Raw genomic sequence first — 56,407 nt, forward strand, 5'->3', positions numbered from 1 at the left:
CACGCCGTCGAGCAGTATGTCAGAACACAGAGACGCAAAAGACTGGCGGAGGAATGCCGCCGGCTGGCCGATGTCGAAGACCTGACCGCTCTGGCGGAAGCGGACCTGGCCGAGCATGCGGAAAGAATGGCCCGGGCCGAGGAGGGTGAGTTCTAATGCCGGGCAACGTGCCGCGCCCGGGAGACATCTACCAGGTCAGCCTCGAAGGCACCGGTCGAGTCCTCAGAGGCCCTCACTATGCGGTGTTTGTCTCCGACGAACCCTTCAATTATCTCTCCACAGTGGTTACGGTTCCTCTCTCTTCGGGCCCCAGGCCCGCTTCCTTCCGCCCGGAAATGCCTCTGCACGGAAAGACAACTCGTGCCCTGCCCGACCAGATACGCGCTATTGTTAAGCACCGGTTGAAGGATTTCCAGGGAAATGTGGCAGATACCTCTTTTTTTCTGGCCCTCAGGATTGCCCTGGGCGAACTGTTTTCTCTGCAGAAACCGTGAGGGTTGAAGGCCGATTAACCTGCTCCGGCCGGGGCCCGGACGCGCGACGGCGTAAAACCACCGTTTGAATTAAGTTTTGCAGGGGAATTGGGTACGGTACATAATAATTAGGTACTAGTTTAGGTACTAACGCCTCCGGCGGGGTAGCGGCGCCGCCGGACTTCGTCGTATGCTACCGGTTCCTTTGAAAAATTCGCATTGACTTCATCAAGTCTCTTTTTCATGACGGAATGGCAGGGTTTTTTAGTGAGGAGAAAGATAATTTCTAAACTTATCGGCGACAACGCCGTGTTTTCCCTTCAACACCGGATATTTAACGTGATCGCCCTAATGGGGATCATCATGTCTTTTTCAGCCTGTCTGGTAAATTACGCTCTTAAGCTGGGAACATTAACGGTAATCGTGCCCTTTGGATGCGGCATTATGGCGCTAGGGCTGTACCTGATGTCTATTATTGGCAGGAAGTATACCGTCCCGGCAGTGGTAACCGTTATCATATTAAGCTTTGTCTTTTTCCCAGCGATGTGGATTATTAACGGCGGGACTTATGGTAGTATTCCTTACTACATGCTCTTAAATGCCGGCATAACCGTGGTCTTGCTTGCAGGTTTGAAGAGAATGCTGATCCTGGCCTTTTACTTTGTGGCCGTAGGTGCCCTTATTGCCGCAGAGTATCGGATTCCGGGCCTTGTAACGAGCTATGACTCCGAACTGATCAGGTACTTGGATTCATCTTTCGGGTATGTCGTTTGTTTGGTTTCCACGGCGGCACTGTTCGCCGTTCTTGTCGATAGTTATGCAAAAGAACGCCAAAGGGCGGAGGAATATCTGGCTGTGCTTGAGAGACAGAATGAAGAAATAGAGGCTAAGAATAGGATGTTGGAGGCAAGTAACGCGGAGCTGAAAGAAGCAAAGGAAAAGGCAGAAGACCTGAACAGGCTGCTACACAAAGAAAAAGAAAAACTCCAGAAGTTATCGATCACCGATGATTTGACTGGCGTTTACAACAGAATGTATATTACCGCCCGTCTCAGGGAGGAAGTCGAGGCATCGCGCAAGAGACAAAGGAAGCTTGTAGTGGCCCTGATTGACATAGACAACTTCAAGCGCGTTAATGATACGCACGGACATCTATTTGGAGACTGCGTGCTGAAAAGGGTTGGCGAAACCATTGCCGCCGGCTTGCGGCAAACCGATATAGTAGGACGTTACGGGGGCGAGGAGTTTTTGCTCGTGTTGCCCGACACCGGCCTGGAAAATGGGTACGCGGTTGTGGAACGCATCCGCAGGAAGATATTGGACTTGAAGTGGGAGAATGACCTGAAAGTGACGATTAGCGGCGGTATCACTGAGCTGGACGGCGCCCAGGTGACCGACTTGCTGACGCAGGCCGACAGACTGTTATACCAGGCAAAAGACAGAGGCAGGAACCGGATAGAAAAAGAGCCTGCTTGACGGGATGCATGACACGCGTCATGTGTACCGACGTGGACAGCGATTGACGGATTGTAGAGGCCCGGGGACAGGGGGTTCGGCGTCGGTCTCCTTCATGGTCGGTTTCGTCCGAAAACCTGCACGGACCTCGCCTTCGCCCGGCCGTAGCGGGCGAGGAACGCGGGGTCCGCTTCTTTCAACAGATCGGCGGGCGTAGTGTCCCCGGGATCGGCGCCGTCGTAGCGGTCGAGGTCAAACAGGCTTCGGACTAGCTCCAGCGAGGCCCCGTCCTCGTCGGGGACGTCGCAATGGAAATAGAGGTCATTCAGGTGGGCGCCGTAGTCCGTTGCCAGAGCCAGGTGGAGGCGGGCCGACTGCTGCTCCAGGTAGGCCCGGACCGTGGTGGTGGTTGCCTCCCGGTCCAGACCGGGACAGTCACGGACGGTGCGGCGTGTAAGGCCCCAGTGCGTGAACCGCATGTCGCCATCGTCCCACGCGCCCACGTAGAGGCCCAGGGGGTAGAGCCGGCACGATGTGGGGCGGGCGTCGTAGACGCCGCAGAGCGTCCCGTCCAGGAAAGGGCAGGGGCCCTTCAGCAGGGGCTCGAGGTACACGCGGATGCGCCGGCCGTAGTCGGGGATGAGGGCGAGGACCGCGAACTCGGCGAGGAACGAACCGGTACCGATCCCCAGCCTGCGGGCGAGGGTCCAGACGTCGTACGGCGTCAGCAGCAGCTTAACCTCCCGGCAGCAGCGGCCGCACAGCCGGCAGGAGAACCCGATCGGGTCGCCGGGTCGCATCACGGTTTCATTCCGGGAGGACACAGCGGGCACGGCGGCCACCTCCCTTATTATCCACTCTACCCGAAGCGCTTCGTGTTGACCAGGATGTTGTGCGGCGCCTTTCGCGCGGGCTATACTGGAGGCACGAAGATGCAGTTTTGGCCAATCGGGGGGTCGGCCGACAGATGCCCCACAGCGCCGAGGACGCGCCGCCGTCCCTGCGGGAAAAGGCGGCGGCCGAAGGAGTGGAACTGTAATGATAGGCAGTAAACCCCCTGCGGTCGAAGCGCTGTAGGGGGGTTATTGTCTGATGGCGGCGAGAATTGGTAACATGGGAGTAGGTGATCAGCTGTGGAAAAGGAGTTCGAGGAGGAACTGCGACGGGCGTGGGCCGAACGGGCCGCAGCCGCAAGGCAGGCCCGCGAGCAACGCCGTGAAGCGGCGTGGCAGAAGGCCCGGGCAATGGCGCAATTCCTCAGGAAGGAATATGGCGTCGGACAGACCTATCTCTACGGCTCCCTGGCCTGGGGTCCGCGGTTCGGCGAGCGGTCCGATATCGACCTGCTGGTTGAGGGCTTCCCTCCCGCCGCCGGTTACTGGCGCATGCTGGTAGAACTCGAGCAAATAGCCTCACCTTTTGAGGCGAATGTTGCGCTGGCCGAGGATGCACGGCCTGAACTCCGCGAAAAGGCAAAAAGGGATGGCATATCACTTTGACCCGCAAGCAGTTTGCCGTCATTGCCTCCCGTCTCCGCCAGGAACTGAGAAACACCAGGCTTTTGCTCGACGAACTGGCCCGGCAGGGACTGCTACCGGGAACGCGACGGAGCTTAGTGACATTGGACCCGAGGGATTCCTTTAGGCTACGCGCCATCGGTTCCATCCTGCACGACTTTTACGTCGCGGCGGAGAATATCTTTGAAACCGTGGCCCGCAACCTGGATGACCTTTCACCCACGGGACCGGAATGGCACCGGGAGCTGCTGAGGCAAATGACCCTCTCCGTCCCCGGAATCAGACCGGCTTTACTGACTACCGAAACGGCGGACAGACTCGATGAATTCCGCGCTTTTCGGCAAGTGTTCCGGAACGTCTACGGTTTCAATCTCTCCTCTCAACGGCTACAGGAACTCCTGAGGGCGCTTCCGGATACGGTATCGCGCCTGGAGGAAGAGGTCAACGAGTTCATTGCCGACATGCAGGAGATCCTTCCGGAGGAGCCTCTCCGTTAAAGCATCCAAGGCTGTCCCTTTCACTCGCCGACCGGCGACCAGCGGGGGCGCGGGTCCTCCGGGACGGCCAGGACGAGGCGGGTGTTAAGGAAGTACAGGACGACGCGCCCGGCGTCCAGGCGCTCGACGCGGACCGCCCGCACCGGGGGGGAGACCGCCAGCGCGCGGTTGAGTTCGCGGACGCAGACCTGGGTGCCCCAGATCAGGGCGGCGGCCATCAGCAGGACGGTTACGGCGGCCAGGAGAGGCCACCTGGCGGCCGGCGAGGTCGGCATAAAGGCTCATCCCTCCACGGTTCCGGTTTTCTCCTCCCCTCCCCCTTCACCCCGCGGCCCTTCCGGAGTCGCCTCCGGGAATAGCAGCACGTCGGCCAGGATGTCGGCCAGGAGGCGCGCCGCGTAGAGGGCCTCGGCCCGGTGGTTGTTCACGCCCCCGATCTCGACCAGGATGGCCTGCGGGTGCAGGAACTGGTTGTACCGCCCGTCCTTGACCCGCACCCCCAGGCAGAGGCCGGGGTACTTCTTCGCGGCGGCGGCGGCCAGTTTCTCGGCGAAGGCCTTGTTCTCACGCCAGCCGGGGAACGGCTGGCGGGCGTCGGAGCCGACGATAAACAGGATCGTCGCCGCGTCCCGGCCGTTGATACGGACCACGCTGTGGTCCCGGTCCTTCTTGCTGTCCCGGTGGACATCGATCAAGACGTCGATCCCGGGATGGCCCTCCAGGAGTTCTTCGGCCGTCTTTTGCGACTTCAGGTAGGACTTGGCGTAAGGGACGTCGTGCACCCGTTCCGAACGGACGATGTCGATTTCCCGTTCGGCCAGCGCCCGCTCAAGCTCGCGGGCGGCGTCGACCACCCCTCCCGGCCGGCCGTCAAAGCGTTCGACGCCGTCGTCCAGGGCGTAGGTCTCGCCGGTGTGGGTGCTGTAGATGGCCACCAGCGGACGGGCCCCGTCATCGTGGACGCCGGGGCCGGGCTTGGCCGGCGGGCCGGGGGTGAGGTGGACAACCGGCCGCCGGGCCAAAACACCCGGAAGCTGCGAGGCCAGGATCTCCTGGGCGTCGCCGAGGCTCACGCCCGCGGCGCGGCCCAGGGCTTCCCGGGCGAGCATCCCCGGAGAGGCCTCCTCGCCCTGCCATCCCCGTCCCGGCAGGGCCATGGCGATCAGGACCTCCGGGTGGCTTGTCCCCCACTCCCGCGCCGCTTTGCCTCCCGCCCGGGCCAGGCCCTTCGTCTCCGGGGCCGTAAGCCAGGTGGAGGTGACCAACAGGACGACCAGGAGCACCACCCGCAGCCAGCGCAAACGGAACAACCCCCTCCAGAGACATAATTACGCCCGGGAGGGGGTTGTTATGCTCTAGCGCAGCATTGTCGGGACAAAAGCATCGATAAGACCGATGACGAAGGCCGCAATCAGGGCCCCGATGATGCTGACCGACAGCAGGCCGGGGATAATAAACTGCGCCAGGTAGATGACCACGGCGGCGACGATGAAGCCGACCAGGCCGCGGCTCTGCGGCGAGATCCGGTCGCCGAGCAGGGTCTCCGCCAGCCAGCCCAGGATAGCGATTACCGCCGCGGCAATCAGCGCGCCGACAAAGCCACCCTTGACCACGAAACCGGGCGAAACCCAACTTACGATCATGAGCACCAACGCGGACACAACGAAACGGATGATCGCCCCGATCCAGGTTTGCCGAACATTGTTTTCCGCCACGGGAAACTCCACCTCCTTTCGTCGATACTCATCAGTAGGATTGACGAAAAAAGGATAAACTATACCTCCGGAGGTTAGACTTGCATTCCATACCCCGCGCGTGTTAGAATCTCCACGTTGGGAGGTGAGACGGTGGCGAAGAACCGGTCGGCATTGAAACGGGCTGAAATCATCCGCAAGCGCACCCTGCGCAACCGGGCCCTGCGGTCCACGCTGCGTACCGCGATCAAGAGGTTTGAGACGAGTCTCAGCGCGGGCGCCGAGGATGTCTCCGAAAAGCTGCGGAAGGCGCTTGTGACCATCGATAAAGCCGTGACCAAGGGCATCCTGCATAAGAATGCGGCGGCGCGCAAGAAGTCCCGCCTGATGAAAAAGTTTAACGCGGCTTCGTAAAAGAAGACCGCGTTCTGCTTTACCCAGTATTTGGCTATGGCCGGCCCGGCGCCGGCTTTCTTATTTCCCGCTGCAGATATGTAGAATGAGATCGGCCGCGGCCGGATAAAAGTCCCGCTGCCCGGTCTTGACCGCCAGGTCGATGTCCCGGATCCCCGCCAGGGCCTCGACCGCCCGGCGGGGAGGGATCGCCCTTCCCTGTTCCAGGGCGCGGCGGACGACAAAGGTCTTGAGCCCCAGTTCCCGGGCGATGGCCGGCGCGGCCATACCCCGCCGTGCCAGATCCCCGGCGGCCAGGATGATCCGGAACTGGCGCGCCAGCATGCCCAGGATACGCAGGGGCTCATCCCCGGCCCGCAGAAGCGTCGCCAGGCCTTCCAGGGCCGGCCGGGCCCTTTTTTCTCCGATGGCGTCAATAACGGCGAAGACCGTCTCCTCGGCGGGCGGGATCACAAGGGCCGCCACATCGTCCTCGACGATCCCCCGCCGGTCCCCGACGTAACAGAGAACCTTGTTGAGATCCTGCTCCAACCCGGCGAGCCCCCCCGTCGAAGAAACCACCAGCCGCCGCAACGCCGCCGGTTCGGCGGTCTTCCCCGCTTCCCGCACCCTCTTCGCCACCCAGCGCAGGCGGTCGGCCTCGCTCAGGGGAGTGAAGTCGATGGCCCGCCCCTTTTCGGTAATCAGGCGATAAAGCCGGCGCCGGCGGTCCACCGGACCGGAGTGGACCAGGACCAGGCAGGTGGCCGGAACGGGGTTCTCAAGGTAGAGTTCCAGGGCATGGACATCCCCCCGCCCGCCGCCTTTGCCGGTGCCTTTGCCGGGCTGCTCGCCCAGGCCGGGGGCGTGCCGGACGATCACCAGTCTCCTCGCCCCCAGGACGGGCGGCGTCTCGGCCGCCCGGACCACCGCCGGCGGTTCGGTCTCCTCCCCGTCCAGGACGTCACAATCAAAGGCCGCGGCCGCCGGAGTCAGCAGGGACTCCTGCAGCATTTTGACCGCCCGGGCGTGCAGGAAGACCTCTTCGCCGTGGAAGAGATAGACGGGGGCAATGTCCCCCTCCCGCACGTTCTTGACCAACTCCAGGTAATACTGCATGGCCATAGCTTACCATGCGCCGGCGGCCGCTGTCAGCGCCGGCGGACAGCAAAAGCCCGGCTTTTCCACCGGAAAGCCGGGCCTCTGTATCGGCGGGCGGGACGCTCTCTTTAGATAACGCCCCGCTCCTTCAGGAAGGCCTCGACGACCTCGGCGGGCTTCTTGCCCTGCTCCTTCACCTGGTAGTTCAGCTGCTGCATGTCCTCGTCCGAAATCTGCCCGGCGACGGTATTAAGGACTTCCTCAAGCTCGGGGTATTTCTCCAGGGTGTCCATGCGTACGATGGGCACGCAGTAGTACGGCGGGAAAAAGCCCTTATCGTCCTCCAGGATTTTTAGCTTGTAACTGATCAGTTCCCCGTCGGTGGAGAAGGCGTCAATGACGTCGACCTTGCCCTCGCCGATGGCCTGGTACTTCAGGGCGGTCTCCATTCCTTTAACGTCCTTGAACTTCAGCCCGTAGGCCTCGGTGTAGCCCGGGTACCCGTCCTTACGGTTGAGAAATTCCTGCTCGGCCCCGAAGACGAGGTCCTTCGCGTAGGGCACCAGGTCCGAGGTCTTTTCCAGGTTATACTCCTGCGCCAGTTCCTGTTTTACCGCGGTGGCATAGGTATTGTTGAAGCCCAGCGGTTGCATCCACTTAATCTTGTACTTCTCGTTGTACTCCTTCTGGACCAGGTTGTACACCTCGTCAGGGTCGTACATTACGTCATGCTTGAGGATGGCCATCAGGCCGGTCCCCGTATAGTCCGGGTAAAGATCCAGGTCGCCCTTCTTCAGCGCCTCCCAGCACACCAGGGTGCCGCCCAGATTCAACTTCCGCTCGACCTGAAGGTCGGTCTTGGCCTCGATCAACTGCGCCAGCATCTCGCCCATGACGATGTTCTCGGTAAAGTTCTTCGAGCCGACCGTCACCTTCCCGCCCTTGGCGGCATCCTGTGTCCCACCGCCACAGCCGCCGACGGCCACCACGGCAAAGGCCAGGGCCACAACCAGGGCAATCCTCCGCCACAACCTCTTTTTCACGATCATCCCCCTCTGCAAAATAGTTTTTTGCTCCTCGAAGGCGGCGCTACCGATGAGCCGTAGCGCGCAGTCCCCGCGGAGTCATGGCCCGCTCCAACCGTTCCAGTCCGACATCGCAGACGATTGCCAGGAGCGCCGCCGGCACGGCACCCGAAAGGATCAGGACCGCATCTGTCTGCTGGATGCCGCGCCAGATAGGGGAGCCGAGCCCACCGGCGCCGATCAGAACGCCGATGGTGGCGATCCCGATGGCGGTGACCAGGGCGACCCTGATCCCCGCCAGGATTACGGGCAGGGCGATGGGCAGCTGGACCAGGCGCAGCAACTGTAACCTGGTCATGCCCATCCCCCGTCCGGCCTCAACCAGACCTTTATCGATACCGAGGATCCCGGCATAAGTGTTACGGACGATGGGCAGCAGCGAATACAAGACCAGAGAGATCACCAGGGTGGTGTCCCCCAGGCCGAAGACCATCATTAAGAGGGCCAGCATGGCAAGCGCAGGTACGGTTTGCAGTATGTCGGTCACGGCCATGGTAATGCCGGCGGCCAGGCGGTAACGGGTAATGATGATCCCCAGCGGGATACCCACCGCCATCGCCAGCAATACGCCGACGGCCGAAAGCTCCAGGTGTTCAATTGTAAGGAGAAGAATGTTGTCCAAGCGGTCACTCCCTTTCGACGCCGTAAATCCTTAACCCGCGGGGCGTTACCGCACGCTCCAGCAGGCCGAGGACCCAGCCGGTGACCAGGGCCAGCAGGGCGGTGGGGATCGCCCCTGCGAGGATAAAGTACAGGTCCATCGTCTGGATCCCGGTGACGATCAGGTCTCCAAGGCCCCCGGCCCCGATGAAGGCCGCAAACGTCGCCCAGCTGATGATGTAGATGGAGGAAATGCGGATACCGGTCATTATCACCGGAAGTGCCAACGGGAGTTTGACCATTACCAACAGCTGGCAGTTGCTCATCCCCATTCCCTTCCCGGCCTCGATGAGAGCCGGGCTGACACCCTTGAGGCTGGTGTAAGTATTCCTGAGGATCGGGAGCAGGGAGTACAGAAACAGCACAACCATAGCCGGGAAAAAGCCGATGCCCAGGATGGGCAGGGCAAAGCCGAAGAGGGCCAGACTGGGAATGGTCTGGATGGTGCCGGTAACCGACAGACAGGCTTGTGCCGCCTTTTCCCTGCCCGTCAGCCAGATGCCGAGCGGGATGGCCAGTGAAGCCCCCGCGAACACCGCACCGAATGAAAGATAGACGTGCTGCAAGGTCGCCGTGATGACGGCGTCGGAATTGTACTGGAGGAAAGAAACGAAATCACTCACCGTCATCACCCCAGACCAGGGACGCCAGGGCATTCACCATGCTGGTCCGCGTCACCAACCCCACCAAGGCGCCGTCCCGGTCCACCACCGGGAGGTACTTAAGCTTCTCCTCGACCATCTTGTCGAAGGCCTCCTTGGCAGAGGCATCCCGGCTGATCGTCGGCATCCCGCGCTCGGCAAGATCCCCAACGGTCGTGGCCCGCCGGTGCTCCCGGTCGAGCTGTTCCACGCTTACGCTGCCGACCAGGTGTCCCCGGTCGTCGGTGACCAGCACCGTGTCCACCTTCTTGCGCTTCATAAGGGCCAGGCCTTCGGCCAGTCCGAGATGCGGCGCGACCGTTACGGGTTTGGCCACCATCACCTGGTCCACGGTCTGCAGACCCTGACTCATAAGGCGGTCCTTGCCGATAAAGGAGGCCACGAAGTCATCGGCCGGTTTGCGCAGAAGCTCTTCCGGCGACGCCGCCTGGACGATCCGCCCGTCCCTCATCAGGACGATACGGTCCGCCAACTTGAGGGCCTCATCGATATCGTGAGTGACGAAGATGATCGTCTTTTGCAGCTTGCTTTGCAGGTTTTTCAGTTCGTCCTGGAGCGTCTCGCGGGTGATGGGGTCCAGAGCGCCGAAGGGCTCGTCCATCAGGATCAGCGGGGGCTCGGCCGCCAGGGCGCGCAGGACGCCTATGCGCTGCTGCTGTCCACCGCTCAACTCAGTGGGATAACGGTGGGCGTAGACCTCGTAATCCATGCCCACCAGTTCCAGCAACTCTCGCACGCGCCGGTCCCGCCGCTCCTTGTCCCGTCCGAGCAGCCGGAGCACAAGGTCGACATTCTGGGCGATGGTCATGTTGGGGAAAAGACCGATCTGCTGAATGACGTAGCCGATCTCCCGGCGAAGCAAAACGCCGTTCATTTCTTGCACGTTCTTGCCCCGCACGTATATGGCGCCGCTCGTGGGCTCGATCAGCCTGTTGACCATCTTTAAGGTGGTGGTCTTGCCGCAGCCGCTGGGGCCGATCAGAACCAGGAACTCACCCCCGGCGATCTTGAGGTTCAGGTTGTCGACCGCAGCGTGCCGGCCGTACACCTTGGACACATTCTCGAAAACAACCATGTGCTTCGCGTCTCCCCTTCCCTGATCAGGGTGGAATGAAAGCAAGAGCAAAGCCTGGGCCGACTGCCGCGGCAAACACCGGCAGCGGCGGGAAGGCCCAACGCCAAAGCTCAGGCCGTGACAAGGCCTGCCGTGGTGCTGGGGTCCGGCTGGACAAGGGATGAAAACTGGGCTGAACAGAAGACTCGTGCAGAAGGAAGCACAAGAAGAAGAGCCTTACATCATCCCTTAACAACGCGTACGGGGTTAGCTGACGGGTTTGGGCTGTTAAGGCTGCCCTACCACTGGCGTGGATTCACCCCATGAGAAAAACTGGGTCCCCCGCTTCTCCTTACGGAGAATTAGGCGCTTTGGCACCATTATTTGGTTGTCGGGTCCTTATTTTATGTCCTTCGAGCAAGCATCTGTTTTCTCCTGCCTGTTAAAGTTTTTAAAAATTTCCGGTAGGTGCAAACCATCCGCTTCCCCCGGGCGTCTAAAGGGTAAAAGACATAAAGGAGGGATTTGTTTGCGGAGGTTATCGATCATCCTCGCGGCGGTTGTGATGGGTCTTTTGGCCGGAGCCGGACTGGCCTGGGGGGCCGAGGAGCCGGCGGTCGTCAGCCAGGGAGCGGTGGTGGCGGCCGGGGAGGCCGGAAAGGCGCCAGGGGCCACCCTCACCGAGGCCGAGGCCATGGCCCTGGCGAAGAAGGTCTTCCCGCAACTGGAGGGCCTGGAGTTGCGTGCGGAATTCGAGGAGAACGCCTATGAGGCCCGGCGTGTCTGGAATATCCGCACGGAGCCGGAGCATTTCCGGCCGGGCCCATGGGCGGAGCGGGTCTGGATCGCCATTGACGCCGATACCGGAACGATTCTGCATTCCGACATCATCATCCCGCCCGGGGAGCCGGTTCCGGGGCGCGTCCTGACCCGCGAGGAGGCCCGGGCCGCCGCCGAGGCCTTCATCGCCAAGATGGTTCCGGCCGAGGCGCGGGCGCACCTGCGTTGGGATGACGGCTACACCGGCTACCAGCCGAAAGGGACGCTCAGCCTGGTGTACAGCTTCCACTGGAACCGCATGGCCAACGGGATCCCGGTCTCCGGGGACGGGGTCACTGCGCAGGTGGACGCCGTTACCGGCGAGGTGGTCGGCTACAACTTGAGCTGGCACCCCGAGATCGGCCTCCCCGACCCGAACGGCGTAATGCCCCCGGCCGAGATTACGCAACGCGTCCTGGACGAGCTGGGCCTCGTACCGCAGTACGTGATAGGGGAGCCGTCCGCGACCGCGCTGCCGGAGGTAAGGCTGGTCTATCAGCTCAACAGCCTGCTGCCGTTCTTCGACGCGCGCACCGGCCAGGCCCTGGGTTACGAGGGACAGGCCGTTCCGCTGGAGAACGCGCGGCTCTTCGACCGCGCCTTCAGCCCGGCGCAGGAGGCGCCCGGGGCCGCGCCCCCGGCAGGCCGGATCACGCCGGAGGAGGGCCTGGCGGCCGCCACCGCCTTCTTCCGCGCTCTGGGCTACGAAGGCCGCGTGGAGCGTTCCGGAGGCGGCTCCAGCGGCGGCCCGGGGTACCGCATAGAGACCTGGGGCTATGCCGTCGTCCCGGAGGGCCAGGACCGGCGGGGCATGGAGCCGACCGTGCAGCTCGATACCCGTAACGGCGGCATAGTCAGCTTTTTCAGTGAAGAACGCGGGGTATCCGCCGTGCCCGGTAAGGTGAATCTGACTTACCGGCAGGCATACGACAGGGCCCTGGCCTTCCTGCGACAGGTTGAGCCCGATCTGGCGGACAGCCTGGTCCGCCAGCAGAACTCCCGGCAGGAGCCTGAAGGCGACCGCTACGCGTTCAGATTCTCACGGCTCGTCAACGGCATCCCCTTCCCGTACAGGGGCATTATGGTGACCATCAGCGCTGCCGACGGACGGGTGCTCGACTACCATAACAATCTTTACCCCCACCTGCCCGTCCCGCCGGTCACGGGGATGATCGACCCCGCCCGGGCGACGGAAATCTTCAAGGCCCGCGTCGCACCGCAATTGATCTATTACTTCACCAGGGAACGGGACGGCCGCCCGACCGGCAAGGCGGCGCTTGTCTACCACTTCCCGGACCTGGGCCGGGGCATCGACGCCCACACCGGAGCCATCGTTGCCGAGCGGCAAGGCCCCAACGGCCGCCTCGCCGCTTACGCCGCACGGATCGGCAATCACTGGGCGCGCGCCCCGCTGCTCCTCCTGGCCGAAAACGGTTTCCTGCCGGACCCGGAAAAGTTCGACCCCAACCGGACCATCAGCCGGCGCGAAGGAGTACGACTGCTGGCGGCCGCCGCCACGCGCTACTGGGATTACCCCGAGGGGCCGGTGAAGCCGCCGTTCACCGACCTCAAGGCCGGTGACCCGGACCTCGTTTACTTCGACCGCGCCGTGCAGATGGGCCTGTTTGCCGGCGGTGGGGCCTTCAACCCCCAAGGCACGCTGACCCGCGAGCAGTTCGCGGCCTGGCTCGTCAACGCCCTGGGCTGCAAGGAAGTGGCCCGGATCCGCGGCCGCATCGAGAGCCCCTTCAAGGATGCGAAGAGTGTCACCCCCGGCCTGGCGAACTACGTCGCCCTGGCCGGGCAGCTCGGCCTGATGGGCGGTGACGCCGGGGGGAACTTCCGGCCGCAAGCCGGGCTGACCTGGGGCGAGGCGGCGGCGGTCGTTACCAAGGCCGTCCCGCGGCTGCAAAACAATCCGCTGCTTTATCGCTGGTAAACACGCGGTACGGCGCAGGAACACAAGGGAGAGAGGACCCCGGATGCCCGGGGCCCTCTCTCCCTTCGTCATTCCCTGGAGAGGATCCTTGCCACGCCCGGCCGGGTCCGGTAGCATGGGGAAAAGCGCGGGAGGAGGATACATCCATGGCGCGCAGGATCCTGGTCCCGGTGGACGGCTCCGAGAATGCGCTCCGGGCCGCCGACTTCGCCGCGGGACTGGCCGAAAGCAGCCCCGGCACCGAGGTAACCCTGCTCCACGTTTGCTCGGGCCCCGAAGCCTGTGCCATGCCCGGCAGGGCTAACTGGTTTTCACGTGAGAAATGGGAGGTCGAGATCCGGGCCCACGCCGAGGCGATACTGCGCCGGGCGGAACGACCTTTCAAAGCCCGCAACCTTACCCCGGTCACGCTCATTAAGGTAGGCGACCCGGCCGGAACCATTGTGGAGATCGCCGGTGAGGAAGGGTACAACCAGATCGTCATGGGCAGCCGCGGCCTCAGCAACGTGAAGGGACTCGTGCTGGGCAGCGTGAGCCACAAGGTGATCTCCCTTTCCGGCGTTCCGGTAACGATCGTAAAATGAGGTGAAAGATTAATGTTGATGCGAGAGGCAAAATCCGGGCGGATCCTCATCGGACGGCTGGCCAAGGGAGCCGACCTCCTGCCCGCCCTGACCGGGATCTGCGTACGGGAGGGTATCACCCACGGTGAGGTGTGGGCCATCGGTGCACTCGCCCGGGCGCGGGTGGCTTATTATGACCAGACCGCCCGCCGGTACAAAACGCTCGACATCCCGGAGCCCTGCGAGATCGTCTCCCTGGTGGGGAACATTTCCCTTAAGGACGGAGAGCCCTTCGTGCACGCCCACCTGGCGGTGGGCGACGAGAAGGGTCACGTGTTCGGCGGTCACCTGGTCGAGGGCTGCGAGGTCTTCGCCGCGGAGTACGTCATCCGGGAGTACCTGGTGGCCGCACACCTGGAGCGCACCTACGACGAGCCGACGGGCCTGGCTCTGTGGAAGTCGGAGGCGGGATGTCAGAGGTCGGAACAGAGGTAGGGATCGGCCGATCCCTACAAGGAAAGCCCCACGAGGTCGATAATCCCTTCCCTTTCGTCCAGACTCGCCTTCACGTTCCGCAGAGGCTTCTCGATGGTGGTCGCCCGGTTGCCGATGCGCACGATGATGACCGGGTAGGCGGCGTCGATGCGCAGCTTGCCGCCCGTACCCAGGCTGATTTCGGCCTTCGACATGCCCCGTTCGGACCCGGCCTTGCTCAGCCAGACCTCTCCCTTGGCGTTGATTTTCCCGCCGCGGAACTGCCCGGCGACCTTGACGTCGCCCCCGGCGTGCAGGGTCGAGTTCCAGGCGCCCTGGGTGGCGACAATGATATCGCCGGTCGCTTCCACGACGCTGGAAGCCACGGAGGAGGCGGTGACGCTGTGCCGGTCACCCACCACGGCCTCCACTTCCGCCGTGGCCGCGCGCAGATTGTTCAGCAGGCTGATGAAAACGGCTATGTTGTCCACCGTCGCGACATGGATGTTTAAGAAGGTCTGCGCCAGTTCATTAATGGTTGCCGTGAGGGTTTCGGGGACAGACAGCTTGGCCGCTTTGGTCTCGGCCTCCATCTTCTGGAGTTTTCGGACCAGGTTCGGGATACGGGGGAACTTCTGGTCCATCACCACCAGGAAAGCGCGTCCCGGTTCCAGCTTCCCCTGTCCGGCGGCCACGAGCTGCCGGGTGGCCACGAGCGCCCCGGTAACCTGTTCCGTCAGCTCGTTCAGGCTCTCCAGGAACTTACCCAGGTGCGCGCCCTCGCCCCCGGCGCGGACATTGCTGGAAAAAACGTGACCGTGAATCAGGACGTCCGCGCGCGCCTGCACCGTGGCCTCGGCGACGTTGCCCATTATTTCGATGTTGCCGTCGGCCTGGACCACCATCCCCTCCTGGACCGAACCCGTAACCTTGACATCCCCCACGAAGCGTATATTCCCCGTTTCCAGGGAGACGTCGCCGTTGCACTCCAGGACGCGGGCCACTTCGAAGCGGTACACGTTGCCCCGCCTGGACCAGCTGGGACGGCCGCTGATGGCGGCCACGGCCGCGAAGCCTTCGTTAATGATCTCCGCCCCGGGGCCGGCCTGCAGAATCATGGCCTTCGGTTCGGGAACCTGGAGGACCTCCCCGGTCACCTTGACGCCGTCTTCCCCGGGAACGGCGGGATGCTTGACCGCCAGGCGCTCCCCCTGCCTGATCGAGGGGAAGCTCTGGAGTTCATAAAAGTCCACGCTGTCGTCGGCCCGGACGAGCGGCCTGCCCTTTTCGCCTTCTTTAAAAAGGATCTCGACCCGCTCGTCCACCGGCGGCTTCGGGGGCCGTCCCTCGGCCACGACGTAGAGGCCCGCCCGGGGCTGGGCGAGGATCCGGCGGATGTTTTCCTCCTGTATACCGGTGGTCACCCCGTGCTCCCCCAGGATCCTCATTAGATCTTCGTGCGTAATGGAGTAAAAGGGAGTTACCTGGGGTTCACCCGCCAGCCTCAGTTCCGGAGCCGGCGGCTGATCGGGGATGGTGTAAGTCCTGCGGGTTTCCGGTTTAATGTCTACCCTGGCCACAAGGCCGTTATCATCAATCATCACCGTGCAATGTCCCGGTTCCACGTCCTCAACAGGGGTGACGGTTATTTTATCGGCGGCGCGGACTTCAACCGCCCCCTCAACCCGGTGGCCGTTGACGAAAACCGCCAGGCCGTCGCCGGGTAAAAGCATGGCCGGGAGGTCACCCTCTGTCGGATCGGAAACGAAGATCTGCCCCTCTTTAACCCAGACCATTCCCTGCGGCAAGCTTCATTCCCCCTGACCACGCAAATCTAACAGCTTTCTTTAATATATTTCGACATAGATTTCCCAAACCTGCAACGTAGCCCCAAAATATCACGCAGCATCCCTGGCCTGTCTGTTCCTGCCCGTCCGCACGCTCAACGAACGCCCGTCGCTGGTAATAATCACCGCCCCGTCCCGGTCGGTGCGGTAGATGCGCGCTCCGAGCCGCTGCAGCCGGGAGACCGTTTCCGGGTGCGGCAGGCCATAGCGGTTGGCCCTGCCCACCAAGATTACGGCGGCCGCCGGCCGGACCTTCTCGAAGAAGGCGGGCACGTAAGCCTGGCTGCCGTGATGCGGCACTTTGAGAACATCGGCCCTCAGGTCGGCCCCGGAGACAATCAGGCGCGCCTGCCCCTCCTGCTCGACATCGCCGGTGAAAAGGAATACCCGTTCACCGTAAGTCAGGCGCATAACCAGGGAGTTGTTGTTCGGGTCTCCGTCCGGACCGGGCAGCAGAGGTAAAACGGGTCCCAGGAAGTCCAGCCTCGTCCCCCGGTCAAGTCCAACCCTGTCGCCGGCGGCGGCCTGCTGGACCCGGACGCCTCGTCCCGAGGCGAACGCGGCGAGGCGCGCCAGTTCGTCTTCCGGCGGGTACGGCGGGAGGACGAGGGTCTTCACCGGCATGGAGGCCAGCACCGCCCGCGCTCCCCCGCTGTGGTCCTCGTGCCCGTGGCTGAGGATCAACATATCCAGACGGCGGATCCCCAAACGCTTGAGATAGGGTACCACCACTCTCTCCCCCGCGCCGCGCTCCCCCGCCAGTTCACCGGGCCAGCCGCCGGCGTCCACCAGGATTTCCTCCCCCCCCGGGGCACGGACCAGCGCCGCGTCACCCTGGCCGACATCAATGAAATGCACTTCCAACGGGCGGGCCCGCTCCAGGGGCAGGAGGTACAGGGCCAGTCCGGCGAGGGCCAGAACGGCCCACGGCGCCCAGCGGCGCACCCCGCCCACACCCCGCAGGGCGCCGGCCAACCGCCGGCGCAGGCCGCCGTCGCCGGCGGGCAGTGCGGCCGCGTACCAGAGGGCGAACCAGAGCGCGATCAGCACCGGATGCGGGGTAGGCACAGGCAGGCTGCCTCCCGGAACGGCCGCGAAAAACCCGACGAGCCGGAGGAAAAGGTCGGTCAGCGCCCCCGTGGCGAGGCCGGTCAACCAGGCCATGTGGGGCAGCACCGCCCCGATGACCGACGTCAAAAGGCCGAGCGGGAATATGGCCCCCACCAGCGGCACCGCAACCAGGTTGGCCACCAGCCCCACGGGCGAGCAGAGGTTGTAGTAGTAGGCGACGAGCGGGAGGGTGGCCAGCTGCGCCCCGAGGGGCACGCCCACAAACCACCCCCAGCCGGGGCGCCAGGCCAGACCGCGCCGCCCGGCGAAAGCGTCCAATCCCCGCACGACCGGCGGACCGATATAGAGGATGCCCCAGGTGGCGGCGAAGGAAAGCTGGAAGCCGGGGTCGTAAAGCGCCAGGGGATTGGCGAGAAGGATGATCAGGGCGGCGCCGGCCAGCGCGGTGGGCCAGTCGTACTTTCTCCCCAGTTGGTGAGCGAACAGGAGCATTACGGCCATCACGCCCGCGCGGACCACGGCCGGCTTGGCCCCTACCATTACGGTGTAAAGGGCCAGGCCCGCCACCGAGATGATCAGTATTACACCGGGCCGCAGGCGCAAGGCCGTCCCGGCGAAAAGAATCAACCCGGCCAGGAAGCCGACGTGCAGGCCGCTGACGCTTAAGATGTGCACTACCCCGGTGGCTGTAAAGGCCTCTTCGAGCCCCTCGTCGATCGCCCCCCGGGTGCCGAAGACGATGCCGGCCACAACCGCGGCGCGCCGCTCGCCGAGCCCCTCGGCCAACCCCTGCTGCAGGCGGGCCTTCAACGCCAGCAGACGGGAGACCATGCCGCTGCCGTAACCGGGTTCCAGGCGGGTGAGGGCGTCACCTTTCGCGACCAGCAGGAGGCCGATCCCCTGGCGCTCCAGGTAGGCCCGGTAGTCGAAAGCACCGGGGTTGCCCGCGTCCTGCGGCAGGACGAGCCGTCCCCTGACGCGCACCAGGTCGCCGTACGCAACCCCTCCGGCGTCGCCTTCGACGCTTAAGAGCACGCGCCCCCGCGTGTCCTCGGCGCGCCCGCCGCTCGGGCCGACCTGCCGGGCTTCCAGAACGTAAAGCGTACGGTCCGGGCGCCAGTCGGGCTCGGCCGCCACGACGCCGGTCAGCTCCACATTCCGCCCGGCCCAGCCCGCCAGCGGCGTGTCCACCGCCGCCAGCGCCAGGCGCGCGGCCACCAGTCCGAGCAGTACGAACAGGGTATAAAGGAGAAGGCGGTTGCTGCGCCAGCCCCAGACGTAGGCGATGGCGGCAACGATGAGCGTGACCAGGAGGCTCCAGAGCCCGGCCCCCCCGGAGATGGGAAGATAACGGGCCAGGACGATGCCCCCCGCGAAAAGGAAAACCAGCAGGACCAGCGGCCGGCCCGCGCGTTCTTCGCCCATCAGTGCACCGTGACCCGGTCCCGCAGGTCAGCCAGCTTCTTCTCCCCGATACCCGGGACGTTTACCAGGTCTTCGACGGAGGCGAAGGGGCCGTTCTCCTGCCGGTACTGGATGATCCTCGCCGCCAGCGACGGCCCGATCCCCGGGAGCTGGTCAAGCGTGGCCGCGTCGGCGGTATTGATGTTGATCCTGCCCCCGGCCTGGGGGGAGGCGAAGGGGTTCGCCGCCGTCCCCGGCGGAGCGGTTCCCCCGGCCGGCAGGGGGCCCGCGCCCTGCGCCGCCGCTTTCAAGGGCACGAAGACTTTTTGCTGGTCCTCGAGCAGGGCGGCCAGGTTAAGGGCGTCCAGGTCGGCCTCGGCCAGCGGCTGCGCCTCCCTTAACGCGTCGTCGATACGGGCGCCCCGCGGCAGGCGGTAAAGCCCCGGCTTGCTCACCGCGCCGGCGACATGCACCACGACCTCGCCGGCCTCTTCCTCCCCCGCGGCGGCGTCCTTTTGCACAAGCGGAATCTTATCCGGCACCCGCAGCACCGCATACTTGTAGCCGAGCCCGAAGATGACGACGGCGGCCAGCACCAGCAGGGCCACCTGTTCCCGCCGGCCTAGCAAGGCTCTCACCACCACACTTAGCTCTCTTCGGCCTATTTCGCCTTTTTGCCCCCTTTTTCCTGCCGCGGATTATCCTTGGTCTGCAGCCAAATTGTGCCGTCGGTGTTCAGCATGGCGAGGAAGACCTCAGCCGGGCAGAGACCTCGTTCGTCCAGGTGACGCTGCAGCCACTCCCCGTTCAGGCCGGCCGCGGCCAGGTTCGCCCGCTGCACTTGCCCGTCGGCGATCAACACATAGGGGAACCACACCCGGTCCGCGCCCCCGGTCGGGATCACGCTGAGCCGGCCGGAGGTCTCCAGCACGCCGTGCGCCACCCGGCGCATGTCGGAAAACCCCTCCTGCCGGAGCTGCCCGAGGATCTCATCGATGTTGCACCGCGCCGCCCGCATCTCGTCGATCTTCAGCCGGCCGTCCTTGATGACCACCTGCGGCACCCCGCTCAGCAGGCGCCGCAGAAGTTCGGTCCGCAGGGCAAGGTAGGAGAAGCCGATTTCCAGCAGGACCAGCACCGCCAGGGGGAGCAGTCCCCGCCAGAGCGGTTCGCCCGGGGCCTCCAGGGGGTTCGCCGCCAGTTCGGCAATGATGATCGCCACCACGAAGTCGAAAGGCGATAAGTTCCCGATCTGGCGCTTGCCCATCACCCGCATCACAAACAGCAGCACCACGTAGACCAGGCAGGTGCGAAAGATGATCTCCGTGACGGTCATTGCGCCTTCCACTCCTCAGTGGTTTAGCCTCTCCACCGGCCCTTTGGGACAGTATTCTCCCCGGGCCGAGCGCGGCAAAAATTCGGAATTGACAGCCCAAAAGCCGTCCGATAGGATTAAGTTGACATGGTGCGCCACCGTCGTGTAGAGACGAAACGCACCAAAAAATCTAGGGGGAGGGGACTTGGGTGAGACGAGCGGTTTACGTATTGTTGGCGGCGCTCCTGGTTCTGGGGGCGGTCGCGGGGTGCGGCGGCGCAGAGGCGGAGCAGGTCAAGCTCGGCGTTATTCAGATCGTCGAGCACCCGGCACTGGACGCCGCTCGGAAGGGTTTCCTGGACGTGCTGGCGGAGAACGGTTACAAGGACGGCGAAAGGCTGGCCGTCGATTACCAGAACGCGCAGGGACAGCAGGACACCCTGCAGACCATCGCCAACAAGTTCATCCAGGACAAGAAGGACCTGATCCTGGCCATCGCCACCCCTTCGGCCCAGGCTATGGCCGACAAGACGAGTGACATCCCCATCCTTATCACCGCCGTCACCGACCCGGTGGCCGCCAAGCTGGTCAAGAGCATGGATAAGCCGGAAACCAACGTCACCGGCACCACCGATATGAACCCCATTAAAGAACAACTCCAGTTGATCAAAGACCTCGTCCCGACCGCCAAGAAGGTCGGCGTCATCTACAACTCCAGCGAAGTCAACTCCCAGGTACAGGTCAAGATCTGCAAGGAAGTCGCGCCGGAACTCGGCCTGGAGATCGTCGAGGCCCCGATCACCGCGAGCAACGAGGTGATGCAGGGCGCCCAGTCGCTTGTCGGACGGTGTGACGCCATCTACGTCCCGACCGATAACATGGTCGTGGCCGCCGTCGCCAGCGTCGTCAAGGTCGGCGAGGACAACAAGCTGCCCGTGTTCGCCGGCGAGGAGAACACCGTCACGAAGGGCGCCATCGGCACCTTCGGCATCGACTACTACAAGCTCGGTCGCCAGACCGGCGAGATGGCCGTCCGGGTGCTGAAGGGCGAAAAGCCGCAGGATATGCCGATCGAGAGCCAGAAGGAACTGACCCTGACCCTGAACCCGGGAGCCGCCGAGCGGATGGGCGTCACGATCCCTGAGGAAATGAAAGGCAAGGCGAAGCTGGTTCAGTAGTAAAATACGATCTCTCTATATGGAATCAGGTGAAGGGCATTGTCGTTGAGTATCTGGACGGGGGCCCTGGAGCAAGGATTACTCTGGGGCCCCATGATTCTGGGTGTCTATTTAACCTTCCGGGTCCTTAACTTCCCCGACCTCACGGTGGACGGAGCCTTCACCCTGGGAGCCGCGGTGAGCACCCGTTTAATCCTTATGGACTGCGACCCGTGGACGGCCACCCTGGTAGCCGTCCTGGCAGGCGCCCTGGCCGGTCTGATGACCGGCCTGATCCATACCCAGCTCAAGATCGATCCCCTGCTCTCCGGCATCCTCTCAATGATCGCCCTTTATTCCGTCAACCTGCGGGTAATGGGCGCGGCCAACCTTTCCCTGCTGCGCATCGATACCGTTTTTACGGATGTCGTCAGCCTGGTGACCCGTCCTTACGCAGCCCTTGCCCTCGGAGGCGCGGTATGCCTGGTACTGATCATCATCCTGTACCGCTTTCTCCAGACCGAGGTCGGCCTGGCCGTCCGCGCCACCGGAGACAACCCCCAGATGATCCGCAGCCTGGGCGTGAATACGAACCACACGAAGATCATCGGCCTTTCCCTCAGCAACGCCCTGGTAGCCGTTTCGGGGAGCCTCGTGGGCCAGTACCAGAGCTTCGCCGACGTCGGCATGGGCATCGGCATGATCGTCGTCGGTCTGGCCTCGGTGATCATCGGGGAGGTGCTGGTGCGCACCCCGACTCTCCTCCGTGCGCTGCTGGCGGCCCTGGTCGGTTCCATCGTCTATCGGGCCGTTATCGCCCTTGTCTTGCAGCTCGGCATGCCGCCTACGGACCTGAAGCTGCTCACGGCGGCCATCGTTACCATGGCCCTGGCCTTCCCCATCTTCCGGACCCGATTCCGCAGGCTGCCGCCGTTACCGGGAAGGGGGAGCCAGAGTGCTTGAGCTTATAAACGTTACCAAGGTCTTTCACCGGGGCGATATCAACGAAAAGGTAGCCATACGGAACCTTTCCCTCCACCTGGCCGCCGGTGAGGTCGTAACGGTGATCGGGAGCAACGGAGCCGGCAAGACCACCCTGCTGAACACGGTGGCCGGGGTCTTCCCCATCGATGAGGGGCAGATCCTGATCGAGGGGCGGGACATCACCCGCCATCCCGAGCACATCCGCGCGGCCTACATCGGGCGTGTCTTTCAGGACCCGAACCTGGGGACGGCGGCCTCAATGACCATAGAGGAGAATCTGGCCATGGCCCTGCGGCGCGGCCAGCCGCTGCGCCTGCGCCGCGGAACGGGCCGGCGGCGCCGGGAGCTGTTCCGCGAGCACCTGAAACTGCTCGGGCTGGGACTCGAGAACCGCCTGGCGACCAAGGTGGGGCTGCTTTCCGGCGGCCAGCGCCAGGCGCTGACGGTCCTGATGGCCACCATCGCCTCCCCCAAGCTCCTGCTTCTCGACGAACACACGGCGGCGCTCGACCCCAAGACGGCCGCCGTCGTCCTCGACCTGACGACCCAGATCATCGAGCGGGAGAGGCTGAGCACGCTCATGGTCACCCACAACATGGAGCAGGCCCTCACGGTCGGCACGCGGACGATCATGATGCACGAGGGCCGGATCATACTGGACATCAGCGGCCCTGAGAGGGAGCGCGTCAAGGTCCCCGACCTGCTCCAGATGTTTGAGGCAGCCAGCGGCAAGAAGCTGAACACGGACCGGCTGCTCCTGGCCCAGTAAAGCCTGTCGACAAACCGAGTCAAGCCGGCGTAACGGGCCGGCTTTCACATTTTTGCGCCTTAATCCGGGGAAAGGAATTCGGCGGATTGCCGCCGAATTACCATAGGATATGATCAGCATCAGGGGTTTAACGAAGATCTATCATACACCGGGCGGGGACATCGTTGCCATCGACAACCTGACCCTGCACGTGGCCGAGAGCCGGATCTTCGGCGTCGTCGGCTTTTCCGGGGCCGGGAAGTCGAGCCTGGTACGCTGTGTCAATATGCTGGAGCACCCCACCGCCGGGTCCATCGTCGTCGACGGGCGGGAGATCACCAGCCTGCGCGGGCCCGAACTCCGCGCCGCCCGGCGCAAGATCGGCATGATCTTTCAGCATTTTAACCTGCTGTCCTCGCGCACCGTCTTCGAAAACGTAGCCTTTCCCCTGGATATCGCCGGCGTCCCCCGCCGGGAGAGCACGCCCAAAGTCAACCAGCTGCTGGACCTCGTGGGGCTGGCCGACAAGGCCCGCGCCTACCCGTCCCAACTCTCCGGCGGCCAGAAGCAGCGGGTGGGCATCGCCCGCGCCCTGGCCAACGATCCCAAGGTTCTGCTCTGCGACGAGGCGACCTCGGCCCTGGACCCCTACACCACCCTTTCCATTTTAAAGCTCTTAAAGGACATCAACCGCTCCCTGAACCTGACCATCCTGCTGATCACCCACGAAATGAAGGTCGTCACGGAAATTTGTGACCACGTGGCCGTGATCGAAAACGGGCGGATCATCGAGCAGGGGCCGGTGCTGGAGGTCTTCCTCCACCCCCGCGCCCGGACGACCCGCAACTTCGTGGCCACCGTGCTCAATACCGGCCTGCCGGAGGAGATCCGGCGGCGCCTGCAGGAACGCGCCGGGCGGGGGGAGGACGGCACCCAGATCGTGCGCCTCTCCTTTGTCGGCGAGAGCGCCGGGGAGCCCGTCATCTCCCGCGTCATCCGGGAGTGCAACGTCGATGTCAACATCCTTTCCGGCAATATCGACCGCATCCAGGACACCCCCTTCGGCATACTCCTGGTCGAAATCCTCGGCGCGGCCGAGAGGCGGGCCGCCGCGCTCGATTTCCTGGCCGGAAGCGGCCTGACCGTCGAGGTGATCGACCATGTTTAGCAGCCTGGCCGGCCTGGGGCCCGAGATCTGGGCATCCACGTATGAAACGCTGTATATGACCTTCGTGTCGGTCCTCTTCGCCACCCTTATCGGCCTGCCCCTGGGGGTGATCCTGGTCATGACCGACCGGGGACATATTCTGGAAAACCGGACCGTAAACAGTGTCCTGGGCTGGGCCGTCAACATCGGCCGTTCCTTCCCCTTCATCATCCTGTTGGTGGCCATTATCCCGTTCACGAAGATGATCGTCGGCACCTTCATCGGGACCACGGGGGCCATCCCGCCCCTGGTCGTCGCCGCCGCCCCCTTCGTCGCACGGATCGTCGAAAGTTCCCTTAAGGAAGTCGAGTGGGGCGTCGTCGAAGCCGCCGTAGCGATGGGAGCCACACCCTGGCAGGTAGTCTCCAAGGTGTTGCTCCCGGAGGCCCTCCCGGGGCTGATTCTGGGAACGACCATTACCACCATCAATGTTCTGGGCTACACCGCGATGGCCGGTGTCGTGGGAGGAGGTGGACTGGGCGACCTGGCGATACGTTACGGTTTTCAGCGTTGGCGGCCCGACGTGATGCTGGTGACGGTGATCATCCTCATCGTGATGGTCCAGTTGCTGCAATCCGCGGGTGACTGGCTGGCCAGAAGGGTTGACAAGCGTAAACTTTAGCATTGGCAAAGGAGGCCGGATAAAGTTGAAAAAAGCTCTTGTTGTCCTATTGGCCCTGGCGTTGGTCATCGCCCTTGCCGCCGGCTGCGGGCAGTCGGCCAAGGAACAGCCCCAGGGGAGCGAACAGCCCCAGGTGGAGAAGAAGACCCTGGTAGTCGGCGCCACGCCGGTGCCGCACGGCGACATCCTGAACGTCGTCAAGCCCATCCTGGAGAAGGAAGGCATTACCCTGGAAATCAAGGAGTTCACCGACTACGTGACTCCGAACCTGGCCCTGGCCGACAAGCAGCTGGACGCCAACTACTTCCAGCACCTGCCCTACCTGGAGGAGTTCTGCAAGGACAAGGGCCTGGACCTGACCTACACCGCCAAGATCCATTTTGAGCCCATGGGCCTGTACTCCAAGAAGGTCAAGAAAGTGGACGAGTTCGCCGACGGGGCGACCATCGCCGTCCCGAACGACCCGACCAACGGCGGGCGCGCCCTGGTCGTCCTGGAGAAGGCCGGCCTCTTGAAGCTGAAGGAGGGCGTGGGCATCAAGGCCACGGTGCAGGACATCGTGGAGAAGAAGGTCAACGTCAAGGAGCTGGAGGCCGCCATGCTGCCCAAGGTCCTGGATGAGGTCGACGGTGCGGTGATCAACGGCAACTACGCCGTCCAGGCCGGCCTGAAGCCCAGCGACGCCCTGGTGGCTGAGGACGCCAAGTCGGAGGCCGCAGACACCTACGGCAACATCGTCGCCGTGCGCAAGGGCGACGAGAACCGCCCGGAGATCCAGGCTCTGACCAAGGCCCTGCAGTCGCCCGAGGTCAAGAAGTTCATCGAGGAGACCTACCAGGGAGCCGTCATCCCGACCTTCTAACCCCGGGTTGCGGCCACCTCCGGAACATGAAAAGAGAGAACCCTTTCCCGGGTTCTCTCTTTTGTGTTCAGCTTTGAGGCCTCACACCAGCCTGTTCCGGCAGGCGGTCGGATCCTCTCCGATATCGCAAACGTACAAGACTTCGCCGGCATCGGCCATAATCTCCTTGCCGGGGTGCATGCTTTCGGCCTTCCGCAACGCCTCGTCCAGGCTGTCCGCGCTTATCTCCTTACAGGCCCTGCCCGGCCCCTTTACCGCAAACCTGCGCATCGACATCACCTCCGAGGCTTATCCTTCCCAGGATGGCCGCCATACCTGCATCAGCAGCCGCCGTGATCTTTTCGTAAGACGGGGCTGATCTCGCCAACCCGGTGGATTATAATATGGACGAGGTGATATGCACATGTACTACCTGTTCGCGGACGAGCCCGAGGTCTGGCCCAATGTCGTACCCCTGGTGAAGGACCTGGCGCTCGCCCCCCGCGCCGGCACCGTCCTGGACGCTCCCCGGGCGACAATCATGAACGTCGGGATCCGGGTACGGACCACGGGCACCCTCAACGCCGTCCTCGAGGAATTCGACGGCGCGGACTGGATCGCCAGGGACCGGACGGAGTGCCTGGGAGGGGACACCCTCTGGCATCACCAACTCCGCCACCCGGAGTTCCGCCTCCGCCTGGAAAACCCCTCACCCGACGGCGAAGTTACGGTCTCCATCGACCTGAACATGCCCCAGCGCCCCGAACCTTAAATTTTAAGTTAGGGGTCAGGCACCTTACTTAAAATTTTTGCGTATGCACAAAAAGGGTCAAGCATCTTTCACAAGTTTTTAAGTTAAGTGCCTGACCCCGACGGCCTCGCCGAGATAGGCGCTGCGCACCTTATCGTTGGCCTGAACCTCGGCCGACGTGCCGGAAAGGATGATGCGGCCGGTCTCCAGGACATAGGCCCGGTTGGCGACCTGCAGGGCCATATAGGCGTTCTGCTCCACGAGCAGGATCGTCACGCCCTGCTGGTTGATGGTCTGGACGATGGCAAAAATCTCCTCGACCAGGATCGGGGAGAGGCCCATCGAAGGCTCGTCGAGGAGAAGCAGCTTCGGCTTCGCCATCAGGCCCCGGCCGATGGCCAGCATCTGCTGCTCGCCGCCCGAAAGGGTGCCCGCCAGCTGCCCCGCGCGCTCCTTCAAGCGCGGGAAACGCGAGAACACCTCATCCAGTGAAGCCGCAATCTCTCCCCGGTCCCGCCGGGTGAAGGCGCCCATCAGGAGGTTTTCCCGCACCGTCATGTCACCGATGATCTTCCGCCCCTCGGGGACTTGGATCAGCCCCATGGCGGTGATCCTGTGCGACGGTATGCGGGTGATGTTCACGCCCTGGAAGGTGACCTCCCCGCCCTTGGGCCGGATGAGGCCCGACACCGTCCGCAGAGTGGTGCTCTTGCCGGCGCCGTTGGCCCCGATGAGGGTCACGATCTCCCCCTGCTGGACATCGAAGGAAATCCCGTGCAAGGCCCGGATCGGACCGTAATAGACGTCAAGCCCTTTAACTTCCAGCATCAGGCGACCGCCCCCTTGCCCAGGTAGGCCTGCAGGACACGCGGGTCCTGACGAACCTCGGCCGGCAGGCCGGCGGCAATGACCTCGCCGAAATCCATGACCACTACCCGCTCGCAGACGTTCATTACCAGGCCCATCTGGTGTTCGATCAAAAGCACCGTAAGGTCGAACTTCTCCTTAATCCCCCTGACCAAGTCGACCAACTGGCGGACCTCAGCCGGATTCATCCCAGCCGCCGGCTCGTCGAGGAGCAGCAGGCGCGGCCGCCCGGCCAGGGCGCGCGCCATCTCGAGCCGCCGCTGCTGCCCGTAGGGCAGGCTGCCCGCCAGGTCCATCGCCCGCGCTTCGAGTCCCAGGATCGCCAGGAGGTCGTAAGCCTGGTCGGTGATCTCCCGCTCCTCCGCCCGGAACCGCGGCGTGCGTAACAGGGCGTCCAGGAGGCCGTAGCGCACATGCTGGTGGAAGGCCACCCGCACGTTATCCAGAACGGTGTTGCCCTTGAAAAGCCGGATATTCTGGAAGGTCCGGGCGATGCCCCGTTCGCAGATCTGGAAGGGACGTAATCCAACCAGGGACTCCCCCTGAAAGACGATGTCCCCGTCCGTCGGCCGGAAGTGGCCGGTGATCAGGTTGAACACCGTCGTCTTCCCCGCCCCGTTAGGCCCGATCAGGCCCACCACTTCCCCCGGTTCGAGGGTCAGGTTGAAGTTGTTGACCGCCCGTAGCCCGCCGAAGTTTATCCCAAGGTTAGAGGCTTCCAGCAGGGGCATTCCGTCGTTCCCTCCTCCCGATCTGCGGTACAATGAGGCCGATTTCCTTGCCGCCGAAGAGGCCCTGCCGGCGCACCAGGACGACCACGATAAGCAAAAGCGCATAGATCACGCCCCGGAAGTCCACGAACGCCTGGCCCAGGACAAACCGCAGGCCTTCCAGCAGGAACGCCCAGCCGATACCGGTCACCACTGTCCCGGTCAGGCTGCCCAACCCCCCGGCGACGACAATGATTAGGAAGTTGAAGGACTGCAAGAAATCAAAGGTCGTTGGATGCAGGAAGGGATAACGAAAGGCGTAGAGGGCCCCTGCCAGGCCGGCCAGGCTGCACCCCAAAACGAAAGACATCATCTTGTAGCGGGTGGGGTTGACCCCCACGGAGCTGGTTGCGATCTCGTCCTCGCGGATGGACGTGCAGGCCCTGCCGAACGTTGAATAAACGAAATTGCGGCATAGCAGAATGGACAACAGGAGAAACCCGAAGATCCATTCGAAGTCAGCCGTTTGCGGGATCCCGGTCATTCCCACCGCCCCGCCCAGCGAGGGAATCACCTTGTTAATGTTGTCCAGGACAACCTTGACAATGATCCCGAAGCCCAGGGTGGCGATGCCCAGGTAGTCCGACGTCAGGCGTAGGACCGGGAGACCGACAAGGTAAGCCACCAGGGCGGCGAAAAGCGTTCCCACGGCAAGCGCCAGCAGGAAAGCCGGTGTCCCGCCGCCCACCGTCTTGCCGATATAGCCGGCGGCATATGCCCCCAGGCCGAACCAGGCCGCGTGCCCGATGGAAAACTGGCCCGTGAATCCGTAGATCAGGCTCAGGCCCAGGGAGCCGATGGTCATAATTAACCCGAAGTCCAGAACCCGTTGCCAGTAGCTGTTCATCAACCCGGTCTGGACAAGGACCTTGACCAGTACATACACAGCGATAACCCCGACCAGCAACTTGAACCACTGGGTGGTTGATTTCGTCGCCATAGCTTACCTCCCCGCCCCCGCCTTAAACCTTCTCCGGTTCCGTACGGCCCAGAATACCGCACGGGCGGACCAGGAGCACAACGATCAGAATGACAAATACGATAGCGTCTCGCAGTTGGGACGAGATATAGGCCGCCGTCATAGTCTCCACCTGACCCATAATCAGCGCCCCGAGCACCGCGCCGGGGATGAGCCCGATTCCGCCCAGTACGGCGGCGGTGAAGGCTTTCAGGCCCGGCATAATGCCCATAAAGGGCTGGATCTGTGGGTAGGCGATAGCGTATAAAACACCACCCAGCGCCGCCATCGCAGAGCCGAGGGCGAAAGTAATCGAGATCGTGCGGTCGACATCCACGCCCATCAGGCGCGCGGCGTCGTGGTCATAGGAAACCGTACGCATGGCCGCCCCGACCCTGGTACGGAAAACAACATACTGCAGAAAAATGAGCATTGCCGCCACGGTAACCATTATGATCAGTTGCAGGTTGGTGACCGTAACCCCGCCCAAATGCCAGGTAACCGTCTGTATCGGCCGCTCAACCACCCGGTAGTCGGGGCCGAAGACAAAACGGAGGCTGCAAAAGTACTCCAGGAAGAAGGAAACACCGATGGCGCTGATCAATGCCATGATCCGCGGCGCGTAGCGCAACGGCCGGTATGCCAGGCGCTCGATCACCACCCCCAGGATGGCGCAGGTAAGCATTGAAAACAGGATGGCCACCGGCAAGGGCAGGCCCCAGTGCGCAAAACCGAAATAGCCCACAAAAGCCCCGACCATAAACACGTCGCCATGGGCAAAGTTAATAAGTTTAACGATGCCGTACACCATTGTATAGCCCAGGGCGATCAGGGCATAGACCAGGCCGAGCTGCAGGCCGTTAATGACCTGGTTCAGAAAGTAGTCCAATGGAGCGACCCCCTCGATGGAAAAAACATGACCGGGGGAGAGGACCGCGTCCTCTCCCCCCGATCATCCTGACATTTAGGGCTCAATGGTGGTGATGTACTTGTAGGTCTTATCCTTCTGTACCTGGAGAATAACGGCCGACTTCACCGGGTTGCCCTGCTCGTCGAAGGTGACCTTGCCGGAGACCACCGGGAAGTCCTTGATGTTCTGCATGGCTTCCTTGATCTTGGCCGGGTCGGTGGACTTGGCGTCCTCGATGGCCTTCAGCAGGAGCTTGGTGGCGTCGTAGGCCAGGGTGGCGAAGGAGTCCGGCTTCGAGCCGTACTTCTTCTCGTACTTCTCGACCCACTGCTTGACCTCCGGGCGCGGGTCGTCACCGGAGTAGTGGGCGGTAAAGTACCCGCCGTCCATGGTGGCGTAGTCAAGCTCGGTAGAGTCCCAGCCGTCACCGCCAAGGAAGGCCGCGGTGATACCCTTGTCCCGGGCCTGCTTGCCGATCAGGCTGACCTTCTGGTAGTAGTCGGGCAGGTACAGGACATCCGGCTTCTTCTGGGCGATGGTGGTCAACACGGCGTTGAAGTCGGTGTCGTTCTTGGCGTAAGCTTCCTCGGCCACAATCTGGCCGCCGAGCTTGGTGAACTCATCCTTAAAGGCCTTGGAGAGGCCGACAGTGTAGGGGTTGCCCTGGTCAAAAAGGATGGCGGCGGACTTGGCTTGCAGGTCGTTAAACGCAAACCGCGCGCCGACCGTGCCCTGGAACGGGTCGATGAAGCAGGCGCGGAAGATGAAGTCCTTGCGGTCGGGGTCCATGGTGACGTTGGCTGCGGTCGAGGTCGGGGAGATCATAACCACCCCCGCCGACTGCGCGATGGCGCTGGCCGGCACGGTGCAGTTCGAGGTCACGGACCCGACGATGGCCGACACCTTGTCCTGGTCGATGAGCTTGGTGGCGACGTTGGTAGCCTCGGTCGCGTCGGCGCGGTCGTCGGCGATGACCTTTTCGATCTTGATGTCGCCGACCTGATAGTTGGCCTCCTCGAGGGCCAGCTCAAAGCCCTTCTGGACCGACTCACCGAAGGTCTTGACGTCACCGGTCAGGGGAGAGATCAAACCGATTTTAATGCTGTTACCCTTGTCCCCTTCGCCGGTCTTTTGGTCCTGCGCCTGCTGACCGCCGCAGCCGCCGGCCACGAGGGACAGCGACAGCAGCGCGACAAGCAGCATTACAAACCATTTTGGAAGCCTCACGAATCTTTCCCTCCTAAAATTAGTACTTGTTTTTCGTACTCCTGAGGCCCGCGGCCTTTGACCCAATGAGTTGTTCCACCCACCTCCCCCAGCCCGGACTTACAAAACCAGAAAAGACAGATGCCGGGGAAAACCAACAGGAAAAATATTCAGCAAAACGAATATCCATTCCTGCCGTTCTGAACCCTGGTCCTGTATTTCGTATACAAGAATGACCTTTGTTGTTCGACAACCCCGTGGGAATATCCTGCTTAAAGAACGCTTGCTACGGACTTCTCTTTGAAATAAGGGTGCTTGGACCGGACGGGTATTCAATTGCCAGAGGAAGGCTCTGGTATTATCACCGTTTTCCAGGTTATAATAAGGGTTAAGTATTCATTCCTGGGGGAGGTTAAGGACGATGAAGAACTGCCCGGTCTGTGCAACAGAGCTTAACGAGGCTACCAAATACGGGGTGCAGATCGACGTCTGCCCGCGCTGCCGCGGGGTGTGGCTTGACCGCGGGGAGTTGGAGAAGGTTATCGGGATGGCCCGCGACTTCCGGGGTATGGACGCCGGGAGGGAGATGCACGACGAGGACCGCAACGAACTCCGGTACCGGAAAGACGATGACGACTCCCGCTACGGCAAACCCCACGGCCGGAAGAAAAAGCGGGGATTCCTGGACATGTTCGAGGAGATGTTCGATTAGGGAGCCGAAAGGGCTCCCTTTTCAGTATCTTGGGTCGAAATCTGTTATAATGCCAGGAGAACATCCAAGCGAGAAGGAGACACCGACTACATGCGGCCGCTGCCCATCATCCTGGCCCTCTCCCTGGTTGCCAACCTGGCCCTGGCGGGGTACCTGCTCAGCAGCCCCGGCCTCCAGGCCCCCGGCGGCGCCGGCGGCGACGACCCCCGGGCGGAACAGGTCGAGGCCCTTGAACGCCGGTTGGACGCCCTCCGGCAGGAAAACGCCGCCCTGCGGGCCGAACTCGAGGAATTGAAAGCGCCGTCCGCGGACCCGGCCCCCGGGGGGATGGGGGATACTTCCCAGGATAAAACAGTCCTCTCCTGGTATTTCTACCGCAACAAGGAACACCGCCCGCCGACAACGGATCCGGCTTACCTCCAGGCCATCGCCGACGGGCGGGGCATCTTCCTGGGCCCCACCGACCGGAAGACGGTGTACCTGACCTTTGACGAGGGCTACGAAAACAGCTATACCGCACGCATCCTGGACATCCTGGCGGCCAACGGCGTGCGGGCGGCGTTCTTTGTCACCGGCCCCTATGTCCGGGCCAACCCCGCCCTCGTACGCCGCATGGCGGCCGAGGGCCATGTTGTAGGCAATCACAGCCAGACCCATCCGTCCCTGCCGAAGGTCAGCAACGACCTCATCCGGGAGGAGGTCCTCAGCGTCCACCGGCAGGTCCGGGAACTGACCGGCACCGAGATGCGCTTCTTCCGTCCCCCGATGGGCGAGTTCAACCGGCGCACCCTCGACCAGGTGCATTCCCTCGGTTATACGAGCGTCTTCTGGAGCATGGCCTACAAGGACTGGGACGTCAACAAGCAGCCCGGGAGCGAGGCCGCCTACCGTCACGTCATCGACAACATACACCCGGGGGCGGTGATCCTTCTCCACGCCGTCTCGCAGTCCAACACCGAGGCCCTGGACCGTATCCTTAAAGAACTGAAGCGCCAGGGGTACACCTTCGGCACCCTTGACGAATTGGCTTAAAACCAAAGAAACCCATTGCATTTTCCGGCACAATCATATATCACTGTAGACAGAAGCCCCCGATGGCCGCAGTGCCGGAGGGGCAAACTTTTGCCCGGTGGAGGAAGAGCCGTGAAGATTACCATTATCGGCGCCGGCAAGGTCGGCGTCGAGATCGCCAGGCGGCTCGTGGGCGAAGGACATGACCTGGTACTGATCGACCAGGACGAAACCAAGCTTTCCCGCCTTGAGGGCCACCTGGACGCCCTCATGCTGAAAGGCAGCGGGTCCAGCGCGACCGTCCTGAAACACCCCGACGTGGCCAGAAGCGACATGGTGGCTGCGGTCACCAACGCCGACGAGATCAACATGATCGCGTGCATGATGGCCAAGAAGCTCGGGGTCCCCCGCACCATCGCCCGCATCCGCGACCCGGTCTACGCCCGCGATCTGGTTGTCTCCAAAGAGGACCTCGGGCTGGACCTGGTCATCAACCCCGAACACTCGGCGGCCATGGAGATCGCCCGCCTGCTGACGGTCTCCCTCCCCGTGCACACCGAGCCTTTCGCCGACGGCAAGGTCCAGATGGCCGAAATCACAATCGACGAGTCTCATCGTTTCTTCGCTAACAAGCGACTGTCCGAGGCCGAACTGCCTCACTCCTGCCTGATCGTCGGTATCTCGCGCCGCGGGGGGATGATTGTCCCCGGCGGGCGTGACCAAATCCTGCCCGGCGACACTCTCTACATCCTGGGACATGCCGACAGCGTGGAGAAGGTCTGCGCGCGCATCAAGAAGCGCCGCCCGCGGACAAGCAGCGTCATCATCCTCGGCGGCGGGCGGATCGGATTCTACCTGGGAGAAAAGCTCTGTTCCCTCGGCATAAGGCCCAAGATTATCGAGCAGAACCACGAGCGCTGTCTCAGCCTGGCCGAGCGTCTGCCGGAGGCCCTTATCCTCGAGGGCGACGGCTCCGACCTTGACCTTCTGAAGCGCGAGGGCATCAAAGATACGGACGGCTTTGTAGCCGTCACCGGTTTCGATGAGGAAAACCTGCTCCTGTCGCTCCTGGCCAAACAGATGGGGGCCAAGTATGTCATCGCCAAGGTAAGCCGCCCGAACTACGCCCATCTCGTCGAGCACCTCGGCGTGGACGCCGCGATCAGCCCGTTGCTGATCACGGCCAGCGCCATCCTGCGGTATATCCGCGGCGGGCGGCTCCTGTCCCTGGTCCTGCTCCTTAACGGGCAGGCCGAGGTGGTCGAACTGATCCTGCAGCCCGAAAGCCGCATGGTCGGCAAGCCGTTGTCCCGCCTGGGGCTGCCCAAGGGTGTCATCGTCGGGGCCATCAAGCGCCAGCAGCGGGTCATCATCCCCAAGGGCGACGTGGTCCTGCAGGGGGGCGACCGCCTGGTGGTCTTCGCCGTCGGCTACGGTGTGGATACCATAGAGCGCCTGTTTAACGTGGGGGGCGGCAAATCCTGAACAGGAGACTGGTCGCAAAAACACTCGGGCTGTTGTTGCTTGCCGAGGGGGCGGCCCTGGTCCCCTGTCTCTGGATCGCCGTTTTTCACCAGGGTCCGGATGTCCCGGCGTTCATCTGGACCATCGCCCTTGCCGCGGCCGTCGGCCTCCCCCTGGCCCTCATCAGGGCCGACCTGGGGGACGTGGGCTACCGCGAGGGCTTCATGGTGGCCGCCATCGGCTGGGTGGTCCTGGCCGCTTTCGGATCCTTACCTTTCATATTCAGCGGCGTGCTGCCCAACCCGGTGGACGCCTTCTTCGAGGCCATGTCGGGGTTTACCACCACGGGGGCGTCCACCATCGCCGACCTGACACCGGTCCCGTACGGCATCCTCTTCTGGCGAAGCCTGACACATTGGCTGGGCGGGATGGGGATCGTCGTCTTCATCGTCGCCCTCCTGCCGTCCCTCAAGGTGGCGGGGATACAGCTGTACCGGGCGGAGGTTCCGGGACCCTCCAAGATCAAGGTCGTCCCCCGCGTCGCTCAGACCTCGCGCGAACTCTACCGGGTCTACCTCCTGTTCACCCTGGCCGAAATCCTCCTGCTGCGCCTGGCCGGGCTGCCCTGGTTCGACAGTCTCATTCATACCTTCGGCACGGTGGCCACCGGCGGTTTCTCCAACCAGAACGCCAGCGTCGGCGCATACAACAATCTGGCCGTGGAACTGATCATCGTCATGTTTATGATCCTGTGCGGCATGAGCTTCAGCCTGCACATCCGGGCCATTAAGGGCCACTACCGGGCCATCTGGCAGGACACGGAGCTGAGGGTCTACCTGGCCATCATCGCCGTTGCCGTGGCCGCGGTCACGTTGAACCTGGTCTCTTCCCTGGGCCTGGCGCCGGCGCAGGCCGCCCGCCATGCCCTCTTCCAGGTGGCGTCCATCATTACCACCACCGGCTTTTCGACCGTGGACTTCAACCTCTGGCCGGACTTCAGCCGCCTCATACTTGTCCTGCTGATGTTCATCGGCGGCTGCGCGGGATCCACGGGCGGCGCGATCAAGGTCGTCCGCTTCATCATCCTGTGGAAGGTGGCCATACGTCAGTTGCGGCGCCTCATCCACCCCCAGGCCGTGCTCCCCGTTCGCCTGGGCGGCGCCGTTATCCCCTCCGAGATGGTCGATATCGTGCAGGCCTTCTTCATTCTGTACCTGGGCCTCTTCTTCGGCTCGGTCATCATTGTGGCCGGCGGCGGCGCCGATTTCCTGACCGCCCTGACCGCCGTCGCCGCCACCCTGGGTAACGTCGGCCCGGGCCTGGGGCTGGTCGGTCCTATGTCCAACTTCGCCGCCCTCCCTGACCTCGCCAAGGCCCTACTCTCGTTCTGCATGCTGGTCGGCCGCCTGGAGCTGTTCACCGTGCTGGCCCTGTTGCACCCCGGATTCTGGCGCCGCTGAAGCGGCCCGCCGTGTGACCGGAAACAAAACGGGCGTGGCCTAAACCACGCCCATACAGGAAACCCGGCGTCAATGGGTTACCTTCGTCCGTGAAAGCGAACCAGCAGGACCTACCCGGTCCTTCTCAGTGCCGGACGGTGGAATGAAGGGACAATGCCCCCACCGCCTGCGCCAGGCTGAACGATCCCGCGAACGTTACCCGTACGGCTCTCGGCCGGGCGGGCCTGAAGTACAGGTGGTAACAGAGCCCGATGTAACCGGCCAGGTAGAGAAGCATTACCGCCATCGCCAGGTAAAAGATCTTCACGAGATCACCCCCCCAATCCGTCCCTTAAGAACATTGTATACAGTATCCAATAATGCACAAGACATCACGAAAATATCGTAATAGGAAGTTTTTTCTGACAATGTCAGACGGGGCGGTCCCTGCAAGTTGACCGAAACGCAAATAACCGTCCTGTTGTATAATTGACCCGAGGTGTTGCCCTTGTCCTCATCGCGGGCTCTCTTGTACGCTTTTCTGGCCCTGGCCGTGATCCTGGGCGGCAGCGTCCCGGCCCTGACGGCGTTTGAGGATTTGACAACATTTGAAGCCTTCTGGCTGGCGGTGGTCAGTATCGCCACCGTGGGCTACGGTGATTACGTGCCCGTTACGACGGCCGGCCGGATCACGACCATCGTCATCATTTTTGCCGGCGTGGGCCTTTTCTTTTACGCGATGACCATCTTGAACGGCGTCGTCATCGAGGGGCGTATTTTAAATGTGTGGGGGAGACGAAGAATGCAGCGCGAGATCTCCAGGCTTAAGGACCACGTGATCGTATGCGGCGGGGGCCGGGTGGGCCAGGCGGTGATCGAACAGCTTCGCCACGAACGCGCCCCCCTGGTGGTCATCGAGCGGGAGGGGGAGATCATCCAGGGCCCGTCTCCTGACGAATTGATCCTGGCGGGGGACACCCTGGTCGTTTTCGGCCCCGGAAACCGGCTGGCGGACCTGGAGGTCAAGGCCCAGAGGGCGGCCCCGGGACGGGCCGGCTGGAGGAGTTGAGATCCCGTCAAAAATACCGGGGCCGGCAAGCGCCGGCCCTACCGTTTCTATCGATACCTTTTGCGCCCAAGGGCCCTTCTACTTCACCAACAGCACCGGACACGGCGCCAGCTGGACCACCTTCTGGGCCACACTGCCGAAAATGAGGCCTCCCAGGGCGCCGGCTCCACGCGTTCCCATAATAATGTGGTCGAAACCTCCCTCGCGGGCCAGCTCCGCGATCTCCCGCCCGGGATCCCCGCGGCGCACCACGGTCTCCGCCTTGATGCCGGCATCCTCGAAGACCTTCGCCGTTTTTTCCAGGATGGCCTGGGCCTGTTCATCGGCAAAGGTGATGATGGAAGGCGTAAAGGGCGTATCGAGGGCCAGATCGGGCACCAGCTGGTAGGCATAGACGATCGTTATCTCCACCGCGGGGTTTTCTTTGGCCACCTCCAGGGCATACTCCGCCGCCCGCATCGCATACTCCGACCCGTCCGAGGGTATCAAGATTTTCTTATACATGGCCAACCTCCTCTCAAAGTTCGGGTAATCTTTGTGAAAACGGTAACTAATATCCCGTACCTATGGTACCCCTTCGGCTCATTTCTGACAAGACCCAAAACAATATTCCAATTATGAATTACCCTTCAGCCGGCGGCGCCTCGCGGTTCTCCTCCGCGGAAGAGAGTCGCCCCGGCGAGGGGAGGCACAGCCCGACCAGCAGCCCTATGAAGGCCAGCGCCAGCACAGCCCAGAAGGCGCCGTGCAGGCCGTAGGCCAGCGCTTCCTGGACGGCCTGGCGTTCCCCGGCTCCAAGCACGGCGCGCTGCAGGGGGTCCAGCAGGCAGTTGGTCAATGCCGCGGGGTCGGCACCCGCAAGCGAGGGCACCCCTTCGAGCCCGCGCGCCAGCAGGCGGTTCATGATCGCCGCCGTCAGCGCCACGCCCACCGTGGAGCCCAGGGTGCGCATGAACTGGACCACGGCCGTGGCCACCCCGCGCTGCCGCCAGCCCACCGAGGACTGGACATAGACAATAAAGGCCGTGGTGGAGAAGCCAAGCCCCAGGCCCATAGTGAAGGTCGCCGCCGTCACCAGGATCTGAGGCGAGCCGGGCGCGAGGGCGACGAGCATTACGGCGGACAAGACGTTGAAGCCCAGGCCCAGGACGGCCATGCGCTTGTACCCCACGCGGAGCAGGAAACGGCCCCCGATGGTGCTCCCCAGGGGCCAGCCGATGGACATCGGCGCCACCGCCGCCCCCGCCGTAAGCGCCGACCCGCCCAGCACGCCCTGGACAAAGAGCGGAATATATGAGGAGACGCCAATCATCACCGCGCCGGCGATGAAGTTTCCTGCCACTGAACCGCTGATGACCCGGTTGCGGAAAAGGGAAAGGGGGAGCATGGGCTCGGGGACGCGGGCCTCGTGGTGCACGAAGAAGGCCAGCAGGGCGAGGGCGGCGCCGCCCAGGGCGAAGACCGGCCAGGACGACCACGGCCAGTCGCCCCCGCCTTCGAGGAGCACGAGGAGGAGAGCGGTGACCCCCGCGGCCAGGGTGAGCGAACCCAGGTAGTCCATCCGGGGGCGGCCGGGGTGGCGGGTCTCCGCCAGGTAGCGCAGGATCATGGCCATGGCCAGAAGGCCCAGGGGCAGGTTGATGTAAAAGACCCAGCGCCAGTCCAGGTAGTCGACAATGAAGCCCCCTATGCCGGGGCCGATGATGGCCGAGATGCCCCAGACGCTGCTGAAGAGCCCCTGCATCCGGGCGCGCTCCTCGGCGGCGAAGATGTCCCCGATGATGGTGATCGTCACCGGGAGAACGGCGCCGGCCCCCAGGCCCTGGATCGCCCGGAAGAGGATGAGCTGGGGCATGCTCTGTGCCAGGCCGCAGAGCGCGGACCCGAGCAGGAAAAGGCCGGTACCGCAGACGAAAACCGCTTTCCGCCCGAAGAGGTCGGCCAGCTTGCCGTAAATCGGCGTGCTGACCGCCGAGGTCAAGAGGTAAATGGAAAACACCCAGGAGAAAAGGGCCATCCCCCCGAGCCGGCCGATGATGGTCGGCATGGCCGTCCCGACGATGGTGATGTCGAGGGCGGCGAGGAAGGTCGCCAGGAGGACGGCGATGGTGATCATCCGGCGCTGCTTGTCCAAGTAAGGCCTCCCGTGGCTTTCAGGCTTTTTGGGCCCCCTGCGGGGGGATAAAGGCCGGCCCTTCAGGCGTCTCCTGGTAGAGTTCAACGCCGTCCCGCACAAACCTCTGCCCGTCCCAGCGGAAAATCTGGCTTAAGAAGCCGATAATGTCCACGTGGGCGATGCCGCACATCCTCTGGTGCCCGACGATTTCCGGGAGACCGTCCCCGTTTGTGTCCTCAATGTCATAGTCCGAGAAAGGGTCCAGCCAGTTGGTGCCGTAGCCTTCCTTGATCTGCTGTTCGGTCAGCTCGGGGTTGTTCCGGTAGTTGGAATAGGCCACTTCGTACTCCCATACGAGACCCAGGGGATCGATCGCCGCCCGGACCCGGCTGTCACCCAGGTACTCGCGGTGCATGCCGGGGACCTCGCAATGGTCTTCGGCGCGGAACAGCGTCCGCAGGCGGTCTCCCTGTAGAGAATAGACATTCAGGTTGACGATCGCCCCGCTGCCCCCTATGTGTTCAAAGAAAAGCAATTCCGGGCGGCCGTCGCCGGTGAGGTCCCGCAGGCGAAGGCTGCTGCCGTAGTAACCGCCCTGACCCGGCACGTTCATCCGGGGGCCGTTCCCCCCGACGAGCAGGGACTTACGGTCGGGGAAGGGCAGTTCCGGCTGCGACCTTGTTCCCAGCAGGTACACCGTTTCCCGCGCTCCGTCCCCGTCCAGGTCGGCCCAGCGGGTATCCAGCCACTCCTCCCCGGAGGCCGCGGGCGGGGGCTCGATCCGCACGCCTTCCGTCACCGTGCCGCAGAGGGCCGCCAGGACATAGTGACGGCCTTTATCCCCAGCCGGCTTTGCGCCCACCGCCTCGGCCTGCAAGACGACAGCCCGCCCGTCCACGGCCACCGGGTCGGGCTCCTCAATTCTACGGGTGCCTTTGCTCCCCGCAAGGTATATCTCATGGTAAGGGTCGCGGCCGAAAAGACGCCCCTCTTCAGCCGTCACCACCAGATCCACCGCCGTGAATTCCCCCGCTTCCAGCGTCAGGGCGGCAGGACCGATCCGGTCGATCTCCCGTACCAGATCCTCAACGGGGACAAATGCCTGCAGGTCAAGACGGCGGGGGTAGGGCTGCGCGCCGGTATCGTAGGTCTTTTGCCCGGGCTCGCGCCGCACCGTGAAAACGGTTGCCTTTTCGCTCCCGGGAATCACGAACTGTATATTGAGCGACCGGATTTCACCCTTGCCCCCGGGAAGAAGGGTGAAACTTAATTTGCGGGTGTAAGCCTTTTGAGGATCGATCTTAAGCGCGCTCTGAATATCCAGCCAGGCCTCTCCAAGCGGGCCTGGCGGCAGCGGCCGAGGAGGAGCCCCGTCCCGGGGAGCCGGCCGTGAACCACAGCCCGCCGAAATGACAAGAAGGATGATCATCACCAAGACACCCGGAACCAGGGAACACGTGGACCACGCCCGCCGGCTCATGCCTTCCCTCTCTCCCCTTCTCCTGTCCCTTGCGGGACGTGCTATAACCAATAATGGCAGAGCGGGGCAAAATGTGACATGAAACGGCGCGCCGGGGGCAGCTTCGCCCGCTCTTTACTCCGGGCGTAAGATGTTGTTAAATGGGTGATAAGGTTCCCGGACGGAATCCAGGAAGGAGAGAACCTGATCCAATGCTCTACGAAAGCACCCGGGGCGGGCAGCGCAACGCCACCGCCGCCCAGGCCATCTGCCGGGGTATCGCCTCCGACGGGGGCCTGTTCGTCCCCTCGTCCCCGGTCCGTCTCAGCCTCGAAGAGATCGCCCGCCTGGCGCCTCTCCCGTACCCGCGGCGGGCGGCGGCCGTCCTCGCCCCTTACCTGAGCGACTACACCCCGGAAGAACTGGACGCCTGCGTGGCCGCCGCTTACAACACGGAGCGTTTCGACACCCCGGCCATCGCGCCCCTGGTGCGGACCGCGGCCGGCGAGTATTACCTCGAACTCTGGCACGGCCCGACCTGCGCCTTCAAGGACATGGCCCTGCAGGTCATGCCCCACCTGCTGGCGCGCGCCGTCGCCAAGACCGGCGAGAAGGCCGAGATCGTCATTCTGGTCGCCACCTCGGGCGATACCGGCAAGGCCGCCCTGGAGGGCTTCCGCGACGTGCCCGGGACCAGGATCATCGTCTTCTACCCCGCGCGGGGAGTCAGCGAAATCCAGAAACTCCAGATGGTCACCCAGGAGGGGGCCAATGTCGGGGTGGTGGCCGTCGACGGCAACTTCGACGACGCCCAGAGCGGCGTCAAGGCCATCTTTACGGACCCGGAGGTGCGGTCCCTGCTGGCCGCCCACGGCCTCAAGTTCTCCTCGGCGAACTCCATCAACTGGGGCCGCCTGGTGCCCCAGATCGCCTATTACATCTCCGCCTACCTCGACCTGGCGGCCGACGGCGGCGTCCGCCCCGGGGACCCGGTCAACTTCGTGGTGCCCACCGGCAACTTCGGCAACATCCTGGCCGCCTTCTATGCCCGGCGGATGGGCCTGCCCGTAAACCGCCTGGTCTGCGCCGCCAATACCAACAACGTCCTCACGGACTTCATCCGCACCGGGACCTACGACCGGCGGCGTCATTTCGCCAGGACCCTGTCGCCCTCGATGGACATCCTCATCTCGTCCAACCTGGAGCGGCTGCTCTACGAACTGACCGGGCACGACGCGGCGCGCGTCGCCGGCTGGATGGCCGCCCTGGTCCGGGACGGGGCCTACAGCATCGACGCCGGTACGTATGCGCAGGTGGCCGGCCTGTTCTGGTCCGACTTCGCCGACGACACCGAGACCCTGGCCACCATCCGTGCGACGTACGCCGAAAGTCGTTACGTCCTGGACACCCATACCGCGGTCGGACGCGCCGTCTACGCCAAGTACCGCCTGGCCACCGGCGATGAAACGCCGACCATCATCGTCAGTACGGCCAGCCCCTTCAAGTTCAACGCCGCCGTCGCCCGGGCCATCCTGGGCGAGGAGGCCGTGGCCGGCAGAACGGAGTTCGAGCTGCTGGAGATGCTCTCGGCCGCGACCGGCCTTGAGATCCCGCCCGGCCTGCGCGGCCTCGACCGGCGGCCGGTCCACCACACCCGCAAGGTCAAGAAGGACGAGATGCGCCAGGCCCTCCTCGACCTCCTCCTTTAAGTAAGGGGTCAGGCACTCAACTTAAAACATAGGTGCCGTTTTAAGTAAGGGGCCTGACCCCTTACTTAAAGGATGTTTTCCAGTGTGAATGATTCCTTCTCGGGGATGTGCTCGATCATTTTCTTCAGCGCAGCGGCTTCCCCGAGGGCCAGTTCCTCGTCTTCCGCCCAGAGGTACTCGCGGATGCGGACAATGGAGAAGTCGATGTTGTCGATCTCCTGGTGATCAACGAACGCCGTCCACCACTTCTTGGACTTTTCCCAGCGGCCGCCCAGCCCGTCGAGCGCGCGCTCGGCTTCTTGCCACCTTTCCTGCTTTACCAGGGCCTGCACGCGGTCGATCCGCATGCCCAGTTCATCGGCCGTCCCCCGCAGCGCCTGGACCGTCCAGACGCCAAACCCGATGACCACGACCAGCAGCACCAGCAGGACCGCCACGAAGCGCAATCCCTCTCACCTCCGAAGATAAGCACCGGGGCAAAGCCTGGTATCAGCTTGCACCCTTTAACTGGTAGAAGAGCTTGCCGCCCGTGTCCAGGGCGGCGAACAGTACGCGTTTTAAATCCCGGATCCCGAACTTGGCCAGTTCGCTGCGCAGCCAGTTGACGTCGAGGTTGATCCCGGCCAGGTTCTTTTCCAAAACCTTGCCGTCGATGATCAGGGTCGTCGGCAGGCCCTCGTAGCCGGTCGAGAGATTCAAGTCCTCGGGGCATACCGGGCGTTTCTGTGATTTGGGAACGACGGACAGGTGCCCGTTGGTCTCCAAAATGGCGAACTCGACGTCGGCCAGGTTCGGAAGGTTCTTGGCCCGGAGCTGCTCCAGGAGGTCGTTGATGTCGTACCGGAGCCGGGCCAGTTCCTTCTCCACGATCTTGCCGTTGGCCACCAGGACGCTGGGCGTGCCGCAGATCACAGCGCGGGCCTTCAGGCTCTTCAATGAGGCATAGGACAGGATGACCTGGGCGACCAGCAGGACGAAGATGGGCACCAGCCCGTTGACCAGGGGGACGTCGGTATTGGCGATCGGGATTGACGCCAGCTCCGAGAGCATGATGATGACCACCAGTTCGAAGGGCTGGAGCTGCCCGACCTGCCGCTTGCCGGTCAGGCGTAGAACGACGACCACGGCGGCAAAGAGGATGAGCGTCCGCACCAGGACCAGGAGCATGGATCAGCCTCCCCGAAAAGGATTCTCTTGTCATTTTGCCAGCCCGGGGCGGCCTTTATGCGACCCAATAACAAAACCGGCCGTTATCCGGCCGGTCTTCGCGCCGCAGGCGCTCCTTCTCGCGCTTGCGGTCGTACTTTTTCTTGTCCGGGACCACCTGGCTCTGGGGCTTACGCGTCCAGGTACGGCGCACGGAGTTATAAATGATCCTTCTCTTCATTCGGCCATCCCCTTTCGGTCCCCGCCCCTACACATTGAAGCGGAAGCAGATGATGTCCCCGTCCTGCACGACGTAGTCCTTGCCCTCCAGGCGGAAGAGCCCGCGTTCCCGGACGGCGGCGGGCGACCCCGCGGCCTCCAGGTCCGCGAAGTTGAAGACCTCGGCGCGTATGAAACCGCGCTCGATGTCCGAGTGCACCTTCCCGGCCGCCCGGCGGGCCACCGTGCCCCGGCGGATGGTCCAGGCGCGGACCTCGTCCTCGCCCACCGTAAAGAAGGAGATCAGGCCCAGGTAGTCGTAGGCGGCGCGGGCCAGGCGGGCCATGCCCGGCTCGGACAGGCCCAGGTCGGCCATAAACTCGGCGCGGTCCTCCGGGGGCAGCTCGCTGATCTCCATCTCCACCTGCGCGGAGACCTCGATGACCGGGAAGCCCCTCTCCGCCGCGTAGGCCGTCAATTCGTCCCGCCGCGGGTACTCGCCCGCCCCTAGCTGGTCCTCGTCGAGGTTTACCGCCAGCAGGAGAGGCTTCTCGGTCAAAAAGCTCTGCCCGGCCAGCAGCTCCTTCTCCTCATCGGCAAGGGGCACGCTGCTCACCGGCTGCTCCGCCTCCAGGGCCGCCAGGAACCGCTCCAGGACGGCGAGTTCGGCGGCCGCGGTCTTCGGCGGTTTCTTCGCCCCCTTGATGCGCTCGATGCGTTTCTCCACGGCCCCCATGTCGGCCAGCAGAAGCTCGGTGTTAAAGTCGGCCAGGTCGCGCTTGGGATCGACGCTCCCCGCGACATGCGGCACCTCTTCGGAGGAGAAGGCCCGCACGACGTGCACCAGCAGGTCGGCGGCGCGCACCTCGTCCAGGAACTTGCCCGCCACCCCCTGGCCCGGCTCCACCCCCGGCAGGTCCTTGAACTGCACCTGGGCGTAGGTGGTCTTGCGCGGTTTGTAGTGCGCGCTTAAGAAGTCGATGCGCCGGTCGGGAACCGGCGCCATCCCGACGTTAACCCCCGCTCCGGCGCCCATAAAGGTGCCGGTCGCCGCGTGCTGGCCTGTCAGAAGGTTAAAGAGGGTCGTCTTGCCGACGAGCGGCAGTCCGACGAGCCCGATAAGCAAGGTTTCTCACTTCCTCCAAGTAGATCTCAGCGGACGGGCGAAGGTTCCCCGGCCACCATCTCGGTTGTAAGCTCACGCCAGATACCCGGCGGGCAGACTTCCCGCAGCAGGATCTCATCGTAGCCTTCACAGCCGGCGAAGGGGGTCGCAGGCCAGTCGGCGGCCCGCACCCGGGGGCTGTAACCCTCGTGGATCAACGGTTCCCGCCCCGTAGCGCCGGGCTCGCCCAGCCATTGCCGGACCAGCTCATCCTCCCCTTTGTTCACCAACACTTCGCGCAGGCGGTGGGCGCGCTTGGTCTGCGGGCTGCAGATGAAGGTCTGGCAGACCAGGGGGCGCGCGGTGTAAAGACGGCAGGTCCGCGTCCCACACTCCAGGAAACAGCAGCGGCCGTCCTCCCGGCGGGCCAGGGTGATGTCCACCGCTCGCCCGTCGACCAGGACGTGGCCGTAAAGCGCCAGGAAGGCGGAAAGCGTCGGCGCCCCCGTGGCCCGGCGCAGGACCCGGGCATCGACGGCGGTCAGCGGCAGCCGTTCCGCGCAGCAGCGGTCGCACCCCTTGCACTCCCGCCGCCGGGCGCGCCCCCGGTCCAGGGGCAGCTCCTCGATGGCCCGGTTCAGGGCGGCCAGGTAGTCCCCAACCGTGGCCTCCGGGTCGGCCACAAACAGGTCGTACCCGTTGGCGCCGTCGATCCGCACCATGTCGACCCTTACCCTGTCCGGCGCGCTCATATCGTCATCCCTCCGCTTATTCCATTTGCCACTGCCGGGGCACGGGCATTCCGTCCCCCGCCCTCAGCCAACGAGGATATTATACTTCACCGGACCCGTTTCCCGCAGCAATTCGTCCAGGGTTTGGGGCTCATCCGGGGGGCGCAGGCGGGATACCGCAAAAAACGCGTTCCAGAGCCCGGCGTGCACCAGGGGTCCGGTACCCCCGAACATTACTTCCCGCCAGGGAAGCCCGAAATAGCGTTCAAACTCCTCCACCAGCGTCGCCAGGTCCGCAAGCGTATCCGGCAGGTCGACCCACACCCGTGCCAGGCTGCCGACGGCAACCACCTTGCGGGGCGGGCATCACCCGGACTCGTAAAAGTAAACCGGCACCGCCGAATCACCGGTCCGGCAGCGCTCCTCGTCCAGCCGCCTCAGCGCCGGCTCGTCCAACGTGCCGAAAACAACCAGGGGCTGTCCCCGGGCCACGCGCAGCGCCTCGCCCGCCAGCCGCCCGCCGATCGCCGCCAGGAGCATTTGGATCAAAGGAAAACCCCCCAGGATGTTTTCCTCCATTCTAGCACAACCCGGCGTCCGCTTGACCCCCGCGGTTGACGGCCGGGATGGCCTCCTCTAAAATGTGAAAGCGCAAGAGGTGATAACGAATGATGCATAAGGTAACGGTCTTCTCCGACTATGCCTGACCCTTCTGCTACGTCGGCACGGGCATTGTCGAGAGACTGCAAGAGGAATACCCGCTGGAGGTCGAGTGGGTGGGCTACGAACTGCACCCGGAGACCCCGCCGGAGGGGATCCGGGTAAACCGCCTGAACCCGGGAATCGACCTCACGGAAGCTTACCGGCGCTTGCAGAGAATGGGGGCGGAATATCGGGAAGGCGGAAGTGGTTGTGGACGTCGCCGCCCGTGTGGGCCTGGACGCCGCTGGACTGCGGGCGGCCCTTGAAAGCCATGCCTACGCCGGCGCACTGGCGCAAAACGCCGCCCGGGCGCGCGCTCAGGGTGTGGTGGCCCTGCCCACCTTCTTTTTCGAGGACGGCAGCCGGCTCGTCGGGGCCCGGCCCTACAAAGAGTTCACCCGCCTCCTGGAGACACAGAGGGGGAGGTAAAAGTTCACAAATCCGTCACATTCCCGTGACAGCCCTGCCACAGTCGTCCGTTACACTAAGTAAAAAAACCAAAGGAGGGGCGCGCATGAAGAGAAAGCTTGTGGTCTCGCTTCTGCTTCTGGCCTTCACGGGCCTCGTGGCGGTGCCCGCGTTCGCAGCCACGGATCCGGTGTCGGACGCCAAGGCGTGGTTCGAGCAAAAGTTCAGCGCCAAGAAGGCGTGGGTCGACCAGGCCGTGAAGGACGGCCGGCTGACTCCCGAGCAGGGCCAGGCCATGAAGGAGCACTTCGACCAGATGTACGAGTTCCACGAGCAGAACGGCTTCGTGTGCCCCAACGGGGGTCCCGGGATGGGCCGGGGCATGGGTAACGGCATGGGCCGCCACGGCGGCTTCGGCGCCGGCTTCGGCAGGTGGGGCGGCCAGGCTCCGGCGGCACCGAACACAGCCCCGGGCGCCTAGCGAATCACCGGCAAAGACCCCGGTTCCCCCGGGGTCTTTGCCGTTCCCAGCCACCCGGTGGTCGCCGGATGGTAAAGAAATGGAGAAGGGAGTGCCTACGAATGAGCGGGAGAAGGTTGTTGTTGTTCATCGCTCTGGCGGCGTTCGTGGCCGGGGTGATGTTCGCCGGGGGGGCCATGCTTTTTAAGGAACTGGCACCACCGCAACCGCCTCTCGCCGGCCACACGGCCGGGGCAAACGCGGTGGTTTCCGGCGGCGATTCTGTCGCCGACATTGTCGATAAGGTGAGTCCGGCCGTGGTCAAGATCGACACCCGGGTGACCAAAACGTCGGGCTGGGACCCCTTCTTCAACGACCCGTTCTTCCGTGAGTTCTTCGGCCGTCCGATCCCGCTGCAGCCGCGGGAAGAGCACGGCATGGGCTCGGGGTTCATCTTCTCCCCGGACGGCTATATCCTGACCAACGAGCACGTCATTCAGGGCGCGACAGACGTTACGGTGACCCTTGCGGGCAGCCGGAAGCCCCTGCCGGCAAAGGTCATCGGGGCGGACCACGATTTGGACCTGGCGGTGGTCAAGATCGACGGCCACGGCCTGCCGACCCTGAAGATCGGTGACTCCAACCGTACCCGGGTGGGGGATCTGGTCATCGCCATCGGCAACCCCTACGGCCTGGACCACACGGTGACCACCGGCGTCATCAGCGCCAAAGGGCGCCCCATTGTCATCGAAGACCGTTATTACGACAACCTGCTGCAGACCGACGCCTCCATCAATCCCGGGAACAGCGGCGGTCCTCTCCTGAATATGCAAGGCGAGGTTATCGGCGTGAACACCGCCGTGAACACCCAGGCGCAGGGCATCGGTTTCGCCATCCCCACCAGTACCATACGCCCGGTCCTGGACGAATTGATCCGGACGGGCAAGATCACCCACCCCTGGCTGGGCGTTCAGATGCAGGAGCTCACGCCCGAGGTGGCCCAGTATGCCGGCCTGCCGGATACGCAGGGGGTGCTGGTCATCGCCGTGGTGCCGCAAAGCCCGGCGGCCCGGGCCGGCATTAAGCCCGGGGATATCCTGCTCACCCTGGACGGGAACAAGATCAGCGGCCCGCAGCATCTCGGCAACCTGGTGCGCAGCCGTAAAGCGGGTGATAAGGCCAAGATCGTCATCCGCCGCGATGGGCGCGACATAACCGTACAGGCCACCCTGGAGCGGCGCCCGAGCAACTAGGAGACACTTCTACGCAGGGTCCCGAACCGCGTGGCCAGTGACGTCAAGGGCAGTCTTTCAATTATCACCCGGACTGATATACCCGACTTGGAGTTTGGGCCGCTGCCGCCTCATCCCGTGCGCATCAGGCGCATGGAGTTCAAGACAACGAGGATGGAACTCATGTTGTGCACGACGGCCGCCGGCACCGGGCCAAGAAGGCCGCCCGCGGCCAGGGCCAGGGCCAGCACATTGACCGAGTTGGCCAGGATGATGTTCTGGTTGATGACGCCCAGGGTACGGCGGCCGAGCTGAAGCACCTCGGGCACCCGTCCCAGGTCGCCGCCCACCAGGGCGATATCGGCCGTCTCCAGCGCCACGTCGGTTCCGCTCCCCACCGCAATCCCCACGTCGGCCGTCGCCAGGGCCGGGGCGTCGTTCACGCCGTCGCCGACCATGGCCACGCGCCTTCCCCGCGCCTGCAGGTCGCGGATATGCGCGGCCTTGGCCTCCGGCAGTTGTCCGGCCACGATCCGGTCGACCCCCGCCTCGGCCCCCACGGCCCGCGCCGCGATCTCGCTGTCGCCCGAAAGGAGCACGACTTCCCGGGCGAGCGAGCCGCGCAGGCGGCCGACGGCCTGCCGCGCCTCGCCGCGCAAGCGGTCGGCGATACTCAAGGCGCCGACAAGCTTTCCGTCGCGCGCCACCAGGACCACGGTCTCCCCCCGTGCCTGGTGCTCCCGTACCAGGGCGCGGGCCCGGACGTCGGGTACCACCCCGTGGTCCGCCAGCCAGCGCTCGCTGCCGAGAACGATCCTCGCCCCGTCCCAGCGGGCGACGACCCCCCGGCCCGGCACCGTTTCCCATTCATCGGGGTCGGGTACCGCCAGGCCTGCGTCGGCCGCCCGCCGCAGGACGGCCCCGGCCAGGTGATGTTCCGACCGCTTCTCGACAACGGCCGCCGCCAGGAGGACTTCGGCCGTCCCGGCTCCGTTCCAGGTGATGACCTCCCTGACCTCCGGCCGGCCCCTGGTCAGGGTCCCCGTCTTGTCGAAGACAACGGTGTCCACCCGCCCGGTCCGCTCCAGGACCTCCCCGCCCTTGACCAGGACACCCCGCCGGGCGGCACGGCCCACAGCGGCCAGGACCGCGGTGGGCGTAGAAAGAAGCATGGCGCAGGGGCAGAAAACGATGAGCACCGTCACGGCCCGGGTGACACTCCCGGTGGCAAGGTACACGGCCGACGCAAGGACCAGGCTCACCGGAACAAACCAGGCCGACCAGCGGTCGATAAGACGAGCGATAGGCGCCTTTTGCTCCCGGGCCAACCGGACGAGCCGGACAATACCGCCGAGGGTGGTCTGGTCGCCCGTGCGCTCGGCGCGGACTTCCAGGAAGCCCCGCTCGTTGAGCGTACCGCCGAAGACCTCGTCCCCGGGGGCCTTCGCGACCGGCACCGGCTCCCCGGTGACCGCCGCCTGGCTGACGCTGCCGCTCCCGGCCAGCACCCGGCCGTCGACCGGGATCTTCTCTCCGGGGCGGACCAGGACGACCTCCCCGGGGCGGACGTCGGCCGCCATGACCTCCACTTCGTCCCCCTCGCGGCGGACCCGGGCCGTCAGCGGGGCCAGCTCGATCAGGCGTTCCACCGCCCGGTTGGCGCGCCGGACCGTAAGGGTCTCCAACTGCTCGCCGACGAGCATGATCAAGGCCACCTCGGCCGCCGCCAGGTACTCCCCGATGGCCACCGCGGCTACTAGGGCGATGCTGACCAGCAGCCCGACCCGGGTGTCCCGCCGCCGCACCAGGGCCGCCGCGGCCTCCCACACGATGGGCAGGCCGCCGGCCACGGCCGCCACAAGGGCCAGGTCGACCCCCAGCACTTCCCGGGTGATCCCCGCCAGGTAGAGCAATACCAGGAGGCCGGCAAAAGTAATGATGATGTAGTGACTATAGGAAAAAATCCCTGGCGGCGGGCCATGATGCCTGCCGCAACCGCACGCGCAGGGCGCGCCGGGGAGGGCCTGGTGCATTGCTCTCACTCCTCTTTGTCTCTCAGAGATTACTCCAAAACGTGCTCCAGGGCCTGGTTGAAGAGCTGCGTGATGTGGTGGTCGCTGAGGCGGTAATAGACCAGTTGGCCTTCGCGCCTCGTCCGGACCAGGTTAAGCCCGCGCAGAAGCCGTAGCTGGTGTGAAACGGCGGACGGCGTCATGCCTACCAGCTGGCACAGGTGGCCGACACAGAGTTCGTCGGCCAGGCTCAGGGCATGCACGATCCGCACGCGGCTCCGGTCGGCCAGCACCTTGAAGGTTTCGGCCAACCGCGCGGCGGTCTCCTCATTGACTACGCCGTAATGGATACCGGCCAGGGAGACCCCTTGGTTACAACACGTCTTGGGCACCGCCATCCCCTACCTATGAATAGTTGTTCAAATACTCCACCCTAGCATACACGTCTCCGGCGGATACTGTCAATCCCTCTTTCGCCCGGCCGCCGCAACCTTACTTTTACTGTTAGGAGGATCTGGGAACGCCGCCGTGGAAGAATGTATGTAAACAAGAAAAATGAAAAAGGATGGTGATCCCGCCTGTGCGCCGGATGAACCAGCGCTTTCTTTGGGCGCTTCGCATCGGTTTTCTGATTATCGTTCTCCTATACCTCTATGACCGGGGTGTTTTCAGCCGCTAAGCCGAAAAGTTGTATCGAAAGGAGTTAAAATTGACGTGACGGGACGTTTGGCAGTCTACCTGCTGGCCCTGGCCTTTGTCTCGCCGGTGTTCATCGGGGCTCTTTGGCTCAAGGCCTACCTTATTGAAGCCAGTGGCGGCACGCTGCCGACCCGGGCCGCCGATCTGGTGTTGTACTTTATGCTCGGGGCGATGGTCCTGGGCACCATCGGCGGAATCATCGCCCAGGGCATAAGACGTGATTACAAAAAGCAAAGCGCCGCGGAAGAAGAAAAGGACAGACTTTAAACCATTGATCACCGCACGTTGTTTGACCGTAGGACGAAAAGCCTTGTCTTCTTGCGCAAAAATGGTATATCCTAAAACTGTAGGGAAATAATATTTCTAAAACCACGTTAAGGAGAATGGTGCATGGCCTTTCAAGTTTACTTTCCTAAAGAGAAAAGGCCCAAGAAGGAGCCGAAGCCGATTGTTTCCCTGTCCAAGAGTTCCATCGTCCTGAACAAGCTGGCCCGGGCCAAGATCAAAGCCGACCGGCTGGAACTGGCCTATGACCCGGAGAAACGCTTGATCCGCATCCGCCCCGGCACCGATGGTTCAGCCCTGAACCTGAAGAAGACCAAGGTCCACGCGCGGGGGTTTTTCAAGCACTTTAAGATCCAGGAAAAGGGGAGGTTTGAAGCCCACTACGACGAAGAGGAAAACGCCCTCTACGTACAACTCTAGCAAAGGGCCGCCGGCACGGCGGCCCTTTAAACTTTACGATCTGCATAGTCCGGGGGGAGGTCCGGCAAAGCTAAAGCTAAACTACAAGGAGATGAGCGTGCTTTGCCGAAAAACCCACCCGAGAACGACCCGCCGAAGATCACTCCCAACCCGGTTAAAGGGCCGTCCGACCTGAAACGAAACGACGTGGAATCCTGGGACGAGATGGCCGGCGAGAAAACGCCCTACCTGCAGAACGATAGCCTCGATGGTCCCCGCCCGTAACGGCGGGGCGTTTTTTACCCATCCCGGGGTCTGCCGGCCTCTTCCTTGAAGATCTGCACCTGGCGGGGGTCGAACCGGCCCCTGGCGCCCGCGAGGAGTTCGAGGATAGCCTTTACCACAAGCCTCTCCGCCTGGTCATCCAGCCGGTCTTTCCGTTCCCGCAGGGCGGACATGAGCATATTGACGACCGACTGTTGCAGTTCGGGGCGCCGGGCTAGCTTGTTCTCGTACATGGCGGTATCGGCGCTCTTTAAGACGTCAGACAAAGAGAAGGTGTGATCCGCGGCCGTGCCGTGCCCGAAAGAGATGGACAGCGGAACTGGAGGGTTCTCCCGGTTGTACGCGCCGATGGTCTCCTCAAACACCCGACACCGTGCGGCGGCCGCGCTCTCATCGGCCCCGGGCAGGATGACGGCGAATTCATCCCCGCCGATGCGGGCGACCACATCGCTCGCACGGCAACACTGCCGGAGGAGATCGGCGGCCGTTTTTAGGAGTTCGTCCCCCCGGGCATGGCCCAGGCTGTCGTTGACGGCCTTCAAGCCGTCCAGGTCGGCCAGGATAATGCTCACCGGCCAGACCCGTCCCCGCTCCAGCCTCTTCAGTTCCTCCTCGAAGAACAGCCGGTTGTAAAGCCCGGTCAGCTTGTCCTTGATGGACAGTTCCCGGAACTCGGCCTCCGAACGGCGCAGGGCCTGTACCAGGCGCGCGTTCTCAATGGCCACCGCAGCCTGGCGGGCCACGTTTTCGGCCAGCTCCTGGTCCACAATATCAAAGACGCGGCCGCCCGTGCGGTCCATCACCGCCAGGGCCCCCAGGGTCCGGTTGCCGACCCGCAGGGGAGCGCTCAGGGCCGCTTTGACCCCCGCTTCGATGAAAGCCGGGATCGCCATAGGATAAGAGGGGTAATCTTGAACAACCTGGGGCCGGCCGGTAAGAATGGCCTGCCGCGAAAGGCCAAGCCCTTCTTGTATGGCGAGGGAGGAAAGACCCCTGGGCAAATCGCTGGAGATGTAAGGGTAGGTAACCGTACCGGTCCCTTCGTCCCAGAAAGCGATCAGGCCGGAATCGGCGTTCAGCAGGTCCCTGGCCAGGGCGACAATGGCCGGCAGGAGTTCCTCCAGGTCGATTTCCTCGGCAATACGGGCCGCCACGGCATTCAAGCGCCGCACCCGCGCCAGGTGCCTCTGGGTTTCCTCGTTGAGTTGCACCCGGTCCAGGGCGATCGCCGCCTGGTTGGCGATCAGGCTGAGCAGCCGCCGTTCCCGGTCGGAGAACTGGCGGCGGCGACGGCTGTGGACGGCGATGGTTCCCTTGAGCTTGTTCATGGCCAGCATGTGGACCACTACCCCGGACTGGATGGCGGAAGCGTCAAAAAGGGGCGCCAGGCAGGCGCCGCAGGCCGGGGGGAAGTCCTGGGGGGACATCATTAGCAGATCAGTCATCCGGCATCCGGCGGGCCTGGTGGTGGACCGGCCCAAAGCTTCGGCTCCCCAGCCGCGGACGGCGCGCACAACCATGCTGTTTGTGGCCTCGTCAAAGAAGGCGCAGCCGACCAGCTCGGCGTCCAGGCTCTCGGCCACGCAGTCTACGACCTTCTCCGCCACCTCCCGCCCATCCAGGGTCGCCAGGAGTTCCTCCGAAAGGCGCAGCAACACCCCATGCTCCTGGACCCACTGTTCCTGGGCCATGACAAACAACTGCGCCCGCTCCAGGGCTACGGCCGTGAGGTTAGCGATCAGCGTAACCAGCTCAAGGTCGGTGGGGCCAACGGACCTCTGGCTGTTCCAGGCCACCACCAGTGTACCCAGCGCCTTGCTCCGGCCGGGAAGCATGGGCACGATGACCGCCGTGTGGGCCCCCCACACTTCGAGTACGGACATCTTGAAGCGCCCCTCGGCGTGCAGGTCTTCCACAATCACCGGGCGCCGGTGGCGGATCGCCCAGCCGCTGCCCGAGGTTGAGCGAGGGATGGCCACGATACCCACCTGGCGTTGCAGCGCCCCGCGCGCCGCCGCCAAACGGAGGCTGTGCGACCCGTCCTCAGCCAGCCAGATCAGGTGGTGGTCCGCCGGCAGGAGTTCCGCCAGGCATGCCAGGGCCAGCGTGAGAACCCTGGCGGGGTCCATGGCGGACATCAGGTGCTCGGACAGGGTCAGGAGTCGGTATTGGAAGGCTTCCTCTTTCTGGGGCACCCGCCTTTCACCACCAGCCAGTACATGGCAAGTACCGTTAGTCCTGGACATGTTTTTCGACAGGTGAAACGTTTTCCCTGTACTCTCGTGTTTGAAAATGAAGGCGGCCACTCTGACAGTCACCAACAGCCGCGGCCGTTTGCCTCCGAAGCCTATAGTTATTTATACTTAGAGTAAGAAAGGTCGTAGTAAGGTCCCTGGGGGAGGGTACTACTCTTGGGGTGAATCAGAAAAACACAGAGCACCGGCCCGGTGTGTTGATCTGCAAGAAGGCTCTGGCACGCATCCGCCAGTCCGGACCTTGTGTCTCTTATCCCAAGGGGCAGATGGTCTTCACGGCGGGGGAGGTGGCGGACAGGGTTTTCTTCATCGAGGAGGGCATGATCAAGGTCTTTACCGCCACGGGGGAAGGACACCAAATGATCGTTGCCCTGCGCTACGCCGGGGAGTTACTCGGCCTGGCTGAAACCCTTTACGGCGGGGAGCGGAGCTGCAGCGCTGAAGCTGTGGCCCCGACCCGGTTGATCATCCTTCCGAAGGAGACCTTCTTACAGTTGATGCGGGACGAGCCGAACTTCGCCCTGCGTGTCAGCGAGGTGCTCGGGGCACGCGTACGCGAGGCGCAGATTAAGCTGTGCGAGTTGACCTGTTACCAGGTCCCCGGGCGGCTGGCCCTCTACTTGCTTAACCTTATGGAACGCTGCGGTGTAGAGACGCCGCAAGGAATCAAACTGGATTTTAAACTGACCCACGAGGAACTGGCACGTATTGTGGGGACCTCCCGCCCCACATTGACCTCGACCCTGAACAGCTTCCGGAAAGAAGGGAGCATAGACCTGCGCGGCCGGGAGATTTGGATAATCAAACCCGAGAAGCTGCGGCACTGGATTGTCGGGTAACATCGCTACTAAGTTAATTGATTATTGAGCCCGGGCTTCACCAGTCACCGTTGACTGGTGTTTGTTTTGTCATCCAGCCGACATTCGCCGGTCAGGAAGATAACCGACCCGCCGTTTGTCAACTAACCGACAGGCGATGGCACTCTTGTTATTGTGATAACAAGGGCCCTTAGAAAAATTCACGAGGAGGTGTGTTGGCAATGGCGACTGGTTTGGCTGAAGCCAGTCAAGCGGAAGTCGGCTTTCTTGAGCGGATGCGTGCCAACGTCAGGGAGAGCGGCGCGGGTAACCCGGCCCTCTCGATGATCGGCTTTATCGTGGCGTGGGTGGTCTTCTTCCTTATCCTGACCCTGGTCCCGGTGACAAAGGAACTGACGCCCGCGTCCCGGGCGGCGATCGCCGTGATGGGCTGGGTAATCGTAATCTGGGTAACGGATGCCCTGCCGAAGGCGATTTCGGGGCTGGCCATCCCCGTGCTGCTGATCCTGACCGGAGTGACGCAGAAGATCCCGGAGGCCTTCGCCGGGTTCACGAAAAACGAGGCCTTCCTCTGCCTGGGCGCTTTCATCCTGGCCGGCGTAATGCAGGTCACCGGTTTGGACCGGCGCATCGCCCTGACCATCGTTTCGGTCGTTAAGCCCCGTGTGGGAAGCCTGCTCAAGGGCTTCTTCGCCGCGCACATCGTGACCGCCTTGCTGGTGCCGGCAACCGTGGCCCGTGCCGGAATGTACCTGCCCATTGTGAAAGGCGTTACGGCCCTCTTCGGCGACGACGAGGCCGGCATCCGGGCGCGCAAGGCGTTGGCAATGGCGGCGATCGGTTTCGGCGCCGTCTTTGCCGCTCCCGTCTTTCTGACCGGGCACATGCCCAACGTGATCATGAGCAGCCTGTTGAACGAAAAGGCCGGCGCCGGTTTAACCTGGGGACGCTGGTTCTGGCTGCACTGGCCGATGCTGGGGATGTTTCCCCTGATGTATATCTGGGTAACCCGCCACTTCAAGGTGCAGGACGTCGCCCTTCCCGGCGGGCTGGAGAAGATCAAGAAGGAGAAGGAAAGGCTGGGCCGGATCAGCGCCAACGACCTGGTTATTCTGGCCTGCTTCGCCGTGGCTGTAGCCCTATGGGCCACGGACAGCCTGCATGGGCTTCAGACGGGGATCACGACCCTGATCGCCGTCTCCCTGCTCTTTATCCCCGGCCTGGCCGCTCTCAACTGGAAGAAGGTCCAGCACAACACGATCTGGGGCACCTGGCTGCTCCTGGGCGGCGCGCTCTGCCTGGTCGATGCTTTCGGCAAGACGGGCGCGGACGCCTGGCTGGCCAAGAACATGGTCAACCTGGTACCGGCCTGGGGCTGGGTCGGCATGCTCCTCTTCGTCTGCGTGCTGGTACAGGTCCTGCGCCTGGGTATCATCTCTAACGTCGGCGCTGTGACCCTGATGGCCCCGATCGTCTTCTCGATGGCGCCGATGCTGGGACTGAACAGCGTATCCTTCACCCTCGCGGTCCTGAACGTGGATACCTACGCGATGATCCTGCCGATGGAGGTCACGGCCTGCCTGGTGGCCTATGCCTCGGATGAGTTTACCTTTATCGACTTCATCAAG

At 63.5% G+C, this 56,407-nt stretch carries 62 protein-coding genes and 1 riboswitch (1 of these 63 cut by a window edge); of the genes, 29 read left to right on the forward strand and 33 right to left on the reverse strand.

The features are described from left to right. Nucleotides 1–155: 155 nt before the first annotated feature. Nucleotides 156–494, forward strand: coding sequence for a type II toxin-antitoxin system PemK/MazF family toxin (locus QMC81_03370; protein ID MDI6906519.1), 339 nt, complete (start codon nt 156–158; stop codon nt 492–494). Between the two features lie 246 nt (nt 495–740). After that, nucleotides 741–1,949, forward strand: coding sequence for a diguanylate cyclase (locus QMC81_03375; GenBank protein MDI6906520.1), 1,209 nt, complete (start codon nt 741–743; stop codon nt 1,947–1,949). Between the two features lie 92 nt (nt 1,950–2,041). On the opposite strand, the gene QMC81_03380 is transcribed toward QMC81_03375, so the two are convergent. After that, nucleotides 2,042–2,761 carry a YkgJ family cysteine cluster protein gene (locus tag QMC81_03380; protein ID MDI6906521.1) on the reverse strand — a complete coding sequence of 240 codons (720 nt, stop codon included), beginning with the start codon at nt 2,759–2,761 and terminating at the stop codon, nt 2,042–2,044. 300 nt (nt 2,762–3,061) lie between these two features. On the opposite strand from QMC81_03380, the gene QMC81_03385 reads away from it, so the two are divergent. Together QMC81_03385 and QMC81_03390 are read left to right on the forward strand one after the other, a co-directional pair. Then, complete coding sequence (locus tag QMC81_03385) at nt 3,062–3,427, forward strand: hypothetical protein (protein ID MDI6906522.1); 366 nt, start codon at nt 3,062–3,064, stop codon at nt 3,425–3,427. After that, entirely contained in the window at nt 3,424–3,942 is a 519-nt protein-coding gene (locus QMC81_03390; GenBank protein MDI6906523.1) for a hypothetical protein, read from the forward strand. The genes QMC81_03385 and QMC81_03390 overlap by 4 nt, the downstream gene beginning before the upstream one ends. A 20-nt stretch (nt 3,943–3,962) precedes the next feature. Here QMC81_03390 and QMC81_03395 read toward each other — a convergent pair whose 3' ends face one another. From QMC81_03395 to QMC81_03405, 3 genes are read right to left on the reverse strand one after another with little or no spacing between them, the layout of a single operon-like run. Further along, complete coding sequence (locus tag QMC81_03395) at nt 3,963–4,217, reverse strand: hypothetical protein (GenBank protein MDI6906524.1); 255 nt, start codon at nt 4,215–4,217, stop codon at nt 3,963–3,965. Between the two features lie 6 nt (nt 4,218–4,223). Further along, nucleotides 4,224–5,243 (reverse strand): stage II sporulation protein P, encoded by a 1,020-nt coding sequence (locus QMC81_03400; protein MDI6906525.1) that lies wholly within the window; start codon nt 5,241–5,243, stop codon nt 4,224–4,226. Between the two features lie 54 nt (nt 5,244–5,297). Next, a complete protein-coding gene (locus tag QMC81_03405) occupies nt 5,298–5,657 on the reverse strand; it encodes a phage holin family protein (protein ID MDI6906526.1) in 360 nt (119 codons plus the stop codon). Nucleotides 5,658–5,789: 132 nt separating this feature from the next. Here QMC81_03405 and rpsT point away from each other — a divergent pair, with 132 nt between their 5' ends. Beyond that, the gene (rpsT, locus tag QMC81_03410) at nt 5,790–6,050 is read left to right on the forward strand and encodes a 30S ribosomal protein S20 (protein MDI6906527.1); all 261 of its coding nucleotides are present in this window, start codon (nt 5,790–5,792) and stop codon (nt 6,048–6,050) included. A gap of 60 nt (nt 6,051–6,110) precedes the next feature. Here rpsT and holA read toward each other — a convergent pair whose 3' ends face one another. From holA to QMC81_03435, 5 genes are all read right to left on the reverse strand, one after another. Then, nucleotides 6,111–7,154, reverse strand: coding sequence for a DNA polymerase III subunit delta (gene holA, locus QMC81_03415; protein ID MDI6906528.1), 1,044 nt, complete (start codon nt 7,152–7,154; stop codon nt 6,111–6,113). Between the two features lie 104 nt (nt 7,155–7,258). Beyond that, entirely contained in the window at nt 7,259–8,173 is a 915-nt protein-coding gene (locus QMC81_03420) for a glycine betaine ABC transporter substrate-binding protein (protein MDI6906529.1), read from the reverse strand. 46 nt (nt 8,174–8,219) lie between these two features. Beyond that, nucleotides 8,220–8,837 carry an ABC transporter permease gene (locus QMC81_03425; GenBank protein MDI6906530.1) on the reverse strand — a complete coding sequence of 206 codons (618 nt, stop codon included), beginning with the start codon at nt 8,835–8,837 and terminating at the stop codon, nt 8,220–8,222. 4 nt (nt 8,838–8,841) lie between these two features. Continuing rightward, complete coding sequence (locus QMC81_03430; GenBank protein MDI6906531.1) at nt 8,842–9,498, reverse strand: ABC transporter permease; 657 nt, start codon at nt 9,496–9,498, stop codon at nt 8,842–8,844. Then, nucleotides 9,491–10,612: an ABC transporter ATP-binding protein gene (locus QMC81_03435; GenBank protein MDI6906532.1), complete on the reverse strand. Its 1,122-nt coding sequence runs from the start codon at nt 10,610–10,612 to the stop codon at nt 9,491–9,493. Before QMC81_03435 ends, QMC81_03430 begins: the two co-directional genes overlap by 8 nt. Nucleotides 10,613–10,832: 220 nt before the next feature. Next, a riboswitch (cyclic di-AMP (ydaO/yuaA leader) is annotated at nt 10,833–10,970 on the reverse strand. 150 nt (nt 10,971–11,120) lie between these two features. Here QMC81_03435 and QMC81_03440 point away from each other — a divergent pair. From QMC81_03440 to QMC81_03450, 3 genes are all read left to right on the forward strand, one after another. Further along, a complete protein-coding gene (locus QMC81_03440) occupies nt 11,121–13,349 on the forward strand; it encodes an S-layer homology domain-containing protein (protein MDI6906533.1) in 2,229 nt (742 codons plus the stop codon). 146 nt (nt 13,350–13,495) lie between these two features. Beyond that, nucleotides 13,496–13,933, forward strand: coding sequence for a universal stress protein (locus QMC81_03445; protein MDI6906534.1), 438 nt, complete (start codon nt 13,496–13,498; stop codon nt 13,931–13,933). A 12-nt stretch (nt 13,934–13,945) separates the two neighbouring features. Next, nucleotides 13,946–14,407: a DNA-binding protein gene (locus QMC81_03450; GenBank protein MDI6906535.1), complete on the forward strand. Its 462-nt coding sequence runs from the start codon at nt 13,946–13,948 to the stop codon at nt 14,405–14,407. A 14-nt stretch (nt 14,408–14,421) separates the two neighbouring features. On the opposite strand, the gene QMC81_03455 is transcribed toward QMC81_03450, so the two are convergent. The 4 genes from QMC81_03455 to QMC81_03470 all read right to left on the reverse strand — a co-directional run bounded on the left by QMC81_03455 (nt 14,422) and on the right by QMC81_03470 (nt 20,044). Then, nucleotides 14,422–16,194 (reverse strand): FapA family protein, encoded by a 1,773-nt coding sequence (locus QMC81_03455; protein MDI6906536.1) that lies wholly within the window; start codon nt 16,192–16,194, stop codon nt 14,422–14,424. 90 nt (nt 16,195–16,284) lie between these two features. Further along, nucleotides 16,285–18,729, reverse strand: a complete 2,445-nt coding sequence (locus QMC81_03460; protein MDI6906537.1) for a DNA internalization-related competence protein ComEC/Rec2 — start codon at nt 18,727–18,729, stop codon at nt 16,285–16,287. Continuing rightward, entirely contained in the window at nt 18,729–19,349 is a 621-nt protein-coding gene (locus QMC81_03465; GenBank protein ID MDI6906538.1) for a ComEA family DNA-binding protein, read from the reverse strand. Before QMC81_03465 ends, QMC81_03460 begins: the two co-directional genes overlap by 1 nt. A 20-nt stretch (nt 19,350–19,369) precedes the next feature. After that, on the reverse strand, nt 19,370–20,044 hold the full coding sequence (locus QMC81_03470; GenBank protein MDI6906539.1) for a DUF421 domain-containing protein: 675 nt from the start codon (nt 20,042–20,044) through the stop codon (nt 19,370–19,372). Nucleotides 20,045–20,232: 188 nt separating this feature from the next. On the opposite strand from QMC81_03470, the gene QMC81_03475 reads away from it, so the two are divergent. From QMC81_03475 to QMC81_03500, 6 genes are all read left to right on the forward strand, one after another. Then, nucleotides 20,233–21,201 carry an ABC transporter substrate-binding protein gene (locus QMC81_03475; protein MDI6906540.1) on the forward strand — a complete coding sequence of 323 codons (969 nt, stop codon included), beginning with the start codon at nt 20,233–20,235 and terminating at the stop codon, nt 21,199–21,201. A gap of 45 nt (nt 21,202–21,246) precedes the next feature. Further along, nucleotides 21,247–22,143: an ABC transporter permease gene (locus tag QMC81_03480; protein ID MDI6906541.1), complete on the forward strand. Its 897-nt coding sequence runs from the start codon at nt 21,247–21,249 to the stop codon at nt 22,141–22,143. Then, complete coding sequence (locus QMC81_03485; protein ID MDI6906542.1) at nt 22,136–22,933, forward strand: ATP-binding cassette domain-containing protein; 798 nt, start codon at nt 22,136–22,138, stop codon at nt 22,931–22,933. Before QMC81_03480 ends, QMC81_03485 begins: the two co-directional genes overlap by 8 nt. A gap of 109 nt (nt 22,934–23,042) precedes the next feature. Beyond that, nucleotides 23,043–24,080, forward strand: coding sequence for a methionine ABC transporter ATP-binding protein (locus QMC81_03490; GenBank protein MDI6906543.1), 1,038 nt, complete (start codon nt 23,043–23,045; stop codon nt 24,078–24,080). After that, nucleotides 24,073–24,741 (forward strand): methionine ABC transporter permease, encoded by a 669-nt coding sequence (locus QMC81_03495; protein MDI6906544.1) that lies wholly within the window; start codon nt 24,073–24,075, stop codon nt 24,739–24,741. The genes QMC81_03490 and QMC81_03495 overlap by 8 nt, the downstream gene beginning before the upstream one ends. Nucleotides 24,742–24,766: 25 nt before the next feature. Next, on the forward strand, nt 24,767–25,603 hold the full coding sequence (locus tag QMC81_03500; protein ID MDI6906545.1) for a MetQ/NlpA family ABC transporter substrate-binding protein: 837 nt from the start codon (nt 24,767–24,769) through the stop codon (nt 25,601–25,603). Between the two features lie 81 nt (nt 25,604–25,684). Here QMC81_03500 and QMC81_03505 read toward each other — a convergent pair whose 3' ends face one another. Further along, on the reverse strand, nt 25,685–25,873 hold the full coding sequence (locus QMC81_03505; protein ID MDI6906546.1) for a hypothetical protein: 189 nt from the start codon (nt 25,871–25,873) through the stop codon (nt 25,685–25,687). Between the two features lie 133 nt (nt 25,874–26,006). On the opposite strand from QMC81_03505, the gene QMC81_03510 reads away from it, so the two are divergent. After that, on the forward strand, nt 26,007–26,354 hold the full coding sequence (locus QMC81_03510; GenBank protein ID MDI6906547.1) for a hypothetical protein: 348 nt from the start codon (nt 26,007–26,009) through the stop codon (nt 26,352–26,354). A gap of 78 nt (nt 26,355–26,432) precedes the next feature. Here the strand turns inward: QMC81_03510 and QMC81_03515 are convergent, their stop codons facing one another. The 5 genes from QMC81_03515 to QMC81_03535 form a co-directional block, all read right to left on the reverse strand. Further along, entirely contained in the window at nt 26,433–27,161 is a 729-nt protein-coding gene (locus tag QMC81_03515; GenBank protein MDI6906548.1) for an ABC transporter ATP-binding protein, read from the reverse strand. Next, on the reverse strand, nt 27,161–27,931 hold the full coding sequence (locus QMC81_03520) for an ABC transporter ATP-binding protein (protein ID MDI6906549.1): 771 nt from the start codon (nt 27,929–27,931) through the stop codon (nt 27,161–27,163). The genes QMC81_03515 and QMC81_03520 overlap by 1 nt, the downstream gene beginning before the upstream one ends. Further along, a complete protein-coding gene (locus tag QMC81_03525; protein MDI6906550.1) occupies nt 27,909–28,910 on the reverse strand; it encodes a branched-chain amino acid ABC transporter permease in 1,002 nt (333 codons plus the stop codon). Before QMC81_03525 ends, QMC81_03520 begins: the two co-directional genes overlap by 23 nt. Before the next feature lie 22 nt (nt 28,911–28,932). Beyond that, nucleotides 28,933–29,817 (reverse strand): branched-chain amino acid ABC transporter permease, encoded by an 885-nt coding sequence (locus QMC81_03530; GenBank protein MDI6906551.1) that lies wholly within the window; start codon nt 29,815–29,817, stop codon nt 28,933–28,935. A gap of 75 nt (nt 29,818–29,892) precedes the next feature. Continuing rightward, the gene (locus tag QMC81_03535; GenBank protein ID MDI6906552.1) at nt 29,893–31,065 is read right to left on the reverse strand and encodes an ABC transporter substrate-binding protein; all 1,173 of its coding nucleotides are present in this window, start codon (nt 31,063–31,065) and stop codon (nt 29,893–29,895) included. 400 nt (nt 31,066–31,465) lie between these two features. Here QMC81_03535 and QMC81_03540 point away from each other — a divergent pair, with 400 nt between their 5' ends. The 4 genes from QMC81_03540 to QMC81_03555 all read left to right on the forward strand — a co-directional run bounded on the left by QMC81_03540 (nt 31,466) and on the right by QMC81_03555 (nt 35,691). Continuing rightward, nucleotides 31,466–31,756, forward strand: coding sequence for a zf-TFIIB domain-containing protein (locus tag QMC81_03540; GenBank protein ID MDI6906553.1), 291 nt, complete (start codon nt 31,466–31,468; stop codon nt 31,754–31,756). Between the two features lie 90 nt (nt 31,757–31,846). Further along, a complete protein-coding gene (gene pdaA / locus QMC81_03545; protein MDI6906554.1) occupies nt 31,847–32,788 on the forward strand; it encodes a delta-lactam-biosynthetic de-N-acetylase in 942 nt (313 codons plus the stop codon). A gap of 111 nt (nt 32,789–32,899) precedes the next feature. Next, nucleotides 32,900–34,252 (forward strand): Trk system potassium transporter TrkA, encoded by a 1,353-nt coding sequence (gene trkA, locus QMC81_03550; GenBank protein MDI6906555.1) that lies wholly within the window; start codon nt 32,900–32,902, stop codon nt 34,250–34,252. Between the two features lie 32 nt (nt 34,253–34,284). Beyond that, complete coding sequence (locus tag QMC81_03555) at nt 34,285–35,691, forward strand: TrkH family potassium uptake protein (protein MDI6906556.1); 1,407 nt, start codon at nt 34,285–34,287, stop codon at nt 35,689–35,691. A gap of 124 nt (nt 35,692–35,815) precedes the next feature. Here QMC81_03555 and QMC81_03560 read toward each other — a convergent pair whose 3' ends face one another. Next, nucleotides 35,816–35,998 carry a hypothetical protein gene (locus QMC81_03560; protein ID MDI6906557.1) on the reverse strand — a complete coding sequence of 61 codons (183 nt, stop codon included), beginning with the start codon at nt 35,996–35,998 and terminating at the stop codon, nt 35,816–35,818. A gap of 180 nt (nt 35,999–36,178) precedes the next feature. On the opposite strand from QMC81_03560, the gene QMC81_03565 reads away from it, so the two are divergent. Next, entirely contained in the window at nt 36,179–36,739 is a 561-nt protein-coding gene (locus QMC81_03565; GenBank protein MDI6906558.1) for an ion channel, read from the forward strand. 78 nt (nt 36,740–36,817) lie between these two features. Here QMC81_03565 and QMC81_03570 read toward each other — a convergent pair whose 3' ends face one another. The 3 genes from QMC81_03570 to QMC81_03580 all read right to left on the reverse strand — a co-directional run bounded on the left by QMC81_03570 (nt 36,818) and on the right by QMC81_03580 (nt 40,335). Then, nucleotides 36,818–37,243: a universal stress protein gene (locus QMC81_03570; protein ID MDI6906559.1), complete on the reverse strand. Its 426-nt coding sequence runs from the start codon at nt 37,241–37,243 to the stop codon at nt 36,818–36,820. A gap of 118 nt (nt 37,244–37,361) precedes the next feature. Next, a complete protein-coding gene (locus QMC81_03575; GenBank protein MDI6906560.1) occupies nt 37,362–38,873 on the reverse strand; it encodes an MDR family MFS transporter in 1,512 nt (503 codons plus the stop codon). Between the two features lie 19 nt (nt 38,874–38,892). Next, complete coding sequence (locus tag QMC81_03580) at nt 38,893–40,335, reverse strand: hypothetical protein (GenBank protein ID MDI6906561.1); 1,443 nt, start codon at nt 40,333–40,335, stop codon at nt 38,893–38,895. Nucleotides 40,336–40,526: 191 nt separating this feature from the next. Between QMC81_03580 and thrC the strand changes: the two genes are divergently transcribed. After that, nucleotides 40,527–42,023, forward strand: a complete 1,497-nt coding sequence (thrC, locus tag QMC81_03585) for a threonine synthase (GenBank protein ID MDI6906562.1) — start codon at nt 40,527–40,529, stop codon at nt 42,021–42,023. 65 nt (nt 42,024–42,088) lie between these two features. Here the strand turns inward: thrC and QMC81_03590 are convergent, their stop codons facing one another. The 7 genes from QMC81_03590 to QMC81_03620 all read right to left on the reverse strand — a co-directional run bounded on the left by QMC81_03590 (nt 42,089) and on the right by QMC81_03620 (nt 45,773). Continuing rightward, a complete protein-coding gene (locus QMC81_03590) occupies nt 42,089–42,460 on the reverse strand; it encodes a DUF4363 family protein (protein MDI6906563.1) in 372 nt (123 codons plus the stop codon). 52 nt (nt 42,461–42,512) lie between these two features. Further along, nucleotides 42,513–43,190 (reverse strand): DUF421 domain-containing protein, encoded by a 678-nt coding sequence (locus tag QMC81_03595; protein MDI6906564.1) that lies wholly within the window; start codon nt 43,188–43,190, stop codon nt 42,513–42,515. A 55-nt stretch (nt 43,191–43,245) separates the two neighbouring features. Further along, the gene (locus tag QMC81_03600; GenBank protein MDI6906565.1) at nt 43,246–43,410 is read right to left on the reverse strand and encodes a hypothetical protein; all 165 of its coding nucleotides are present in this window, start codon (nt 43,408–43,410) and stop codon (nt 43,246–43,248) included. Nucleotides 43,411–43,437: 27 nt separating this feature from the next. Continuing rightward, nucleotides 43,438–44,514 (reverse strand): redox-regulated ATPase YchF, encoded by a 1,077-nt coding sequence (gene ychF, locus QMC81_03605; GenBank protein MDI6906566.1) that lies wholly within the window; start codon nt 44,512–44,514, stop codon nt 43,438–43,440. 26 nt (nt 44,515–44,540) lie between these two features. Next, nucleotides 44,541–45,245, reverse strand: coding sequence for a YkgJ family cysteine cluster protein (locus QMC81_03610; protein MDI6906567.1), 705 nt, complete (start codon nt 45,243–45,245; stop codon nt 44,541–44,543). Between the two features lie 63 nt (nt 45,246–45,308). Next, nucleotides 45,309–45,575, reverse strand: a complete 267-nt coding sequence (locus QMC81_03615; GenBank protein MDI6906568.1) for a hypothetical protein — start codon at nt 45,573–45,575, stop codon at nt 45,309–45,311. A 15-nt stretch (nt 45,576–45,590) separates the two neighbouring features. Continuing rightward, entirely contained in the window at nt 45,591–45,773 is a 183-nt protein-coding gene (locus QMC81_03620; protein MDI6906569.1) for a hypothetical protein, read from the reverse strand. A 342-nt stretch (nt 45,774–46,115) separates the two neighbouring features. On the opposite strand from QMC81_03620, the gene QMC81_03625 reads away from it, so the two are divergent. From QMC81_03625 to QMC81_03635, 3 genes are all read left to right on the forward strand, one after another. After that, nucleotides 46,116–46,355: a DsbA family protein gene (locus tag QMC81_03625; protein MDI6906570.1), complete on the forward strand. Its 240-nt coding sequence runs from the start codon at nt 46,116–46,118 to the stop codon at nt 46,353–46,355. Between the two features lie 85 nt (nt 46,356–46,440). Further along, the gene (locus QMC81_03630; GenBank protein MDI6906571.1) at nt 46,441–46,815 is read left to right on the forward strand and encodes a DUF2680 domain-containing protein; all 375 of its coding nucleotides are present in this window, start codon (nt 46,441–46,443) and stop codon (nt 46,813–46,815) included. A gap of 101 nt (nt 46,816–46,916) precedes the next feature. Further along, the gene (locus QMC81_03635) at nt 46,917–48,047 is read left to right on the forward strand and encodes a trypsin-like peptidase domain-containing protein (protein ID MDI6906572.1); all 1,131 of its coding nucleotides are present in this window, start codon (nt 46,917–46,919) and stop codon (nt 48,045–48,047) included. A gap of 110 nt (nt 48,048–48,157) precedes the next feature. On the opposite strand, the gene QMC81_03640 is transcribed toward QMC81_03635, so the two are convergent. Then, entirely contained in the window at nt 48,158–50,059 is a 1,902-nt protein-coding gene (locus QMC81_03640) for a cation-translocating P-type ATPase (protein MDI6906573.1), read from the reverse strand. Between the two features lie 29 nt (nt 50,060–50,088). Then, nucleotides 50,089–50,430: a metalloregulator ArsR/SmtB family transcription factor gene (locus QMC81_03645; protein ID MDI6906574.1), complete on the reverse strand. Its 342-nt coding sequence runs from the start codon at nt 50,428–50,430 to the stop codon at nt 50,089–50,091. A gap of 322 nt (nt 50,431–50,752) precedes the next feature. On the opposite strand from QMC81_03645, the gene QMC81_03650 reads away from it, so the two are divergent. The 3 genes from QMC81_03650 to QMC81_03660 all read left to right on the forward strand — a co-directional run bounded on the left by QMC81_03650 (nt 50,753) and on the right by QMC81_03660 (nt 51,706). Next, nucleotides 50,753–51,004 (forward strand): hypothetical protein, encoded by a 252-nt coding sequence (locus QMC81_03650; GenBank protein MDI6906575.1) that lies wholly within the window; start codon nt 50,753–50,755, stop codon nt 51,002–51,004. A 123-nt stretch (nt 51,005–51,127) separates the two neighbouring features. After that, the gene (locus tag QMC81_03655) at nt 51,128–51,442 is read left to right on the forward strand and encodes a hypothetical protein (GenBank protein MDI6906576.1); all 315 of its coding nucleotides are present in this window, start codon (nt 51,128–51,130) and stop codon (nt 51,440–51,442) included. Between the two features lie 102 nt (nt 51,443–51,544). Continuing rightward, a complete protein-coding gene (locus QMC81_03660) occupies nt 51,545–51,706 on the forward strand; it encodes a hypothetical protein (GenBank protein ID MDI6906577.1) in 162 nt (53 codons plus the stop codon). Nucleotides 51,707–51,720: 14 nt separating this feature from the next. Here QMC81_03660 and QMC81_03665 read toward each other — a convergent pair whose 3' ends face one another. Continuing rightward, nucleotides 51,721–53,901, reverse strand: coding sequence for a GAF domain-containing protein (locus QMC81_03665; protein ID MDI6906578.1), 2,181 nt, complete (start codon nt 53,899–53,901; stop codon nt 51,721–51,723). 221 nt (nt 53,902–54,122) lie between these two features. Between QMC81_03665 and QMC81_03670 the strand changes: the two genes are divergently transcribed. Both QMC81_03670 and QMC81_03675 read left to right on the forward strand, forming a co-directional pair. Beyond that, nucleotides 54,123–54,800 (forward strand): Crp/Fnr family transcriptional regulator, encoded by a 678-nt coding sequence (locus QMC81_03670; protein MDI6906579.1) that lies wholly within the window; start codon nt 54,123–54,125, stop codon nt 54,798–54,800. A 200-nt stretch (nt 54,801–55,000) separates the two neighbouring features. Next, nucleotides 55,001–56,407 carry the 5' portion of a DASS family sodium-coupled anion symporter gene (locus QMC81_03675; protein ID MDI6906580.1) on the forward strand. 96 nt of this gene lie beyond the right edge of the window, so the window shows 1,407 of its 1,503 coding nt (coding positions 1–1,407); the start codon lies at nt 55,001–55,003; its stop codon lies off the right edge, out of view.

Source organism: Thermoanaerobacterales bacterium (genome assembly GCA_030019475.1).
GTDB lineage: Bacteria > Bacillota > Desulfotomaculia > Desulfotomaculales > JASEER01 > JASEER01.

What these genes read in the sequence shown, in the direction of transcription:
- QMC81_03370 (MDI6906519.1), top strand. Translation starts at nt 156, where the DNA reads ATGCCGGGCAACGTGCCGCGCCCGGGAGACATCTACCAGGTCAGCCTC.
- QMC81_03395 (MDI6906524.1), bottom strand. Translation starts at nt 4,217, where the DNA reads ATGCCGACCTCGCCGGCCGCCAGGTGGCCTCTCCTGGCCGCCGTAACC.
- holA (MDI6906528.1), bottom strand. Translation starts at nt 7,154, where the DNA reads ATGGCCATGCAGTATTACCTGGAGTTGGTCAAGAACGTGCGGGAGGGG.
- QMC81_03435 (MDI6906532.1), bottom strand. Translation starts at nt 10,612, where the DNA reads ATGGTTGTTTTCGAGAATGTGTCCAAGGTGTACGGCCGGCACGCTGCG.
- QMC81_03445 (MDI6906534.1), top strand. Translation starts at nt 13,496, where the DNA reads ATGGCGCGCAGGATCCTGGTCCCGGTGGACGGCTCCGAGAATGCGCTC.
- QMC81_03450 (MDI6906535.1), top strand. Translation starts at nt 13,946, where the DNA reads ATGTTGATGCGAGAGGCAAAATCCGGGCGGATCCTCATCGGACGGCTG.
- QMC81_03460 (MDI6906537.1), bottom strand. Translation starts at nt 18,729, where the DNA reads ATGGGCGAAGAACGCGCGGGCCGGCCGCTGGTCCTGCTGGTTTTCCTT.
- QMC81_03470 (MDI6906539.1), bottom strand. Translation starts at nt 20,044, where the DNA reads ATGACCGTCACGGAGATCATCTTTCGCACCTGCCTGGTCTACGTGGTG.
- QMC81_03490 (MDI6906543.1), top strand. Translation starts at nt 23,043, where the DNA reads ATGATCAGCATCAGGGGTTTAACGAAGATCTATCATACACCGGGCGGG.
- QMC81_03495 (MDI6906544.1), top strand. Translation starts at nt 24,073, where the DNA reads ATGTTTAGCAGCCTGGCCGGCCTGGGGCCCGAGATCTGGGCATCCACG.
- QMC81_03505 (MDI6906546.1), bottom strand. Translation starts at nt 25,873, where the DNA reads ATGCGCAGGTTTGCGGTAAAGGGGCCGGGCAGGGCCTGTAAGGAGATA.
- QMC81_03510 (MDI6906547.1), top strand. Translation starts at nt 26,007, where the DNA reads ATGTACTACCTGTTCGCGGACGAGCCCGAGGTCTGGCCCAATGTCGTA.
- QMC81_03515 (MDI6906548.1), bottom strand. Translation starts at nt 27,161, where the DNA reads ATGCTGGAAGTTAAAGGGCTTGACGTCTATTACGGTCCGATCCGGGCC.
- QMC81_03520 (MDI6906549.1), bottom strand. Translation starts at nt 27,931, where the DNA reads ATGCCCCTGCTGGAAGCCTCTAACCTTGGGATAAACTTCGGCGGGCTA.
- QMC81_03525 (MDI6906550.1), bottom strand. Translation starts at nt 28,910, where the DNA reads ATGGCGACGAAATCAACCACCCAGTGGTTCAAGTTGCTGGTCGGGGTT.
- QMC81_03540 (MDI6906553.1), top strand. Translation starts at nt 31,466, where the DNA reads ATGAAGAACTGCCCGGTCTGTGCAACAGAGCTTAACGAGGCTACCAAA.
- pdaA (MDI6906554.1), top strand. Translation starts at nt 31,847, where the DNA reads ATGCGGCCGCTGCCCATCATCCTGGCCCTCTCCCTGGTTGCCAACCTG.
- QMC81_03570 (MDI6906559.1), bottom strand. Translation starts at nt 37,243, where the DNA reads ATGTATAAGAAAATCTTGATACCCTCGGACGGGTCGGAGTATGCGATG.
- QMC81_03580 (MDI6906561.1), bottom strand. Translation starts at nt 40,335, where the DNA reads ATGAGCCGGCGGGCGTGGTCCACGTGTTCCCTGGTTCCGGGTGTCTTG.
- thrC (MDI6906562.1), top strand. Translation starts at nt 40,527, where the DNA reads ATGCTCTACGAAAGCACCCGGGGCGGGCAGCGCAACGCCACCGCCGCC.
- QMC81_03595 (MDI6906564.1), bottom strand. Translation starts at nt 43,190, where the DNA reads ATGCTCCTGGTCCTGGTGCGGACGCTCATCCTCTTTGCCGCCGTGGTC.
- QMC81_03600 (MDI6906565.1), bottom strand. Translation starts at nt 43,410, where the DNA reads ATGAAGAGAAGGATCATTTATAACTCCGTGCGCCGTACCTGGACGCGT.
- QMC81_03610 (MDI6906567.1), bottom strand. Translation starts at nt 45,245, where the DNA reads ATGAGCGCGCCGGACAGGGTAAGGGTCGACATGGTGCGGATCGACGGC.
- QMC81_03630 (MDI6906571.1), top strand. Translation starts at nt 46,441, where the DNA reads ATGAAGAGAAAGCTTGTGGTCTCGCTTCTGCTTCTGGCCTTCACGGGC.
- QMC81_03635 (MDI6906572.1), top strand. Translation starts at nt 46,917, where the DNA reads ATGAGCGGGAGAAGGTTGTTGTTGTTCATCGCTCTGGCGGCGTTCGTG.
- QMC81_03640 (MDI6906573.1), bottom strand. Translation starts at nt 50,059, where the DNA reads ATGCACCAGGCCCTCCCCGGCGCGCCCTGCGCGTGCGGTTGCGGCAGG.
- QMC81_03655 (MDI6906576.1), top strand. Translation starts at nt 51,128, where the DNA reads ATGGCCTTTCAAGTTTACTTTCCTAAAGAGAAAAGGCCCAAGAAGGAG.